Source organism: Citrobacter sp. C1 (genome assembly GCF_014596895.2).
GTDB lineage: Bacteria > Pseudomonadota > Gammaproteobacteria > Enterobacterales > Enterobacteriaceae > Citrobacter > Citrobacter gillenii.
In genome coordinates, this window is sequence record NZ_CP115035.1 from 2,813,876 (window position 1) to 2,871,546 (window position 57,671).

Annotated in this window: 58 protein-coding genes and 6 pseudogenes (1 of these 64 cut by a window edge); 18 read left to right on the top strand and 46 right to left on the bottom strand. The window is 50.7% G+C overall.

All coding sequences use genetic code 11. The annotated features are described in order from the left end of the window. Positions 1-141: 141 nt before the first annotated feature. Genes IB214_RS13605 through IB214_RS13625 form a run of 5 tightly spaced genes read right to left on the bottom strand, consistent with a single transcriptional unit; the run spans position 142 to position 4,866 of the window. Positions 142-732 (bottom strand): ATP-binding cassette domain-containing protein, encoded by a 591-nt coding sequence (locus IB214_RS13605; RefSeq protein ID WP_117342959.1) that lies wholly within the window; start codon positions 730-732, stop codon positions 142-144. Then, positions 716-1,510, bottom strand: coding sequence for an ATP-binding cassette domain-containing protein (locus IB214_RS13610; protein ID WP_117342958.1), 795 nt, complete (start codon positions 1,508-1,510; stop codon positions 716-718). Before IB214_RS13610 ends, IB214_RS13605 begins: the two co-directional genes overlap by 17 nt. Then, positions 1,504-2,316: an ABC transporter permease gene (locus tag IB214_RS13615; protein ID WP_117342957.1), complete on the bottom strand. Its 813-nt coding sequence runs from the start codon at positions 2,314-2,316 to the stop codon at positions 1,504-1,506. Before IB214_RS13615 ends, IB214_RS13610 begins: the two co-directional genes overlap by 7 nt. Further along, on the bottom strand, positions 2,306-3,280 hold the full coding sequence (locus IB214_RS13620; RefSeq protein WP_117343115.1) for an ABC transporter permease: 975 nt from the start codon (positions 3,278-3,280) through the stop codon (positions 2,306-2,308). The genes IB214_RS13615 and IB214_RS13620 overlap by 11 nt, the downstream gene beginning before the upstream one ends. Then, positions 3,280-4,866 (bottom strand): ABC transporter substrate-binding protein, encoded by a 1,587-nt coding sequence (locus IB214_RS13625; protein WP_117342956.1) that lies wholly within the window; start codon positions 4,864-4,866, stop codon positions 3,280-3,282. Before IB214_RS13625 ends, IB214_RS13620 begins: the two co-directional genes overlap by 1 nt. Positions 4,867-5,301: 435 nt before the next feature. Between IB214_RS13625 and IB214_RS13630 the strand changes: the two genes are divergently transcribed. Together IB214_RS13630 and IB214_RS13635 are read left to right on the top strand one after the other, a co-directional pair. Continuing rightward, entirely contained in the window at positions 5,302-7,389 is a 2,088-nt protein-coding gene (locus tag IB214_RS13630) for a TonB-dependent receptor (protein WP_117342955.1), read from the top strand. Between the two features lie 318 nt (positions 7,390-7,707). Further along, positions 7,708-8,553 (top strand): hypothetical protein, encoded by an 846-nt coding sequence (locus IB214_RS13635; protein ID WP_117342954.1) that lies wholly within the window; start codon positions 7,708-7,710, stop codon positions 8,551-8,553. 141 nt (positions 8,554-8,694) lie between these two features. Here IB214_RS13635 and IB214_RS13640 read toward each other — a convergent pair. Then, positions 8,695-8,826 (bottom strand): annotated as a pseudogene (locus IB214_RS13640) (hypothetical protein); the annotation flags it as partial. Positions 8,827-9,488: 662 nt separating this feature from the next. Between IB214_RS13640 and IB214_RS13645 the strand changes: the two are divergent. The 3 genes from IB214_RS13645 (at position 9,489) to IB214_RS13655 (ending at position 14,067) form a co-directional block, all read left to right on the top strand. Beyond that, positions 9,489-9,809 (top strand): adhesin biosynthesis transcription regulatory family protein, encoded by a 321-nt coding sequence (locus tag IB214_RS13645; RefSeq protein ID WP_244207863.1) that lies wholly within the window; start codon positions 9,489-9,491, stop codon positions 9,807-9,809. 198 nt (positions 9,810-10,007) lie between these two features. Continuing rightward, on the top strand, positions 10,008-11,228 hold the full coding sequence (locus IB214_RS13650) for an autotransporter strand-loop-strand O-heptosyltransferase (RefSeq protein ID WP_117342952.1): 1,221 nt from the start codon (positions 10,008-10,010) through the stop codon (positions 11,226-11,228). Further along, positions 11,221-14,067, top strand: coding sequence for an autotransporter outer membrane beta-barrel domain-containing protein (locus tag IB214_RS13655; protein ID WP_117342951.1), 2,847 nt, complete (start codon positions 11,221-11,223; stop codon positions 14,065-14,067). Before IB214_RS13650 ends, IB214_RS13655 begins: the two co-directional genes overlap by 8 nt. A gap of 77 nt (positions 14,068-14,144) precedes the next feature. On the opposite strand, the pseudogene IB214_RS13660 reads toward IB214_RS13655, so the two are convergent. After that, positions 14,145-14,240 (bottom strand): annotated as a pseudogene (locus IB214_RS13660) (terminase); the annotation flags it as partial. Between the two features lie 325 nt (positions 14,241-14,565). Between IB214_RS13660 and IB214_RS13665 the strand changes: the two are divergent. Further along, positions 14,566-14,970 (top strand): DUF1398 family protein, encoded by a 405-nt coding sequence (locus IB214_RS13665; protein WP_117342950.1) that lies wholly within the window; start codon positions 14,566-14,568, stop codon positions 14,968-14,970. A gap of 172 nt (positions 14,971-15,142) precedes the next feature. Here IB214_RS13665 and icd read toward each other — a convergent pair whose 3' ends face one another. Further along, entirely contained in the window at positions 15,143-16,393 is a 1,251-nt protein-coding gene (gene icd / locus IB214_RS13670) for an NADP-dependent isocitrate dehydrogenase (RefSeq protein ID WP_115258716.1), read from the bottom strand. Between the two features lie 202 nt (positions 16,394-16,595). On the opposite strand from icd, the gene rluE reads away from it, so the two are divergent. The 7 genes and pseudogenes from rluE to IB214_RS13705 form a co-directional block, all read left to right on the top strand. Continuing rightward, positions 16,596-17,219, top strand: a complete 624-nt coding sequence (rluE, locus tag IB214_RS13675) for a 23S rRNA pseudouridine(2457) synthase RluE (protein ID WP_117342949.1) — start codon at positions 16,596-16,598, stop codon at positions 17,217-17,219. 43 nt (positions 17,220-17,262) lie between these two features. Then, a complete protein-coding gene (locus IB214_RS13680) occupies positions 17,263-18,192 on the top strand; it encodes a hypothetical protein (protein ID WP_117342948.1) in 930 nt (309 codons plus the stop codon). Positions 18,193-18,202: 10 nt separating this feature from the next. Then, entirely contained in the window at positions 18,203-18,664 is a 462-nt protein-coding gene (locus IB214_RS13685; protein WP_117342947.1) for an NUDIX hydrolase, read from the top strand. A 53-nt stretch (positions 18,665-18,717) separates the two neighbouring features. Next, positions 18,718-19,824: a tRNA 2-thiouridine(34) synthase MnmA gene (gene mnmA / locus IB214_RS13690; protein ID WP_117342946.1), complete on the top strand. Its 1,107-nt coding sequence runs from the start codon at positions 18,718-18,720 to the stop codon at positions 19,822-19,824. A gap of 35 nt (positions 19,825-19,859) precedes the next feature. Further along, positions 19,860-20,501 (top strand): high frequency lysogenization protein HflD, encoded by a 642-nt coding sequence (gene hflD / locus IB214_RS13695; RefSeq protein ID WP_117343114.1) that lies wholly within the window; start codon positions 19,860-19,862, stop codon positions 20,499-20,501. Positions 20,502-20,504: 3 nt separating this feature from the next. Next, on the top strand, positions 20,505-21,875 hold the full coding sequence (purB, locus tag IB214_RS13700; RefSeq protein ID WP_096757401.1) for an adenylosuccinate lyase: 1,371 nt from the start codon (positions 20,505-20,507) through the stop codon (positions 21,873-21,875). 312 nt (positions 21,876-22,187) lie between these two features. Next, positions 22,188-22,451 (top strand): annotated as a pseudogene (locus tag IB214_RS13705) (SOS response-associated peptidase family protein); the annotation flags it as partial. A 417-nt stretch (positions 22,452-22,868) separates the two neighbouring features. Here IB214_RS13705 and IB214_RS13710 read toward each other — a convergent pair. The 3 genes from IB214_RS13710 to IB214_RS13720 all read right to left on the bottom strand — a co-directional run bounded on the left by IB214_RS13710 (position 22,869) and on the right by IB214_RS13720 (position 26,141). Continuing rightward, a complete protein-coding gene (locus IB214_RS13710; RefSeq protein ID WP_072105595.1) occupies positions 22,869-23,987 on the bottom strand; it encodes an NADH-dependent flavin oxidoreductase in 1,119 nt (372 codons plus the stop codon). 12 nt (positions 23,988-23,999) lie between these two features. Continuing rightward, on the bottom strand, positions 24,000-25,058 hold the full coding sequence (locus tag IB214_RS13715; RefSeq protein ID WP_225759046.1) for an alpha/beta hydrolase: 1,059 nt from the start codon (positions 25,056-25,058) through the stop codon (positions 24,000-24,002). Positions 25,059-25,250: 192 nt separating this feature from the next. After that, on the bottom strand, positions 25,251-26,141 hold the full coding sequence (locus IB214_RS13720) for a LysR family transcriptional regulator (protein WP_044375043.1): 891 nt from the start codon (positions 26,139-26,141) through the stop codon (positions 25,251-25,253). A gap of 499 nt (positions 26,142-26,640) precedes the next feature. Between IB214_RS13720 and IB214_RS13725 the strand changes: the two are divergent. Continuing rightward, a pseudogene (locus tag IB214_RS13725) lies at positions 26,641-26,736 on the top strand (SOS response-associated peptidase); the annotation flags it as partial. A gap of 114 nt (positions 26,737-26,850) precedes the next feature. Here IB214_RS13725 and IB214_RS13730 read toward each other — a convergent pair. Continuing rightward, complete coding sequence (locus IB214_RS13730; RefSeq protein WP_016152749.1) at positions 26,851-28,410, bottom strand: EAL domain-containing protein; 1,560 nt, start codon at positions 28,408-28,410, stop codon at positions 26,851-26,853. Between the two features lie 269 nt (positions 28,411-28,679). Between IB214_RS13730 and IB214_RS13735 the strand changes: the two are divergent. After that, a pseudogene (locus tag IB214_RS13735) lies at positions 28,680-28,784 on the top strand (DinI family protein); the annotation flags it as partial. 44 nt (positions 28,785-28,828) lie between these two features. On the opposite strand, the gene IB214_RS13740 reads toward IB214_RS13735, so the two are convergent. The 21 genes from IB214_RS13740 to IB214_RS13840 form a co-directional block, all read right to left on the bottom strand. Beyond that, positions 28,829-29,416, bottom strand: a complete 588-nt coding sequence (locus tag IB214_RS13740) for a DUF4376 domain-containing protein (protein WP_117341962.1) — start codon at positions 29,414-29,416, stop codon at positions 28,829-28,831. Between the two features lie 11 nt (positions 29,417-29,427). Further along, a complete protein-coding gene (locus IB214_RS13745; protein ID WP_117341961.1) occupies positions 29,428-31,005 on the bottom strand; it encodes a prophage tail fiber N-terminal domain-containing protein in 1,578 nt (525 codons plus the stop codon). 41 nt (positions 31,006-31,046) lie between these two features. Further along, positions 31,047-34,451, bottom strand: coding sequence for a host specificity protein J (locus tag IB214_RS13750; protein ID WP_117341960.1), 3,405 nt, complete (start codon positions 34,449-34,451; stop codon positions 31,047-31,049). A 71-nt stretch (positions 34,452-34,522) separates the two neighbouring features. Next, positions 34,523-35,200: a tail assembly protein gene (locus IB214_RS13755; protein ID WP_095715864.1), complete on the bottom strand. Its 678-nt coding sequence runs from the start codon at positions 35,198-35,200 to the stop codon at positions 34,523-34,525. Continuing rightward, positions 35,098-35,832, bottom strand: a complete 735-nt coding sequence (locus IB214_RS13760; protein ID WP_095715865.1) for an NlpC/P60 family protein — start codon at positions 35,830-35,832, stop codon at positions 35,098-35,100. Before IB214_RS13760 ends, IB214_RS13755 begins: the two co-directional genes overlap by 103 nt. 11 nt (positions 35,833-35,843) lie before the next feature. Then, positions 35,844-36,539, bottom strand: coding sequence for a phage minor tail protein L (locus IB214_RS13765; protein ID WP_095715866.1), 696 nt, complete (start codon positions 36,537-36,539; stop codon positions 35,844-35,846). An 8-nt stretch (positions 36,540-36,547) separates the two neighbouring features. Further along, on the bottom strand, positions 36,548-36,847 hold the full coding sequence (locus IB214_RS13770) for a phage tail protein (protein WP_071242655.1): 300 nt from the start codon (positions 36,845-36,847) through the stop codon (positions 36,548-36,550). Positions 36,848-36,880: 33 nt separating this feature from the next. Then, entirely contained in the window at positions 36,881-40,183 is a 3,303-nt protein-coding gene (locus IB214_RS13775; RefSeq protein ID WP_117341959.1) for a phage tail tape measure protein, read from the bottom strand. A gap of 250 nt (positions 40,184-40,433) precedes the next feature. Next, positions 40,434-40,796 (bottom strand): phage tail protein, encoded by a 363-nt coding sequence (locus IB214_RS13780; protein ID WP_095715870.1) that lies wholly within the window; start codon positions 40,794-40,796, stop codon positions 40,434-40,436. Between the two features lie 62 nt (positions 40,797-40,858). Further along, positions 40,859-41,341 carry a hypothetical protein gene (locus IB214_RS13785; RefSeq protein ID WP_003832379.1) on the bottom strand — a complete coding sequence of 161 codons (483 nt, stop codon included), beginning with the start codon at positions 41,339-41,341 and terminating at the stop codon, positions 40,859-40,861. A 33-nt stretch (positions 41,342-41,374) separates the two neighbouring features. Continuing rightward, on the bottom strand, positions 41,375-41,776 hold the full coding sequence (locus tag IB214_RS13790) for an HK97-gp10 family putative phage morphogenesis protein (RefSeq protein WP_032943069.1): 402 nt from the start codon (positions 41,774-41,776) through the stop codon (positions 41,375-41,377). Further along, the gene (locus IB214_RS13795) at positions 41,773-42,162 is read right to left on the bottom strand and encodes a hypothetical protein (RefSeq protein WP_095715871.1); all 390 of its coding nucleotides are present in this window, start codon (positions 42,160-42,162) and stop codon (positions 41,773-41,775) included. The genes IB214_RS13790 and IB214_RS13795 overlap by 4 nt, the downstream gene beginning before the upstream one ends. Further along, positions 42,131-42,481, bottom strand: coding sequence for a phage head closure protein (locus IB214_RS13800; RefSeq protein WP_003832373.1), 351 nt, complete (start codon positions 42,479-42,481; stop codon positions 42,131-42,133). The genes IB214_RS13795 and IB214_RS13800 overlap by 32 nt, the downstream gene beginning before the upstream one ends. Next, positions 42,478-42,795, bottom strand: coding sequence for a head-tail connector protein (locus tag IB214_RS13805; protein WP_095715877.1), 318 nt, complete (start codon positions 42,793-42,795; stop codon positions 42,478-42,480). Before IB214_RS13805 ends, IB214_RS13800 begins: the two co-directional genes overlap by 4 nt. Further along, positions 42,776-43,147 (bottom strand): hypothetical protein, encoded by a 372-nt coding sequence (locus IB214_RS13810; RefSeq protein ID WP_095715872.1) that lies wholly within the window; start codon positions 43,145-43,147, stop codon positions 42,776-42,778. The genes IB214_RS13805 and IB214_RS13810 overlap by 20 nt, the downstream gene beginning before the upstream one ends. 97 nt (positions 43,148-43,244) lie before the next feature. Further along, a complete protein-coding gene (locus tag IB214_RS13815) occupies positions 43,245-44,531 on the bottom strand; it encodes a phage major capsid protein (protein ID WP_095715873.1) in 1,287 nt (428 codons plus the stop codon). 74 nt (positions 44,532-44,605) lie between these two features. Next, positions 44,606-45,526 carry a S49 family peptidase gene (locus tag IB214_RS13820; protein ID WP_095715874.1) on the bottom strand — a complete coding sequence of 307 codons (921 nt, stop codon included), beginning with the start codon at positions 45,524-45,526 and terminating at the stop codon, positions 44,606-44,608. 36 nt (positions 45,527-45,562) lie between these two features. Next, positions 45,563-46,822, bottom strand: a complete 1,260-nt coding sequence (locus tag IB214_RS13825; protein WP_095715875.1) for a phage portal protein — start codon at positions 46,820-46,822, stop codon at positions 45,563-45,565. Then, a complete protein-coding gene (locus IB214_RS13830; RefSeq protein WP_003832363.1) occupies positions 46,822-47,001 on the bottom strand; it encodes a hypothetical protein in 180 nt (59 codons plus the stop codon). Before IB214_RS13830 ends, IB214_RS13825 begins: the two co-directional genes overlap by 1 nt. After that, positions 46,995-48,722 carry a terminase large subunit gene (locus IB214_RS13835; protein WP_016150031.1) on the bottom strand — a complete coding sequence of 576 codons (1,728 nt, stop codon included), beginning with the start codon at positions 48,720-48,722 and terminating at the stop codon, positions 46,995-46,997. Before IB214_RS13835 ends, IB214_RS13830 begins: the two co-directional genes overlap by 7 nt. Continuing rightward, complete coding sequence (locus IB214_RS13840; RefSeq protein WP_003832359.1) at positions 48,719-49,216, bottom strand: phage terminase small subunit P27 family; 498 nt, start codon at positions 49,214-49,216, stop codon at positions 48,719-48,721. Before IB214_RS13840 ends, IB214_RS13835 begins: the two co-directional genes overlap by 4 nt. Before the next feature lie 215 nt (positions 49,217-49,431). Here IB214_RS13840 and IB214_RS13845 point away from each other — a divergent pair, with 215 nt between their 5' ends. Continuing rightward, on the top strand, positions 49,432-49,947 hold the full coding sequence (locus tag IB214_RS13845; RefSeq protein ID WP_003841965.1) for a hypothetical protein: 516 nt from the start codon (positions 49,432-49,434) through the stop codon (positions 49,945-49,947). Positions 49,948-50,082: 135 nt separating this feature from the next. Here IB214_RS13845 and IB214_RS13850 read toward each other — a convergent pair whose 3' ends face one another. From IB214_RS13850 to IB214_RS13875, 6 genes are all read right to left on the bottom strand, one after another. After that, positions 50,083-50,445, bottom strand: a complete 363-nt coding sequence (locus IB214_RS13850; RefSeq protein ID WP_075207154.1) for an HNH endonuclease signature motif containing protein — start codon at positions 50,443-50,445, stop codon at positions 50,083-50,085. Between the two features lie 432 nt (positions 50,446-50,877). Then, positions 50,878-51,081, bottom strand: coding sequence for a hypothetical protein (locus tag IB214_RS13855; RefSeq protein ID WP_049268775.1), 204 nt, complete (start codon positions 51,079-51,081; stop codon positions 50,878-50,880). A 151-nt stretch (positions 51,082-51,232) separates the two neighbouring features. Next, positions 51,233-51,916 carry a DUF4145 domain-containing protein gene (locus IB214_RS13860; RefSeq protein WP_049268776.1) on the bottom strand — a complete coding sequence of 228 codons (684 nt, stop codon included), beginning with the start codon at positions 51,914-51,916 and terminating at the stop codon, positions 51,233-51,235. 66 nt (positions 51,917-51,982) lie between these two features. Then, entirely contained in the window at positions 51,983-52,450 is a 468-nt protein-coding gene (locus IB214_RS13865; protein ID WP_049268777.1) for a lysis protein, read from the bottom strand. After that, positions 52,447-52,995 (bottom strand): lysozyme, encoded by a 549-nt coding sequence (locus IB214_RS13870; protein WP_049268778.1) that lies wholly within the window; start codon positions 52,993-52,995, stop codon positions 52,447-52,449. The genes IB214_RS13865 and IB214_RS13870 overlap by 4 nt, the downstream gene beginning before the upstream one ends. Continuing rightward, entirely contained in the window at positions 52,967-53,245 is a 279-nt protein-coding gene (locus IB214_RS13875; protein ID WP_003832349.1) for a phage holin, read from the bottom strand. Before IB214_RS13875 ends, IB214_RS13870 begins: the two co-directional genes overlap by 29 nt. A gap of 258 nt (positions 53,246-53,503) precedes the next feature. On the opposite strand from IB214_RS13875, the gene IB214_RS13880 reads away from it, so the two are divergent. Continuing rightward, positions 53,504-53,797: a hypothetical protein gene (locus IB214_RS13880; protein WP_048233519.1), complete on the top strand. Its 294-nt coding sequence runs from the start codon at positions 53,504-53,506 to the stop codon at positions 53,795-53,797. Between the two features lie 136 nt (positions 53,798-53,933). Here the strand turns inward: IB214_RS13880 and IB214_RS13885 are convergent. Together IB214_RS13885 and IB214_RS13890 are read right to left on the bottom strand one after the other, a co-directional pair. Continuing rightward, positions 53,934-54,041, bottom strand: a pseudogene (locus tag IB214_RS13885) (putative holin); the annotation flags it as partial. A gap of 92 nt (positions 54,042-54,133) precedes the next feature. After that, a complete protein-coding gene (locus tag IB214_RS13890) occupies positions 54,134-54,322 on the bottom strand; it encodes a hypothetical protein (protein ID WP_049268779.1) in 189 nt (62 codons plus the stop codon). 143 nt (positions 54,323-54,465) lie between these two features. Here IB214_RS13890 and IB214_RS13895 point away from each other — a divergent pair, with 143 nt between their 5' ends. Next, complete coding sequence (locus IB214_RS13895) at positions 54,466-54,840, top strand: FlxA-like family protein (protein ID WP_016152722.1); 375 nt, start codon at positions 54,466-54,468, stop codon at positions 54,838-54,840. 317 nt (positions 54,841-55,157) lie between these two features. Here the strand turns inward: IB214_RS13895 and IB214_RS13900 are convergent, their stop codons facing one another. From IB214_RS13900 to IB214_RS13920, 5 genes are all read right to left on the bottom strand, one after another. Next, entirely contained in the window at positions 55,158-55,757 is a 600-nt protein-coding gene (locus tag IB214_RS13900) for a hypothetical protein (RefSeq protein ID WP_048235605.1), read from the bottom strand. 13 nt (positions 55,758-55,770) lie between these two features. Further along, entirely contained in the window at positions 55,771-56,811 is a 1,041-nt protein-coding gene (locus IB214_RS13905) for a DUF968 domain-containing protein (RefSeq protein ID WP_049268780.1), read from the bottom strand. After that, entirely contained in the window at positions 56,808-57,167 is a 360-nt protein-coding gene (locus IB214_RS13910; protein ID WP_117341958.1) for a RusA family crossover junction endodeoxyribonuclease, read from the bottom strand. The genes IB214_RS13905 and IB214_RS13910 overlap by 4 nt, the downstream gene beginning before the upstream one ends. Positions 57,168-57,169: 2 nt before the next feature. After that, positions 57,170-57,370 (bottom strand): hypothetical protein, encoded by a 201-nt coding sequence (locus IB214_RS13915; RefSeq protein WP_003832333.1) that lies wholly within the window; start codon positions 57,368-57,370, stop codon positions 57,170-57,172. Positions 57,371-57,498: 128 nt separating this feature from the next. Continuing rightward, on the bottom strand, positions 57,499-57,671 hold the 3' portion of the coding sequence (locus tag IB214_RS13920; protein ID WP_049268782.1) for a hypothetical protein. It continues 73 nt past the right edge of the window; the window shows 173 of its 246 coding nt (coding positions 74-246); its start codon lies beyond the right edge, outside the window; its stop codon occupies positions 57,499-57,501.

Here is a 57,671-nt window from a genome sequence, read left to right on the forward strand (position 1 = left end):
CAGTCTTTCCAAACGAATAGCCAAAATTTCACCCTCAATATGGTTGCGAGTGAATTGTTATAATATAACGTAACATTTTAATCAACGAGGTTATGCAAAATTCATCCGCAGCGATAAATCGGCCACACGGAGAAAGGACGACTACGTCCAGGGCAACCTTCGCGAACAAAGCTGATCAAGCAATGCCTGCTGATGGCTAATGATGAGCATTCCTAACGGACGACGCTGGCATTCTTCAAGAAGCAGCGCCCATATATCTCGTTGAATAGAAGGGTCAAGCTGGGCGGTAATTTCATCGGCAATGAGAAAACGCGTGCGCGGATCAAGCGCGCGCAGTAGCGCAATACGCGCCAGTTCACCACCAGAAAGCTGCCCGGGTCGGCGGGTTAACCACTCGGGATTGATATGTAAACGGGCGAGCGTTGAGGCATCCGGCTGCCAGGCATCCCGCACCGCATCACCGGTACTTCGCCAGGGGTTGAACGTCAATTCAGGATGTTGCGGCACCAGTTGTACCGGGCAATATTGCCCGACCGGTAACGGTTTATCATCGACTAAAATCTCACCGGAGGTTGGTTTTTGCCAGCCAGCCAGCACGCGTCCCAACGTGGTTTTCCCGGTCCCGCTAGGAGCGCAAATCCCCATGCGCTCCCCGACAGCCAGCGAGAACGTCAGGTTTTGCCACAGCACCTTACCGCCCTGGCGTATAACAACATCACGACAGCACAGCATTCAGCTCTCCAAATAGTTGGTTTCTCTCAGGTAACGCCCGCCATTGCCGCTGCAAATATTCGCTGATATCGCCACGCAGCAGCTGTTCCCGACTCACGTTATCCGATACCCGTCCCTGATGCAGGGCAACAATCCGGTCCGCATGGCGTGCAGCCAGCGTGAGATCGTGGGTTACCCACAGCACACCACAGCCCTGCTCGCAAAGACCTCGTAAATGCCCCAGCAGTTGATTCGCCAAAGGCGCATCCAGCCAGGCGGTAATTTCGTCAGCAAGGATATAGCGCGCCTGACTGAGTGACGCATGGCACGCCAGAACACGTTTTGCCATCCCACCGGACAGTTGGCGCGGGAAAGCACCTAATACGCTGTTGTCCAGTTGGCTCCTTTCAAGAAGTTGCGTTACCTTCCCCGCGTCCCAGGGATGACCGGAGAGTTGACTCGCTCTTTTCAAATGCTTTTCAATGGTCAGCAGTGGATTAAGCGCCTGAACCCCTTGCGGTACATAACTAAAGGTATTGCCGCGACATGCACGGATGTCATTACGATCCAGCGTTTTTCCATCGAGGGTTATCGCGCCCTGAACGCGCAGATTGTCTGGTAACAGATCGAGCAGACACTGCAACAGCAGACTCTTACCTTCCCCGCTGCCGCCGACTAATGCCACCATTTGACCGGGGGAAATATCAAAAGAAATATCCTGGAGTAGCGATGACCACTTTCTCGCGCCGTACCAACGATAGCGCGCCACGTCCAGCGAGACCTGCTGTAAACTCAACATGCGTCACCTCTCAACCACAAACGATGTACCGCCCGGGCAAACTGATCAAATAACATCACCAGGCTGAACAGCATTAACCCCGGAAACAGCACCAGCCACCAGTTGCCGTGGCTGATAAATCGCAGCGCATCCGCCAGCAACAGACCCAGCGACGGCTCATGCGGCGCCAGCCCAAAACCAAGAAAACTTAACGCCGCGCTATGTAACACCGCGTGCGGAAACATCAACAACGTCCCGGTCAACCATTGTGGCAATAGCGCAGGTAAGTAGTGACGACGCCAGCAGTAAAAATGCCCGTGTCCCAACCGCCGAGTCAGCATCAGGTAGTCACTGTGTGCGACACGTTCCGCCTCCGCGCGCAGGATCAAGGCCAGACGCGGCCAATGGGTCAGCGCAACCGCCAGCACCACCCCACTTTTACCACCGCCGAGAGTAAAGCAGATCAAAATCAGCAGCAGCAGATGCGGCATCGACAACATCGCGTCAGTGACTAAGCGCATCAGAACATCCATGCGCGGATGCAAACGCGAAACCGCCGCCATCAATAAAGCAATTACCCCGCTACACACCGCCGCGCCGATACCAATTTGCAGGCTGGTTAACGCCCCCTGAAAGCAGCGCACCCATAAATCACGCCCGAGATTATCGGTGCCAAACCAGTGCAGCGCATCCGGTGGCAGATGGCGGGCCAGCAGATTAACGCTCAGTGCGCTATCCAGCGTAGCGTTGCCATAAATGGCGATGAAGAGTAAACCGCCCGCAGACAGCAGAAGGCGAATCAACGTTGGGGTTGGGTTATAGAGCATCTGGACGCTCCACCGCGCGATTTAGCACATGGATTAACCAGGAAGAGAGCGAGTTGCCGATGAACACCAGAACGGTGCTGAACAAGACAATCCCCATCAGCAACGGCACATCGCCGCGTAATCCGGCATCAATGGTCGCCTGCCCCAGTCCGGGATACGCAAAGACTTTTTCTGCCAGCAATGCGCCGCCAAAAAGTTCGCCAAGCGAAGCAAATTGCAGGCACAACGCAGGCGTTATCGCATGACGCAGGACCTGGTGGCGCAGCAGCGACCATCCCTTGTCTCCCTGCGAGCGAGCAAAGCGAACGAAGTCGCTTTTCATCACGCTGGCGATACTTTCTCGGGTGTGCAGCGTAATTTGCCCTAACCCCAATAAACTGAGGGCGCATACCGGAAGAATCAGATGACGCAGACGCTCTGTGAAGCCAGCCATATCACCACTGTTGCCAGGCTCCCACGCGCAGCAGACCGGGAGCACCGGCCAGCGTACCGCAAACACGGCCAGAAGCAGCATTCCTATCCAGAAGGTTGGCAACGATGAAAGCAGATAGCTGAGGCGGCAGATCATTTTATCCGGCCAGCGGTTCAGGAAGCGCCCGGCAACGAACCCCATTGCCGTACCCAGTAACCCCGACATCAACCATGCGCCACAGAGCAGAGCAAACGAAGTTGCAAAACGCTCTTTGATCACGCTGGCGACCGGTGCATTAAACAACATCGAATACCCGAGATCACCCTGTAAGACGCGTGCAAACCAATGCCCGAAACGCTCCCACAGCGGCTGATCCAGCCCCCAGCGTGCGGCGATACGCGCATACTGTTCTGGCGGAACATGCAGGAGATCGTTACCAATATAGGCACGAATCGGATCGACCGGCGAGAAGCTGAGCAAGACGAAGGTGCCAGCAGCGACCAGCACCAACAATACGATCAGCCGCAGAAAATGACCCACAACAGACTTCATCAACGGCAGGTCCAGGTCCATTCATCAAGATTGTTGAGCACAGACCAGCTGCCGTGAATTTCCGGCGCCCCTTTGCCCAGGTCAATGCACGGATTAGCCAGATAAGTATGCTGGATATTCAGCAACCATGCCCACGCAGCGTCACCCTGAACGCCTGCACCCTGCTTGCCATCCCACTCCACCTGCTGCCAGAAAGGCACTGCTTTTTGCCAGTCCGGCGCATCAATGGCCTGTTTGAGATGCTGTTCAACCGCAGGATTGCTGTAATAACCGGGGTTGTAATACTCAACGCCCGCGGCCTGCCCGCTGTAGTGATGGAAAAGCTCCATCGGATCTAAACTCCCCCAACCAAACAGCGTGGGATTCGAATGCATGTGGCGCTCAACGGTTTCCCAGCTTCCGGATTGCAGCGACACCGCAATGCCAACAGGTTCGAGCATGGCACGCACCGCTTCGGCTAAATCACGACGCGTACTGTCGCCGCTCGCATACCATAAGGTCAGACGGGCTGCTTTGCCGTCTTTTACACGTACACCATCCGGGCCAACTTTCCAGCCAGCCTGTTCCAGAAGCGCGCGTGCTTTGTCACTGTCGCCATCTTTAAACGCAACCGACGGTCCCTGCCACGGCAGTCCCTGCACCGCGCTGTACGCCGGGATAGCGTGGCCTTCCATAACCTGTTCAGCCAGTTGCTTACGATCGATGGCGTAGTTAATAGCCCGTCTGATCGCGACGTCGGCCGTTATATCGTTACCGACCGGATAACCGTTAGCATCTTTTTTACCCGCAGGGACCATCGGGAACACGATCCCCCGGTTCTCTACGCTGTTGCGAACCCACAGCTTCAAATTATCTTGCTGAGGTGCAACGGCCATTGATGGCGCAATACGCACCAGCCCCAGTTGACCACTGCGTGCGGCCGCGTAAGCGTTATCTTCGTCCAGGAAGACAAACACCAGCCGGTTAAAATCATTTTTCTTACCCGCGTACCAAGGGTTCGCTTCGACGATCAACTGTTGGCCCGGTTGAAAACTCACCAGCCGATAAGGGCCTGCGCCAATTGGATTTCTGGCAAAGGTTTTTTCATCGTATTGTTTTGCCGGAACAATGCCTAACGAGCCCAGCACGTTCACAAACGTACTCTGCGGACTGCGTAGCGTCATTTCTACCGTGCGATTATCTTTCAGGCGGGCATGGGTGAAATTCCCCATGTCGATTTTCCCACCGCTTTTCGCGGCTTTGTTGAAGGTAAATACCACATCTTCCGCCGTGAGCGGGGAGCCATCAGAGAATTTAAGATCGGGTTTTAAGGTTAATGTCCAGGTTTTCCCATCAGCGCTGGTCTCCACCTTCTCCGTCAGCAGGCTTCCCCAGCTCATATCGGCATTTTGTTTTAACAAAGGTGCATGCAGGAGCAAATAGCTGCCGTGACTCCAGCCTAGCATTGGGTCGAATCCCTCCGTGGGTTCGGGTCCAATTGCCAGTTTCAATGTTTGCCCTTCCACCGCCGGTTGTGCTGCGAAAAGGGAGGTCGAAAATGCCAGAGTCAGTGCGCACGTCAACCGTGCCAGCTTGCCGTTAATCATTACCTTGTCCCGCTTTTGCGTTGTTTTTATACCGCACAACAGCACATACCCGTTGTGAGGTCTCCTGGGGAAGGGATTATGGCGGACCACTTTGGCTAAAAAAATGATACAGCGCAGAAAAGTATGACGATTTTAAAAAAACATCATACAACTGTCGAATTCTCACCTCTCGACGTGCAGTGATTCACTGCCGTGATTTTTATCTCCTTCTCTATTATTCAATATCATATTAAATGAATATTAATAATTACCGTAAAAACTACTCACGCGTTTTGTCATTACTCCCTATCTAAAATTAGTGACAATTTATGTATATTTATTCAAGAAATATACAGAGAGTGACAAGTTATGTAAATTTGTAATGATAATTATTTGTATTATCATTTTCATCAATTATCTTACTGCCTTTGAATTTTTAACAAAGGAAGTTTGACTATGCGTTTAAAACCTGTTGCCTCTGTCGTTCTGTCCTGCCTTGGATTCAGCGGTACTTATGCCTTCGCCGATGATGTCATGGTCGTGACCGCGTCGGGTTACGAAAAAAAGATCACCAACGCGGCTGCCAGCGTGTCGGTTATTTCTCAACAAGAATTACAAACCAATAAATATAATGACTTAGGTGAAGCCCTGCGCTCCGTTGAAGGGGTGGATGTTGAAAGCAGCACCGGTAAAACCGGCGGTCTGGAGGTCAGTATTCGCGGCATGCCTGCCAGCTATACGCTGATCCTGATAGACGGTATTCGTCAAAATGGCAGCAGTGACGTGACGCCCAACGGCTTCTCTGCCATGAACACCAGTTTTATGCCTCCGCTGGCAGCCATCGATCATATTGAAGTGATCCGCGGTCCCATGTCGACGCTGTACGGTTCAGATGCTATCGGCGGTGTCGTTAACATCATTACCAAGAGAAGTACGGACAAATGGAGCACGTCCATTAATACCGGCGTTAACCTGCAAGAAAGCAATAAATGGGGTAACAGCACGGTAGCCAACTTCTGGTCAAGCGGCCCGCTAATTGCTGGCGTGCTGGACATGCAGGTACGCGGCAGCACGACACAACGACAAGGCTCCAGCGTCACCTCTCTGAGCGATACCACATCGACGCGCGTGCCGTATCCAACGGAATCTGAAAACTACAACATCGGTACCCGTCTGGACTGGAAAACCGGCGCAAATAATACGCTGTGGCTGGATCTCGACTCCGCCAGACAGCGCTACGACAATGATGATGGGCAGTTGGGTAATCTCACCGGCGGATACGATAAAACCCTGCGCTATGAACGTAATAAGGTCACGCTGGGTCACGATACCGCATTAACATTTGGTACCTGGAAATCCTCCGTGGGCTGGAATGAAACCGAGAACAAAGGCCGCCAACTGGTCTCATCCGCGCTTACGCCAGAAAACGCGGGCCGGGCCGGTGACGCTCGTGAATTGAAAAATACCAACGTCATCCTGGACTCGGTCCTGCTTACGCCATTGGGTGATTCGCATCTGCTTACTCTCGGCGGAGAATACTGGGATGCCCGCATGAAAGACGGGGTGGTGCTGGCCAATACCGGTGAGACATTCCACCAGAAAACCTGGGCGACCTACGCGGAAGATGAGTGGCATATTCTCGACTCGCTGGCACTAACCGCAGGCACTCGCTATGAGCATAACGATGTCTTTGGCGGACACCTTAGCCCACGAGCTTACATGGTGTGGGACGTATCGGAAGAATGGACCCTGAAAGGTGGCGTCACAACCGGATACAAAGCCCCGTCACTCAGCCAGTTGCACAACGGCATCAGCGGTGTGACTGCTCAGGGAACCGTCAATACGGTCGGCAACCCCGACCTTAAACCCGAAGAGAGCACCAGCTATGAAACCGGGTTGTACTATGAGAACGACGCGGGGCTGAACGCCAACGTTACCGGCTTCTACACCGAATACAAAAATAAAATTGTCTCGTATTCCATCGATGACAATACCAACAGTTATACCAACAGCGGCAAGGCGAGAACGGACGGCGTTGAATTCGCCAGCACCTTCCCGCTTTGGTCTGACGTGCTGAGCTTATCGCTCAACTACACCTATACGCAGAGCAAACAAAAAGATGGCGAAAACAAAGGCGCACCGCTGAGCTATACCCCCAAACATATGGCTAACGCCCGTCTGAACTGGCAGGCAACCGAAGATATGAATGCCTGGTTAAGCGCACGCTATCGTGGTAAAGCCCCACGCTTTACCGAAAACTATGACAACCTTAGTGCAGTCCAAAAAGCCGTGTACGATGATAAAGGGGCCAATTTAAAAGCCTGGACCGTTCTCGATATGGGCATGTCCTATAAGCTGACCAAAGAACTGACGCTGAATACGGCGATAAATAACGTGTTGGATAAAGACTTTAGCGACGTCACTCTGTATCAGGTTGGCCGCAGCAGCACCTACGCGGGCAACTACTTCCAGACCGCACAATCCACAACCGGATACGTCAATCCGGGTCGCAACTACTGGGTATCGTTAAACTACCAGTTCTAATTGGTTTTTCACCTACAGGCCGGGCTATATCTTAGCCCGGCATATTTTCGATATTATAATGCCCGACCCAAAAGATGACAAAAAGCATATCCGCCATGGGCTAGAACCAATGTTGATATTAATAAAACGTTAGAACTCCACAGTATTGTAAATAAACGAGGTTTAGTACCATTTTTCTGATAAGTAGAGATCCGTCCCAGTTTTCAGCCCCACTGACCTCATGAATCCTTGATAGACATAGACACAAGGAAAATGTAGGATCGCCTGATATTAAATTTCATCATTATCTCTAGTTACCCAGCTAAAAAGGCGTAGAGTATGGCTTACAGCACAATGGAAGAAGCTATGGAGAGCTTTCGTAACCGCTACAATGAAAATGAATTCAATTGTACTGTAAACAAAATATCTAGCGGTTATGCCTATATAGTCAAACCTAAGTCTAAGATTGAAAAAAATCAGAGCAACCATTCTCAAATAGCCAATTCCAAGAAAGCAACTTCTTCAAGTTTAATTGAACCATTATCAAACAAAAAACCTGCCTCTAGGGTTAACTCGCTTGCTACAGAAGATTTAGAAAAAGTTAAAAATCTGCCGATTAAAAAATCTAAAAATATAGTTGAAGATGAACCTGTATCAGAGGAGGCGATTAAAGCAGTAATTGCATGCCGGGCTAAGCGCAAAAAAACCGTACCATATGTGCGAGAAGAATTCCCATCTGTATCTACATTAAATATCAATCAACCTGATTTAGATCGGCTACGTTGCATCTATTGTGGTGACTATCGTTCGGGCATAGTTCGTGATCATGTAGTATCTGTCGCATGGCGAGGTGGAGTACGACATTACGATCGCGGCCATACTGTACCTTCGTGCCCGCAATGTAACAGTCTACTCGGTGATAAGCCCATACATAACATTGCAGATCGTGCTGCATTTCTCATCGGTGCTATTGAACATCACGAGCGGCGATATCTGTTTACTGCCGACAGAACGCAAGACGAGTTAGCGGAAATGGACCATTTTCTGGCTATTTCGGTCAAAAATGCAATGTATGAAAAGGCCGTAGCTCTACAACGCATCGAATATGCTAAACAGGTTGCTGCTGGATATTATGATTATGCGACCATTAAGCATCTAATAAAACAAGGTAGAGAAGTTTCTTAAGATTGAGTAGAAAATATGCGTTCTACACCAAACCTAACAGAAAGACGTCTCAGTCATCCGATCTGCCCTCTTCTATCCAGGCGATTTTGATAACCGTTCGATCCCTAATAATAAAAAACGGGAACCCATCGGCTCCCGTTCTCATACAACCCAGAATCTGGAATACATATTTTCAATGATCGCGTCACCAAACTCTGAACATTTCAGCAGATTAGCGCCGTCCATACCTTTAACGATCAGGTCAGCCGCTTCAGTCCAACCCATGTGGGGCAGTCATTATTTCATTAAATTACTCATGATGAAGTAAAAAACTCATAGATTCATCTCCTGTTAACTCCAGGAGTGGCGCAGTTCCTATGAAGTTATTTAAACCTCCCCACTCTGTCGCTGAGGAGCAATCTTCATCGCTGAAGGTTAGTATATATTCATATCAGCAATTAAACACGTTTAGTCAAAGCAGTGACGTGGTTGGAATTATCGTACTTATCATCCTGCACGGTTTCTAAGTAACCCCCTGAAGATTTCTTTGTTAAATTGTGAAAATAGTTAATACAACGCTATATAGTTTAACGCAACATTGTTCCTTGAGAAAATTAAGCATCTGATGATATCTCAACAAATAATCACATTGTTTACCATTTTCATAGATAAGCCATATTTGAAATGCTGCTAATTTAAAAAAACAAAACAAATTCAACATTGTTAAAAAAAGAGAATCATTCTAATAAAATGCATTTTCGCAAAATAACACTCTTTATAATTAATATTACTTAGCATAAAAAAATATAATAATTGATTATTTCAGATTTTTGCACCACTCATTTTTGTTTTTTCTTGAATTTCACTTTGGTATACTTCTAATCGCTCCCGGATGGTATTGTTTTTAATGATGACAGTCCTTGTTATGAATTAGATAATGCTTAATGGAGACGAAGGTGGAATACATAAAAGAACATAGCCAGCAACCTCAGCAAGGCTCTTTCCTGGAAAAAACGAATCATATTCTTCCTTCAGGAAATATGTCTGATGATGAGTTCTGGTTTCTGATCGAACTGACACCCATCCGCAGCGATAAAATCATCAGGGCGTTGCGCGATTATTTTGTATTGAATCGCCCAAGATCTCACTGTTGCGATAAACATGGTGTTAGCAATGGCTACTTTGGGGTATGCATCAGCAGATTTGAGCATGTCATCCAGGTTGTTAATGCGCTACTTAATTATTATAAGATGTCAAAAAACGAAACGACCGAATGAATTCCCTGCGTAACCATTCAATATTTTCGAGTAATGCAGTGAGTTTTAAGAGCATCTCAAATTTGTAACCGGTAGACGATATTAAAATCATTACACATCCTGGGTGCATGAGGTTGCGGATACTGTTGTCAGTTTTCCGAAACTAATACTTAATGATTTCTGTACTTTTCAACGCTTATATATTTTTAAGGTGGGAATATGTCAACGCTGAAGAATACATTTTTTATCCCTCCTCCTGATATTCCAACGCAGGCCGGACCTGAAAATATCTTTTATGATTTTAATGATGGCGCTCGTGTTCTGCTTCCTGAAGGGAAATGGCACGTACGTTTGCTTGATGCCGACTCCGATAACATTCTTTTCTGCTGCGATGCAGATAACGGGTGGGTGACTAGTAGTAAGAAATATTTTGTGCGCTTCCGCATTCAGGTATTCCGTCAGGGGGAAGAGACTCCCCTGCTGGATGAAACCCTGAAATTAAAAGACCGGCCTGTGCTGATTTCATTCCCCACCGGGACGTTAGGCGACCTGCTCGGCTGGTTTCCTTATGTCGAACGCTTCCATACTCTGCACAAGTGCCAGTTGGAGTGCACGATGGCACAGGACATTATCGACCTGCTGGCACCTCAGTACCCGCAGATACAGTTTTCCACGCCGGATAATCCACGCACGGTAGCGCCTTACGCAACTTACCGCGTAGGTCTCTACTTTGGTGGCGATACAGATAATCAGCCCGTGGATTTTCGCAAAGTCGGTTTCCATCGTTCTGCAGGCTACATTCTGGGCGTTGACCCGCGTGAAGCCCCCGTCCGACTTGACTTGTCTGCACCCCGGGTTATCCAGGAGCCTTATGTGTGTATCGCCACACAGTCCACCTGTCAGGCGAAGTACTGGAACAACGGCACCGGTTGGAGTGAGGTTGTCGCACACCTGAAATCACTGGGTTACCGGGTGCTGTGCATTGACCGGGATGCCCATTACGGCCAGGGCTTTGTCTGGAATCACATTCCCTGGGGAGCCGAAGATTTTACCGGCAAGCTCCCCCTTCAGGAACGGGTGAACCTCCTTCGCCATGCCAGCTTCTTCATTGGCCTGCCAAGCGGCCTGTCATGGCTGGCATGGGCTGCCCGTATTCCGGTGGTGCTGATAAGTGGCTTCAGCCTCCCGAACAGCGAATTTTATACCCCGTGGCGGGTATTTAACCCCCATGGCTGCTATGGATGCTGGGACGATACATCGCTGAATTTTGACCACCACGATTTTCTGTGGTGCCCGAGACATAAAAACACCGACCGGCAATTTGAATGTACCCGACTGATAACCGGCGCCCAGGTCAATGGCGTCATCAATAAACTTCACCGTTCTTTAACTGAACAGGGTGTTGAGGCCACCCTGAAAAAAGGAGTAAGCAATGAATAAGGTTTATAACACTGTCTGGAATGAATCCACAGGAACGTGGGTCGTAACCTCAGAACTGACCCGTAAAGGGGGCCGACGCCCCCGTCAAATCAAGCGAACCGCGCTGGCAGGGCTGATTGCGGGCCTGCTTATGCCGTCACAGCCCGTGCTGGCGGCAGCCTATGACAATCAGACAATTGGAAGTGGTGAAACACGCAAGTCCATGCACCTGTCTGCAGGCGACACGGCAAAAAAAACGACCATTAACAGCGGTGGGAAGCAGTATGTCTCCAGTGGTGGCAGTGCCACGAGTACCACCATTAACAACGGCGGGGTTCAGCATGTTTCTAGCGGCGGTAGTGCCACTAGTTCCACCATCAACAGCGGTGGGCACCAGCATGTCTCCAGTGGTGGTAGTGCTACGAATGCAACTGTTAACAATCGTGGGAGACAGACGGTATTCAGCGGCGGCAGTGCCATGGGCACCATAATTAACAGCGGAGGAGACCAGTATGTAATCAGTGGTGGCAGTGCCACAAGCGCATCAGTTAACGACGGAGCGCGACAGTTTGTCTCCAGTGGCGGCATCGCCAAGGCGACTTCTGTTAATAGCGGTGGTCGCCAGTATGTCCGTGACGGCGGCATTGCCACGGACACCGTGCTTAACAATACTGGGCGTCAGATTGTCTCCCACGGTGGTAGTGCCACTAACACTACAATTAATTCCGGTGGGCAACTGACTGTCAGTACCGGCGGCAGTGCCACTAACGCTACAATTAATTCCGGCGGGCAACTGATTGTCAATATCGGCGGCAGTGCCACTAACGCTACAATTAATTCCGGTGGGAGGCAGTTTCTCTACGGCGGAAGTGCCACGGGCACCTCTATTAACAACGGTGGGGTTCAGCATGTTTCCATCGATAGTAGTAGCGGAAGTGGCGGAAGTGCCACTAGTACCATCATCAACAGCGGCGGGGTTCAGTTCGTCTCCAGCGGCGGTAGTGCCACTAGTACCACCATCAACAACGGCGGCGTCCAGCTCGTCTCCAGCGGCGGTAGTGCCACTAGTACCACCATCAACAGCGGCGGGACGCTGGATATTCGCAGCGGTGGTGTGCTCTACGGCACCACCACCCTGACTGATAAAGGGACGCTGGTCGGTGACGTAGTCACAAACGAAGGCAACCTGTATTACCTCAACAACAGTGCTGCAGCCTTCGCAGGTACCCTGACGGGGACCGGTACCCTGACACAGGAAGGCGGAAGCACCCGCTTCAGCGGTCTGTTGTCTCAGGACGGTGGGATTGTCCTTAAGAGTGGCGGTGCCATGACGATGGATGCCCTTCAGGCTAAAGCCAATGTGACGACACAATCAGGCACCACCCTGACTCTGGATAACGGGACTATCCTGACGGGGAACGTTGCAGGAGACAGCACCGGCGCAGGTGACATGGCGATTAAAGGTGCATCTGTCTGGCATCTCGATGGTGACTCCACTGTCGGCGCATTAACGCTGGATAACGGGACCGTTGATTTCCGTCCGTCAACAACCACACGTCTGACGCCAGCCTTCCAGGCGGTTTCGCTGTCGCTCGGGAGCCTGTCGGGTAGCGGGACATTCCGGATGAACACTGATATCGCGTCGCATACCGGAGATATGTTGAATGTCGCGGGCAACGCCAGTGGTAACTTTGTGCTGGATATCAAAAATACCGGCCGGGAGCCAGTATCCGCTGGTGCGCCGCTTCAGGTGGTGCAGACCGGTGGCGGTGACGCCGCGTTTACCCTGAAAGGCGGGAAAGTCGATGCTGGTACCTGGGAATACAGCCTGAGCAAGGAAAATACCAACTGGTATCTGAAGACTGACACCCCACCTCCGGTTACTCCACCGACCACCCCGGATGCAGGTAACCCGGATGCAGGTGTGCCGTCTCCTGCGCATCGCACAACAAAATCTGCCGACGCGGTACTGGGCATGGCGACAGCACCGGCATACGTCTTCAACAGCGAACTGCAGAATCTGCGTTTCCGTCACGGTGACGTGATGCAGAACACCCGTGCGCCAGGAGGAGTATGGGGCCGTTATACAGGTTCAGATAACCGCATCAGCGGCGGGGCCAGCTCGGGCTATTCTCTGACCCAGAACGGTTTCGAAACTGGTGGCGACAAGGTCTTTGAGCTGGGTGACAGCCATTTAGCTGTGGGTGCTTTCTTCTCTTACACCGACAACAGCATTAAGCATGCCCGTGGTGGAAAAAGTACTATCGACAGCACAGGCGGTGGTTTGTATGCAACCTGGTTTGATAATGACGGCTACTACGTGGACGGGGTTATCAAATTCAACCGCTTTAGTAATGAGCTGCGCACCTGGATGAGTGACGGCTCGGCGGTGAAGGGAGATTACAGCCAGAATGGTTTTGGCGGCAGTCTCGAAGCTGGTAAGACCTTCAGCCTGAATGAGAATACATGGGCGCAGCCATACGTGCGGACAACGGCGTTCCGGGCAGATGAGAAGGATATCAGCCTGAATAACGGCATGAAAGCCAGCATCGGGGCAACCAAGTCTTTGCAGGCCGAGACCGGTGTGAATCTGGGTATGAATCTTGACGTTGCCGGAAAAACAGTCAAACCGTACCTCAAGGCTGCGGTCAGCCACGAGTTTTCGGACAACAACAAGGTGCAGATCAACAACCGCTATGACTTTACCAACGATATCTCAGGCACGACAGGTAAATACGGTGTCGGGGTGAGTGTCCAGTTGACACCAAACGCAGGGGTGTGGGCTGAGGCAAACTACCAGAAAGGAGAGAATATCGAGTCTCCGGTAACCGGTAGCGTAGGTTTCCGCATCAACTTCTAACCAGGGATGGAAACGACAGCCACATCTGTGGCTGTCTCCCCTACTACTGAATATTCACGCAATGAGCGGTGCCGGTCATTTTTAATGCACGCCGCAATGGTCTGACGATGCACATCAGACAATGTGGCCAGTTGGCTAACATTTAGTTGTAAGTTTTTTAGTTCACAATCCATAGTTCACCCGAGGAAAAAACTTGCATCCTGCGAGCACCTTTTAAAAACGGCGTCAGTGATGAACAAAGCGCACATATTCGACACTATGAAATTTATCTCATTAAATATCAATAAATTATACTAACAGTGATGGCCGATGAAAATGCAAAAACCAGCCTTGCTACGCGCCGCACCCGCCCCGTAGCAAGGCCCCCTACTGGGAGAACCCTTAATCGTCCCATGACCTCGCTATCCGCACCACACCAAGAGATCTGACCAGATTGAAGCGACAAAACTGATCGTGCACACTACACGCTCTCATAACTAACAATAGGTTATAACCCTGATGGATCAGGTTACTGTTCTTGAAAAGATGTTTGAGCAAGTGAGAAAGGAACATAATTTTTCGTGGTTTTACTCTGAACTAAAACGCCAGAATATTGCTCATTATATTTACTACCTGGCTACTGATAACATCAGAGCTGTTACAGCGAATGATGAAGTAATATTAATAAGAGGGAAAAGAGATTTATTAAAAGTCAGTACAACCAAGGACCCTGAACAAGTAAAAAAAGCAGCCCAGACACATATTTCCGGGGAATCCACATTTCGGGAATATATTACAACACTTGTTAGTGCTGGCGTTTTCCGATGGGTTACTGATGTCAATGATAATAAACGGTATTACTACTCTGTCGACGATACACTTTTATACATGGAAGATGTCGAGAACAACAATCCATTAATATAATGATAATTAAACTAACAGTCCGGTTTCTTCCCCCCAGCACCGGATAAGCTGACATAAGTGCCAAACCTGGTTTTGAGGAAACGTTTTGGCGAGAGTTTTGGGGAAGGAATTTTACAGGTATAAAAAAACGGGAACCTCTCGGCTCCCGTTCTCATACAACCCAGAATGTGGATTACATGTTTTCGATGATCGCGTCACCAAACTCAGAACATTTCAGCAGCTTAGCGCCGTCCATCAGACGTTCGAAGTCATAGGTTACGGTTTTCGCGTTGATCGCACCGCTCATACCTTTAACGATCAGGTCAGCCGCTTCGACCCAACCCATGTGGCGCAGCATCATTTCAGCAGACAGGATGATGGAACCTGGGTTCACTTTATCCTGACCCGCATACTTCGGTGCAGTACCGTGGGTGGCTTCAAACAGTGCACATTCGTCACCGATGTTTGCACCCGGCGCGATACCGATACCGCCAACCTGCGCTGCCAGGGCATCAGAGATGTAGTCACCGTTCAGGTTCATACAGGCAATAACATCATACTCTGCCGGACGCAGCAGGATCTGCTGCAGGAACGCATCGGCGATAACGTCCTTAACAACGATCTCTTTCCCGGTTTTCGGGTTCTTGATTTTCACCCACGGGCCGCCGTCGATCAGTTCACCACCAAACTCTTCACGCGCTAACTGGTAACCCCAGTCTTTGAACGCGCCTTCGGTGAACTTCATGATGTTACCTTTATGTACCAGGGTAACAGAATCACGATCGTTGGCGATGGCGTATTCAATCGCCGCACGCACCAGACGTTTTGTCCCGTCTTCGGAACACGGTTTGATACCGATACCGCAATGTTCCGGGAAGCGAATTTTCTTCACGCCCATCTCTTCGCGCAGGAATTTAATCACTTTCTCTGCATCAGCAGAGTCAGCTTTCCACTCGATACCGGCGTAGATGTCTTCAGAGTTTTCACGGAAGATGACCATGTCGGTCAGTTCAGGATGTTTAACCGGGCTTGGGGTGCCCTGGTAGTAACGAACCGGACGCAGGCACACGTACAGGTCAAGTTCCTGACGCAGTGCAACGTTCAGTGAGCGAATACCGCCGCCAACTGGGGTAGTCAGTGGGCCTTTAATAGCAACACGGTAGTCACGAATCAGATCAAGGGTTTCAGCAGGCAGCCAGACGTCCTGGCCGTAGACCTGAGTGGATTTCTCGCCGGTGTAGATTTCCATCCAGGAGATTTTACGCTCGCCTTTATAGGCTTTCTCGACAGCAGCATCGACAACTTTGATCATCGGTGGGGTTACATCAACGCCGATACCGTCGCCTTCAATGAACGGGATAATCGGATTTTCAGGAACGTTGAGTTTGCCGTTTTGCAGGGTGATCTTCTTACCTTCCGCCGGAACAACTACTTTGCTTTCCATTCACCTCTCCTTCGAGCGCTTCTGGTTCTGCTCGTCTGTCATCACGCTGCATGTGCATTTGCGTCCTGCTACACGGATGCGTTAGAGCAACTTTTTGTTAATGATTTGTAATGAGCGTGTCAATACTACCCTATTGTTCGCCGCCATGAAAGACACTCGTTCTTAGGCTATAATGCGGCAATTGATATAATCTGAAAATACCATGCAAAAAACTTCTTTTAGAAATCACCGGGTTGAGCGATTCAGCTCACGACAAGTCACTAAACAGCGTAAAGAAAACCAGCCAAAACGCGTGGTTTTGTTCAATAAACCCTACGATGTTTTGCCACAATTTACTGACGAAGCGGGTCGCAGCACGTTAAAAGATTTTATTCCCGTACAGGGCATCTATGCTGCGGGGCGCCTGGACAGGGATAGCGAAGGCCTGTTGGTACTGACCAATGACGGTGCATTACAGGCCCGATTGACGCTGCCGGGTAAGCGCACCGGAAAAATTTATTACGTACAGGTCGAAGGAGAGCCGACGCCAGAGGCGCTGGATGCCCTGCGCAATGGCGTGACGCTCAATGATGGCCCAACGTTACCGGCAGGCGTTGAGGTTGTTGCCGAACCTGACTGGCTGTGGCCGCGAAATCCACCGATTCGCGAGCGCAAAAGCATTCCCACCCGTTGGTTGAAAATCACGTTGTATGAGGGGCGTAACCGTCAGGTGAGACGCATGACGGCGCATGTGGGTTTCCCCACGCTGCGGTTAATTCGCTATGCCATGGGTGATTACACGCTGGATAATCTCGCCAACGGCGAATGGCGTGAGCTGCAGCCGTAGCATCCATTTTTAACGCAACTATTAACAGGGAAGAACACGGCATATGGATAAACGGATCGTTGCAGCGCTCATGTTGTGCGGAGTTTCACCATTTTGTTATGCAAAACAGAACTGTGAAACGCTCGCCGGGATCGCGGCGGGAGAGGCAAATTATCTTTACGCCACTGCCAACGTCAGCGCTGACTCTCGTCTGCATTTCTACTCTGCACCAGCCAGCGGATGCCAGCTCCCGGCGTTTTTGGTCAATAGCGACACTGTAGAGGTGCTCAGAAGTTCGCAGCGTTATGAAAGCACAGGCATGCTGTCCAAAGACGAACCTTTTCGTTACATCCGCTACCGGGGCGCAAACGGCACTTTCGCTACCGGTTGGGTTACCGCTGACGGACTCACGCCGTTAGCTAACCCGCTTCCTGTTAGCCCTGCCTGCCAGACATGGGCCAATAAAGCGATGTCACAACGCGAAAAAATGCCCCCCGCCGCCAGCAACCATTATCAGGTCATCGGCAGCTCGCGCGCTGGATTCTATTCAATGCCAAATGCACAGTGTCGCAACAGTTCCGTATTCCTGGTTCCCGGCGACGTGGTTTCTGCTCAGGAAGAGTCCAAAGACGATTTTATTGAGGTGGTCTATTACACCGCTGATCGTCATAGCGTGCGCGGCTGGTTGAAAAAATCACAGCTGCAACCTTTAAACAGCGGTGACCGCTATCGCGACGACATCAATCCACTCTCTACAGAAACAGCCACGCGGGTCGCCACTCTCAGTTTGCGTTATGACTATCAATGTGTTTTTTATGAGAGCTGGAATGCGAAAAACGCGATTGAAATCATCGTACGCGAAGACCACCAAACCGAATTTTGCCGGGGTGCCGCCGATCCACAAACCTCCCCTCCGGTGGCCTATATTAGTATCGATAAAACCACGGGCGAGATCAGCTGGCCAGATGTGTCTGAAGGCTTTAAAGAAGAATAAGAGGTGAACCATGTTCAAACCGCACGTCACCGTCGCCTGCATTGTGCATGCCGAGGATAAGTTTTTAGTCGTTGAGGAAACCATCAACGGCAAAGCGTTATGGAACCAGCCTGCCGGGCATCTGGAAGCGGACGAAACCTTGGTACAAGCCGCTGCACGCGAACTGTGGGAAGAAACCGGCATCACCGCGCAGCCGCAGCATTTTATTCGCATGCATCAATGGATAGCCCCGGACAGAACCCCGTTCTTGCGTTTTCTGTTTTCTATTGAGCTTGCCAATATGTGCGCTACTGAGCCGCATGACAACGATATAGATTGCTGTCGTTGGGTCAGCGCTGAAGCGATTTTATCTGCACCGAACCTGCGTTCGCCGCTGGTTGCTGAGAGCATTCGCTGTTATCAGAGCGGGCAACGGTATCCGCTGGCAATGATCGGAGAATTTAACTGGCCGTTTACAGAGGGTGTCAAGTAAAGGGCTGCGTGATAGAATATGCCGCCTTTAAGTTCAATGTCGTGAGTATTCCTATGTCTGAAAGCCCAAAAAAAGTGATCGTCGGCATGTCCGGCGGTGTCGATTCCTCCGTTTCTGCCTGGCTGTTGCAACAACAGGGTTATCAGGTTGAAGGCCTGTTCATGAAGAACTGGGAAGAGGACGACGGTGAGGAATACTGTACCGCTGCTGCCGATCTTGCAGATGCGCAGGCAGTCTGCGACAAACTCGGCATTGAACTGCATACCGTTAACTTTGCCGCAGAATACTGGGACAACGTCTTTGAGTTGTTCCTTGAAGAGTACAAAGCGGGTCGTACGCCAAACCCGGATATTCTGTGCAACAAAGAAATTAAGTTTAAAGCCTTCCTCGAATTTGCCGCTGAAGATTTAGGTGCCGATTTCATCGCCACCGGTCACTACGTGCGCCGCGCGGACGTCGACGGCAAAAGCCGCCTGCTGCGTGGACTCGACGGCAATAAAGACCAAAGCTATTTCCTCTATACGCTCGGTCACGAGCAGATCGCCCAAAGCTTGTTCCCGGTCGGTGAACTGGAAAAACCGCAGGTGCGCAAAATCGCCGAAGATCTGGGCCTGATTACCGCGAAGAAAAAAGACTCCACCGGCATCTGCTTTATTGGTGAACGTAAATTCCGCGAGTTCCTTGGCCGTTACCTTCCGGCTCAGCCAGGAAAAATCATCACCGTGGATGGCGAAGAAATCGGCCAGCACCAGGGGCTGATGTATCACACTCTGGGCCAACGTAAAGGTCTGGGTATCGGCGGAACCAAAGAAGGGACCGAGGATCCATGGTATGTGGTCGATAAGGACGTTGAGAACAACATTCTGGTTGTCGCTCAGGGTCACGATCACCCGCGTCTGATGTCCGTTGGCCTGATCGCGCAACAGCTGCACTGGGTCGATCGCGAACCCTTCTCCGGCACAATGCGCTGTACGGTGAAAACCCGCTATCGTCAGACCGATATTCCGTGCACCGTTAAGTCGCTGGATGACGAACGTATTGAAGTGATTTTTGACGAGCCGGTTGCGGCGGTGACGCCAGGTCAGTCGGCCGTCTTTTACTGCGGCGAAGTGTGCCTCGGTGGCGGAATTATCGAGCAGCGCCTGCCTCTGCCGGTATAATTTATCTACATATCTAATACAAGGAAGCAGTGAACGTGGCAAAGAATTATTATGACATCACCCTCGCTCTGGCAGGCATTTGCCAGTCGGCTCGCCTGGTGCAACAACTGGCACACCAGGGGCACTGTGATGCCGATGCACTACACGTTTCACTCAACAGTGTTATTGATATGAATCCCAATTCTACGCTGGGCGTGTTTGGTGGCAGTGAAGCCAATCTGCGTCTGGGCCTTGAAACGCTGCTCGGTGTACTGAACGCCAGCAGTCGTCAGGGACTGAACGCGGAACTCACCCGCTATACCCTGAGCCTGATGGTGCTGGAGCGCAAGCTGTCAGCCGCCAAGGGCGCAATGGACACGCTGGGGGACCGTATTAATGGCCTGCAGCGCCAGCTAGACCATTTCGATTTGCAGTCAGAAACGTTAATGAGCGCAATGGCGGGCATTTATGTTGACGTCATCAGCCCGCTCGGCCCACGTATTCAGGTCACGGGATCCCCAGCTATCCTCCAGAGCCCGCAGGTTCAGGCAAAAGTCCGCGCGTCGCTTCTGGCTGGTATTCGTGCTGCCGTACTCTGGCACCAGGTCGGTGGCGGTCGTCTGCAACTCATGTTTTCTCGTAATCGCCTGACCACTCAGGCAAAACAAATTCTTGCTCATTTAACCCCGGAGTTGTGATCTATGGAATTATCCTCACTGACCGCCGTTTCCCCTGTCGATGGACGCTACGGCGATAAAGTCAGCGCGCTGCGCGGGATTTTCAGCGAATACGGTTTGCTGAAATTCCGTGTACAGGTTGAAGTACGCTGGCTGCAAAAACTGGCCGCGCACGCAGCGATCAAGGAAGTTCCTGCTTTTGCTGCCGACGCAATCGGTTTCCTTGATACGATCGTCGCTAACTTCAATGAAGAAGATGCCGCGCGCATCAAAACCATTGAACGCACGACCAACCACGATGTGAAGGCCGTTGAGTATTTCCTGAAAGAAAAAGTCGCTGATATCCCGGAACTGCACGCTGTTTCCGAGTTTATCCACTTCGCCTGTACCTCAGAAGATATCAACAACCTGTCTCATGCGCTGATGCTGAAAACCGCCCGCGATGAAGTGATCCTGCCATACTGGCGCAAGCTTATCGATGCGGTAAAAGACCTGTCCGTGCAGTATCGTGACATTCCCCTGCTCTCCCGTACGCACGGCCAGCCGGCAACACCCTCTACGTTGGGCAAAGAAATGGCTAACGTGGCATACCGTATGGAGCGCCAGTATCGCCAGCTAAACCAGGTAGAAATTCTCGGTAAAATCAACGGTGCCGTCGGTAACTATAACGCCCACATCGCCGCTTACCCTGAAGTTGACTGGCATCAGTTCAGTGAAGAATTCGTCACTTCGCTGGGTATTCAGTGGAACCCGTACACCACGCAGATTGAGCCGCACGACTACATTGCTGAGCTGTTCGATTGCGTCGCGCGTTTTAACACCATCCTGATCGATTTTGACCGCGACGTCTGGGGCTATGTGGCGCTGAACCACTTCAAACAGAAAACCATTGCCGGTGAAATTGGTTCTTCCACCATGCCGCACAAGGTTAATCCTATCGACTTCGAAAACTCTGAAGGAAACCTGGGCCTGTCTAATGCGGTACTGCAGCACCTGGCAAGCAAACTGCCGGTTTCCCGCTGGCAGCGTGACCTGACGGATTCTACCGTTCTGCGTAACCTGGGCGTGGGAATTGGCTACGCGTTGATCGCGTATCAGTCCACACTGAAGGGTGTGAGCAAACTGGAAGTAAACCGCGATCATCTGCTGGATGAACTGGACCATAACTGGGAAGTGCTGGCCGAGCCGATTCAGACCGTTATGCGTCGTTACGGCATTGAAAAACCGTACGAGAAGCTGAAAGAGCTGACCCGCGGCAAGCGCGTTGACGCCGAAGGCATGAAGCAGTTTATCGACGGACTGGCCCTGCCAGAAGACGAGAAAACGCGCCTGAAAGCGATGACGCCAGCCAACTATATTGGTCGCGCCATCACCATGGTTGATGAGTTGAAGTAATCAATCCTGCGCCAGATGGCGCTCACGCTTATCTGGCCTACATTTATCCCGCGTAGGCCAGATGTGGCGTTCATGCCACCTTCCGACATTCCCCTCGGTTTATTAAATGTTTATCCCCACAGCCACATAATCAGCGTTAGACTATAAAATTGATTTTGTAAATTTAGCAATTACAGTCAATTACCATAAAATCAATCAGTTAATGAAAAATCGCCTTGGACAATTTCGGGCAATGTGAGTCATTTCATCGCCCCAAATCATGCCCCGAACTGATTTTTGCCCCCAAATTTGCCCCCAAAAATTAACAATCGATGGTGGTCTAAGCTGCCGCTAATTTATGCACGTTCTGAAACTGCAACCATCAGCAGAATGTTTAAACCACTCTGGCAGCATGGCCGTGTAATTTGCTTAGCTGATGGCTGGTAAGAATGGAAAAAGGAAGACGACAAGAAACAGCCTTGCTTTATTCATCGGGCCGATGGTGCCGTACCGGCTGATAAATTTATACGACACGCGGTGACGCGTGCCGTTGGAAATGTGAAAAATCAGGGGCCCCAGTTAGCTCAACCAATGTGACGCAGCATTACATTGCCAAATTCATAGCTACCATTTGATATAATTGAAATTATCATGCTTTCTACTTTCAAAAACAGCCAGTGGCTACCTTTTACAACTCATTGATTATCTAAACTTTGATTTTAGTTTTGGGGAAGAGTTTTCGCCAAGAATCCAAGTTTTTCGCCGGCACATTCAACGCGCTACCACTATTGGCAAACCTCGATGATAAAGCTTTTACTGCCGCTGAAGTCCGCTATGAGCGAAAAGCGGATGTTATGCCTGAAATAATGTTCCTTTAGTGTGAAGAGGATTTAAAGGAATAAGATAAAATTTACATGGCCGTCACCCAGTTAATCCCGAAATCCGGCCATGTAAGAACTTTCCAGGTTATGAAGGCAAGTTGATTCTAATTGTCATATTACGGCCAGGCCGTATTTAACGGATGTTAAACCAGCCAGTCGTTTCCTCAATTACACGCCAGAGTTTCTGGGGTATAGCAAGTTGCTCTACGTCTGATGCAGCAATACTGAGAGCAATTTTTCCTTCAGCTTTGCCATCAACGAATTTAACCCAGTCTGGGTTCATCACCATACCCTGACCTACTGCCGTCAAAGATACCCCTGCTTTTACAGCATCCTCGGCCTGCTCTGGCGTTCGCAACTGCCCGGCAACAATCAGAGGTATACGTCCAGCAAGGTGATCGCGCACGATTTCGATGATTTTGGGGCCATTCGGTGCATCAACGGGTCTGGCTTCAAGTGCATTACCGAGTGATACATGAAGATAATCAATACCCTCATCGACCAGGCGGTCAACCAGCTGAAGCGACTCATCAATGCGCAACCCATCTTCGTAATGCTCATCCAGTGAAATGCGGTATCCCATCAGGAAGGGATCGGTTGCATGCTCAGCAATCGTTTTACGCACACTCTCAATGACGCTGAGCGGGAAACGCATACGGTTTTTAAGGGAGCCGCCCCATTGATCTTCTCTACGGTTGGAATGAGGTGAGAAAAAGTTCTGAAGTAAAAAACCATGAGCACCATGTAACTCAACACCATCAAATCCTGCTTCTATTGCACGACGAGTTGCTTCCCCGAAATCCTGAATAACAGTTTCGACTTCAGTGCATGTCAGTTCACGAGGGGTAACGGACGGTGCGAAAGGACCGGCGTCACCGGGAATAGCGCTTGCGGCTACAATATCCGAAACCAGTTCAGGGCTGGTTTTCACACCTGCATGGAATATTTGTAAGATTGCCGGTGCTCCACCGCTTTTAGCAGCAATAGCAAGGCGCTTTAAACCGGGAATAAATTTGTCGTCATACGCAGCAAACTCTCCCGTAAACCCAATGCCGTTTTCCTGAACATGTGTACAGCCAGTAATGACCAGCCCGATGTCCTGAACGCGTCGACGATAATATGCTTCTTCCTCATAAGATACCGTGCCGTCATCATTACCCGACCAGGTCGTCATCGGGGCCATCACAATACGGTTGCGCAGCGTCACACCTTTTCCAAGTGGAAATCTTTCAAGTAGTGGAGTTTGTTTCATGGAAAGTCATACCTATGCGAGATTTTTCTTGAAGAAAGGAGCCAGCTTACTCGCTGCAACCGTTGCACCCTGACCATCATAGAGGTCCATATGTGTTGCACCCGGAATGATATGCAGCGTTTTTTGGACAGAGGCCGCAGTGTTGTGTAATTCCTGGCTGTGCCAGAGCGATCCTGCTTTACTACCGGCTACAATCAGTAGTGGTTGTGTTAAATAGACATCAGCCCCTTCAAATCCGGTGAAAGACGCCAGCGTACTGATACTTGTCATCAGCATTTGATTGGTAGAAGTCGGATATTTTCCGCGTTCGGTCAGATAGTAGTCCGCAGCTTCCTGAAGATCTTTTGGAGCACTGGCATCACCCAATTTAGGCACATAGTTGACATAAACCGGTGCGCCGCCTGCTGCTTCGACTGTGCGCTGTTTTGCAACCGCATCCAGAGTTGGAATGAGTTCAGATTCTGATGTTGTTCCCTCCCAACCCTTACGGGTTGCGGCTCCGACATCCACAGCACTGACTGTTGCCAGCGCTTTGATTCGACGTTCCGTCATCGACGCTTTAACCGTGATACCACTGCCTGCACAAACGCCTAATGCGCCGATACGATTATTATCGACATAAGGAAGAGTGGTCAGGTAATCGACTGCGCTATAGAAATCGACGACTCGCTTCATGGGATCATCAATAAAGCGTGGTAATCCGCCACTTGCCCCCTGATGAGAGGCATCAAACGCCAGGGTGACAAATCCGTCTTTAGCCAGTTTGAGGGCATAAAGTCCCGCAGTCTGTTCCTTAACGCCACCACCAGGGTGGACAACGACAATAGCAGCGTATTGACGGTTTTCGCTGAAGTCCGGGGGTACATATACGTTTCCGGACATCATTATTTCATTGTTCCGGAACAGGACACTGCTGACTGTGACGCCATCTACGTGTGTCGTGGTGCCAGATGTACGAGGTGTTGGTGAGAGCAGGGCTGAAGCATGACCCGCCATCAATAATCCTGCTGAAGCCACTGAACTCGTCAGGATAAAATTTCGGCGGCTTAACCCGCCTGCTTTTTTACTCATTGCAAGACTCCTTCATTTACACGATGACGGCCCTGGCCGCTGAAAGAACACAGATAGTTTCAGCCGTCATCTTAATCTCTTTAGTATTGAGAAATTAGATGCTTAATTTCGCATGGGCTTAGAAGGAGGTTTTATTAATAGGGTTATAAGAAACTGAGTTCCATATGGACCAGGACAAACAGCGCTTAAAGGTTATGGGGCGCGGAGTGCTTCGAGCACAAGTGCAAATGCCGGAGAATGCTGTAGACGGCTGGGGTAGTAAAGATGATAGGGGGGACGCGGTGGGCACCAGTCTGTCAGCACCTGGACTAACATCCCGTTTTCAAGATAATTCTCCACGGTATCCAGCGGCAGATAAGCAAGTCCCAGTCCATCAAGGGCGGCCTGCCTCATCATATTTATTGTGCTGAAAGTCGCTCGTCCATCGATACGGACCTTAATTTCAGTCTCATCCTTGCGAAACTCCCAGGTATAAAATCCGCCATGAGTGGGCAGGCGTAATCTGATACAGTTATGGTCGTTTAAATCACGAGGCGTTCCCGGGTAGGTCTTCCCCATGAAATAAGAGGGCGCTCCGACCACCGCAAAACGGAAGTCCCTGGCAAGGGGCAGGGAAATCATATCCATATCAACCTGTTCGCCCAAACGAACTCCGGCATCAAAACGCTCAGCGACAATATCTTTGAGTCCGTACTCGCTGATAATTTCAATGTTGATATCGGGATACTCAAGCATCACCGGGGCAAGTTTAGGCCAGAGAATTGTATCGGCGGCGTGTTCAACGGCAGTAATGCGCACAGTACCGGCTGGTTTTTCTCGTAGTCCGCTCAGCGCAGCTATCTCACTTTCAATTTCGTCAAAATGGGGTCCTATACGGGAAAGTAGCCGCTCGCCAGCTTCAGTCACAGAAACGCTACGCGTGGTACGGGTAAGAAGACGAAGACCAAGGTCAGCTTCTAGAGTCCTCACCGTGTAGCTCAGCGCCGACTGTGAGACACCTAACTGAGCGGCCGCTTTAGTGAAGCTTTTTTCTCGGGCCACGGCGATAAAAGCTTGATAATCGTTCACATTTTTACGGCGCATTTATTGACCAGGTCCTTTTGGATTAATATTTCTTTCTTATAAAATAATTCCTGGGGTGGAGGTTTGTCTATTGGTAACGATCCGACGTTCCTCATCCATGACAAATATCCATTAGCACTCACTAATGCTCAACTTCCGCTTTTGGCACATAGCAGCCCTTAAGCGGTAACTCGCCATCATGGGGTGTCGGGGGGGCGGAGGTTCAAATCCTCTCGCGCCGACCAAAAATCCTTTAATAACCAGCCTGTTACGGCTGTTTTTTTATGTCTGTTTTCTGAAAGGGGAAGCTTCGGGGAATTACTGGGAAAAAGTCCGTCAAATGTTGTCTATTAATCGCTCTCGAACACAATGATTAAGGCCCCCTTCACTTTCGGAATTCATCAATTCACAAAGAAATCATTCCGATTTATTTTACAAGCTCCGTTTAAATCTTTAACGGTGCGCACCACTTTTTCTTACTGCCCAATACTTTTAGTCTGACATATGGCTGGAGGTTTCTATGTGTGGACGCTTTTCACAGTCAATGACACGAGAGGACTATCTTGCCCTGCTCGCTGAAGAAGGTGAACGCAACATTCCATACAATTTTGAGCCAACTAGCTGATTGAATGCGGCAAGATATCAAAATCCTTCTGCAGCTAAATTTATATAGCTCGCGGTTACGCGTGTTATATAGAATGTGAAAACAATGAAAATAAAGTAATAACTATTAAGGCAAATTGGCATCCTCGACTAATTTTGTCAATTTATCTATAGATAACGGCTTTGAGTAATACCATCCCTGTACACCGCACTCAGGGAACATTTCAGTTAAATAATTAACCTGAGTTGATGTTTCCACACCTTCGAATACGACCTTATGAGTTATATCTTTAAAAATCTCTACCAATCCTGATAATAAATTATTACTTATAGAGTATTCATCGATAGAGTCTGTAATTGATTTATCAATTTTAATTTCATCTATTTGTAAACTTGACAGCCAGTTTAAATTTGAATAGCCCGTCCCGAAATCATCAATGGCTATTGAAATACCTTTATCATTAAATAAAGAAATTACCTTTTGGAGTGAATTTAGATCCGCACTCTGTCTTTCTGTTAATTCCATCATTATCATTCCGGGCTTTATATTTAATTCATCGATCATCTGAAACACTTTTCTTTGAAAAGATTCAGACAAAAGGTCTTGTGAACTAACATTAATGCTTATAAAGACATTAAATTTTTCAGAAAGGGACCTAGCTTCTTTTACTACCATTCGAAATACAAGATTACTTACATCTTGAATTAAATTATGTCTCTCTGCAATAGGGATAAAAATATCAGGAGGAATGCTACCAATATCATGGTCATCCCATCTAATTAGTGCCTCTACACCAATAACCATACCGGTTTTTATTTTATAAATAGGTTGATATACAAGATATAATGATTCATTTCTTATGGCATTTTTTAATCTTGATACTAATGATTGTTTGCGTGCAACCTTTTGATTATAAACAACACCTAAAAGAACACCTGTTACAATAGATGTAAATGCAATCAACAATATCATTAACCAATTATCGAAACTCACCCACGGAAATTTAACTCCTCCCATGACACAGATGTCATGTTTTCCATTACAACTTTGCGTAGTAATAAGTCCTAACTGATAGGATTTATCATGTTTAGCCTCCTCAAGCAGATCGACCAGTTCACCAAACCTAAACAAATGAAGAGAATGATCTCTATTGCCGACAATTGCTGAAAATCCTTTCTCTTCATGGTCTGTAGCAAATCTGTTAAAAGCAAATGGTGAAATCGTTATAGCTAATTTTTGGTTGCTTAGTAAATCAGCTTTAACATTATTTTCCAACAACACGCCAAAAAACCACGTCAAGTTATCCTTTTCAACTTTTCTATCGTATATGTTGAGTAATAATGGTGCTGGCAACTTTCCCCACAACGCAGTACAAGTAATTGCCCCATTAGAAATAAATGATATATCCTTTATAAGTGCATAAGGCCATAGAGCGATTCTTACAGCATGAAGCTGTAGTTCACTACAGGGACTATAAGCATCAAACATCTCATAACCATCATTTATTTCATCAATCTGTTGAATGAGACTAACACTTCTATTCAATACTCGTTCTGTATATGAACCGATACGCTCCTTATATATATAATAAGTAGAAATCTCAGTTAACGACAAAAACAGCAAAAATGAAAATGTGATTGATATCACATAGGGCTTAAGTGTAGTCAATTTGTAGTTCTTTATCACACAAACCTCTTAATATATCCTAACCCTTTGTGACAACATACATTCCACTATCAATATACAATGTTGAACATACAATTAAAATAGATTATCGGCAACAATAGTTGTTTCTTTATACTTTCCATTAGAAACTGACATCATACTATAGTACAAAACTATATAAGTGAGATTTATGTCTCCATTTCAATCAAGTACATGTCTCCCTACATGTACAAACATCGTGAACATGATAGCATTCAAGGGGGCTGAGTATGATGAGGGAGCGTTCTTCCCCCGATGCTGGTGTTCGGGTAAAACCGCTCATGACACTGCCGGCGATCAACACTGACGCCAGCAAGTATGGGAAGGAACAGATAAGCAGCATTGTTCAGGAAATGTTAGTGTCCCAGCATTTCCAGGATTGCCGGGGTAGTGAACTGACTCATCCATCGCCCTCCGGCCAGCCAACCCTGTACTGCGCTATCTCATCCAGACTCTTCAGCATCACCACCTTTTCTTTCATTTGCCGCTGCCGTTCGTGGATTTTAAAACCCTGTATCACCACCGCCTGCACCATTGCCGCTTCCAGTTGCTTCAGGAACGCCGCATTCACCGGAATATCGTGATTATCCGCATCGGTCCAGAAGAACCCTTCCGGCAGCCCCCCTGAACCCGCAACTGCCACAACTGGAGCAAGCCGTTCTTGTGAGGCTTTTCCGCCATCCCAGCGATGACCATCCAGTTCAAAAATAATATTTGCGTTTTCCTGTGCATCCCGCCAGTTGCTGATTTCAGCCAGCTTCTGGTTGCGTGAATTATCCACCATTTTGTCAGTCACAACAAAAGGGGTGACAGGACCATACTTTCCGGATTCAAGTTCACTGTAAATTCGCCTGCCATGCTCCTCATTATCGTTCTGACATGCAGTGAACGGCAGAAACTCATCAAACTCTGCAAATTTAACCTTACAGTTAATCGCTGTATGTTCTTTATTCGCCCACTCAGGAGCCTGAATGTCCTTAATGTTCATACAATCTCCTGTTATGAAATTCGCTGAAAAAGACCAGCGTAATATTCAAAATTACCTGAAACTAAACCATCAGATGAGGAGGATACAACGCCACATGCACGCCATGTACCTGGCAAAGTATATGAACTGATACCAACCTTGATACAAAACGATGATTTACCCACGCTGCTACTGAGAATTCCGCAAGCTTGTAAACTACTCCCTGCATAACTGGCACCAGGATTTACAGGCCTGGGCGATGATATATACGCCAGCGCAAACGTACCTACAGCATGAAGAGCACCCGCTGGTGCGCCTGCTGGTCCCTGCGGTCCTTGCGGTCCCGTAGCGCCTGTTGCACCCTTAGCGCCTGCAGGTCCTTGCGGTCCAGTTAACCCGGTATCCCCTTTATCTCCCTTATCCCCTTTTGCGCCTGCCGGGCCAGTTGCTCCAGTAGCCCCTCTGGCACCAGTTAACCCGGCATCTCCTTTGTCACCCTTTTCACCTTTTGCACCTGTCGGTCCCTGCGGACCTGCAGGGCCAATTGGTCCTGTAGCCCCCGTTAGCCCGGTGTCTCCCTTGTCACCCTTTTCGCCTTTTGCACCTGCCAGGCCCTGCGGACCTGCAGGGCCAGTTGGTCCTGTTGCCCCCGTTAGCCCGGTGTCTCCCTTGTCACCTTTTTCACCTGCTGGCCCCTGCGGACCTGGCGGACCTGGCGGACCACTGAGGTCTTCACTTTCCTGTATCTCTTTAATAGTATCAGCGGCGGCTTTTGAGGCTGCACTTCTGGCCTGTTCAGCAAGAAGCTGTGCTTCATCCCTTGCCTGTCCACTTTCTTTCTCACTGGAAGCAGCAGCCTGTGCGCTGTTCCGGGCATTCAGGGCATTTTCCTGAGCTTCATCGCGCAGCGTCAGGGCCTCATTTCTGGCCTGTTCTGCGCGGGTGGCGCTCTCAGTGGCTGCATCTTTCTGGTTCTCAGCCGTTTCGGCTGCCTGCAGGGCTGATGCTTCACTTGCTGATGCCGATTCTGCACTGGCTGCTGCTTCAGCTTCTGATTTAGCAGCCTTGTTGCTGGACTCTCTGGCATACTGCTCACTCAGGGCCGCAGCTGCCGCGCTGTTATCACCCTGTTCTGCCGCCTGCGTGGCCGTGAGGGCGCTTTCACGCGCGGCATTTTCAGATGCGGCTGCATTATCATTGCTCTGTGCGGCTGACTGTGCGGCCTGTTCAGCGCGTTCCCGATCCTTCCCTGTTGCACCGCTCAAATCCACAACGCGGTTTACCATTTCCTCAAAGCGTTTCATCACCTCCGGACGAAGGTCCGCATCCTTCGGCGCATCGAGAAACGCATTCAGGGTATCCGGCGTATCGTTAGGGGCCACATAAATGTCACCGGCCACTGAGGGAGGAAAACCTTCCCGCAACAGTGACACACTGTAATAACCGGGCTCAGCCTCAATGCTGTAGTGACCGTCCGCTCCTGTAAGAGTGGATGAAGTCACCTCCACAACAACGGTCGGACTGGTTTTCTTAGCGCTCAGCTGAATAGTGCAGTCCTGTACGGGGTTTCCCGCGCCATCTCTGAGAATGCCTGATATGAGTACCGGCATACTACCTCCATAAAAAAACCGCCCGGAGGCGGTTTCTGTCATTAACTTATTGTTATTCCGGCTGATGATTTTTTCGTCACAATAACCAGCAGGTCACTGATTCGGGAAAATGGATAGCCGCTGCTGTTACCGTGTGTACTGACGCTGAAACTCAGCGTCATCCGTCCGCTCCCGACAGGCATATCCAGTGTTCGAGAAAAAACGGCCGGTACACCTCTGCTTGTCTGCTTGTAGATCTCCACCCCGTTTTTCCTGACAATCAGCGTACAGGCATCCCATACGTCGTTACTGGTCTGGCTGTCATACGCTGCCCCCTGAAAGGTAATCGCTGGAATGGAAACCTGTCGGTCAAATGACTGGTCATCTTCAATCACAACCGTCAGTGTCCCGTTGGCGTACCGTTTTTGACCTGTATTGGGTTCAAGAAAGTAAGGAAATTCCTTACCAGCAGCCTTAACGATATCCCCCAAAATACGCTCAGCCCGGAGCGTCCCCTTTATGGTGCAATTCTCCTCAATCGTCACATTATTGAGGGCACCAGAGCTCGCACTGATATGACCGCTGATATCGGCATTACGGGCGGTCAGTCTGCCGTCAGGCGTCAGCGTAAAGGTCGGCGGGTTCCCACCGCTAGTGATGCTCGGGGCCGTCAGATATTTGAGGAACACCTCGTTCATAAATATCTGGTCACCCTGCATCACGAAGGCGGGTGTTTCATTGCCATTTGCAGGGTTGATAAACGCGATACGATCAGCCGCTACCAGAAACTGGCTTATCTTCCCTTCTTCCGTGTCCTCCATACTCAGGCCCAGACCAGCCACATAGTGCTTCCCGTCTTTGGTCTGCTCTATCTTCACGCCCCACATGGCATTCCATTTGCCGTTCGCGTCCTGCCATTCTTTCGAAAACTCATCCAGCCGGCTGGCGTTGTCCTCCGTCAGCTCCACCTTCTCCAGCAGCTCTTTCCCCAGATGGCTTTCGGTGATTTCCCCTTTGAAGAAATCCAGGTAACCCGCTGCATCGTTGCTGGCCTGCCCTTTAGCCTCCACGAACGCCGATTTCCCGACCTGGTTCACGGCCCGGATATAGAAGTAATAATCCTTTCCGGGTTTTATATTCGCGTTTGCTGCAATCCAGTACAGCGCGGTGCCGAGATAACGCGCATCGGTTTCCACCTGGCGGATATCGGCAATCTGCGTATCCGTAAACCAGAATTCATACTGCACCGTAGGGTCGTATACCGCCTGGCGTGGGGTGGCTGTTATCTGAAAATAGCCGGGAGTCAGCTCAACATAAGAAGGTTCTGCCGGTGCGGCGATGCTGAAATCCGTGCTGGCCGGATCGCCCTGTTGGCCCTGGCTGTTCACCGCCCGCACCGTCAGGGTGTAACGTCCCGGCGTCAGGTTACGGAAAGTATGCTCCGTTTTTGTCAGGGTCAGGCTGCTGGCCAGCCGGTCGCTGTTATCTTCCGCTTTCACCGTCAGGCGCAGGGAGAAGTTAACCCCCTTAACCACACGCGGGGTATCCCATCGCGCCCGCGCCTGATACTGCCCCTCCTCTGCCAGAATCTCTGTGGTCAGGTGCTGCACGGCAGGCGGCGTATTCGTTATACCGGTGTCCGGTAACGGATCAAACGTCGCCCCGTTGTCCACGATGGATCCTTTCTCCGGAACATGCTGTACGGCGGTAATGGCATACGTGCCGTCATCGTTCTCCCGTATGGCCACACAACGAAACAGGCGCTGGCGCAGGTCCGGCAGTTTCAGCCCCCACACGCTGTACTCCGCCACGCCATCGGGTAACTGGCTGACGGTCACGCAGTCCGGGGCGGGGTGCGCGGTAACTGCGACGGTAACAGGCTGACCATCGCTGCCCACCAGGTTCATCACCACATTGCCGCCTGCCGGTATCTCCACCTCACGGTCCAGCGTGAGCGTGCGCGTAAGACTGTCGACCGACAGAACGCGCCCGCCTACGGTCACGCCGGCATAATCACTGTCACAGACCTCAATGATATCGCCGGGAACATGTCGCAGCCCTTCGGCTCCCACGGAGAAATCCACCGTCTGCGTTTCCAGCAATTCGGTGGTGACGGCCCATAGTCCGGCGCGGTGCGCCTGCCCACGGCTGGTACAGGCGAATGCATCCATCTTCAGAACGTTGCGACCGTAGCGCCGGATGGCAGCGTCGTTTTCCACCAGTTCGGTGGACGTTTCCCAGCCGTTATTCGGGTCGGTGTAACGGACCTCGGCGGCATTGTGGCGCTCTTTCAGTGCGCTGAAGCTGTAGATGAACGGCGCACCGTCAGCGGGCATCACCACATTACTCTGCGTATAGGTCCAGACTTTATCGGCGGGCCTGTCCTGCACAAACGTCAGGGTGCTGCCGTTCCAGACCGGCATACAGCGCATCAGGGAACAGAAGTCCCCCAGCACGTCCCACGCTTTACGCTGGTCCGTCAGATACGCATTGCAGGTGATACGCGGCTCCGTCCCGCCAAAACCGTCCGGAACAGGCTGATCGCAGTACTGTGCAATGGCATACAGCGCCCACTTGTCCACATCGGCAACACCAATGCGGCTTCCCATGCCATAGCGCGGGTGAGTCAGCATATCCAGCACACACCAGGCCGGATTATCTGTCCAGGCGGGTTTAAACGTTCCGTCCCATATTCCCGTACAGGTCCGTTTTAACGGATCGTAATTCGACGGCACCGGCACAATACGTCCGCGCAGGTGATAGTTTCGCGTGACCTGCTGGCTGCCAAACTGCTCCGCATCCACTTTTACCCCGATAACGGCGGTGTTCGGGTAGCACTGTTTCACATCGATGATTTCGGTATAGCCCGACCACACCGTTTTGTTCTGCAGCAGGTCTGTCGTGCTGTCATCAGTGAGGCGAAGCATGCGGACTTCAAACGGCCGGGGCGGTAAATCATCAATCACCACAGATGCCAGAAACTGCGTGGTCGTTTTCCCCGTAATGGTGATATCCCGCTCCACCTGCCACTGGCCATCCCGGCGAAACTGGATCAGCATCTGTACGCTGGTCGGGTTGCGGTCACCTTTGGTACTGGTGCTGACCAGCGACTGCACACCAAAGGTAAAGCGCAGACGGTCCAGCGTTTTGGTGGTAATGGTGCGGGTCACTGGCTCTGACTTCTTCACCTCCACACTCAGCAGGGTTTCCGCACCGGAGTCTTCGAACCCCTCCATCGCGGTCTGCTCATCCTCCCCCACGCGGTAAACCACGGTGACACCGTGAACCATCGCGTTACCGTCGCTGCCGAGGACCGGCGTTTTGTTAATTCTGACACTCTTCAGCCCGTCCACAGGACCTTCAATCGGTCCCTCGCAGATGGCATCAACTACCGTCAGCATCTGACTGGATTTCAGGTCGTCAGGAGCCTCATGCGGCGTTTTACTGCTGCCACCACCCTTACCCATAATCTGTTCCCTCTGAAACGACAGAACCGCCCGGAGGCGGTTCTGTGTAAATACAAATATGCTGCAGTAAGTCAGCGACCGATAATCACCACCTGCCCCCCGCCACCTTCATCCCGTGTGCTGATTTCCTGGGAGATCGTGCGGGAACCGACCAGCATTTCACCGTATAACACCGGCAGGGCATTACCCTGCGCCACCATGTTGTCCAGCGACGAAAAATAGGTATTCTGTTTACCGTTATCGGTCTGCCTGGACGAGGGGATTTTTGCCTGCGGCGTCAGCATCTGCGCCACACCACCCAGCATCATGGCCGCCCCCAGTGAAAACAGAACCGAGGATGCCGAAATAGCACCGGCAGATAACGCTGCTCCCCAGGCTGCCAGTGAAGCCCCTGCTGTAAAAAAGGACGCGGCTATTGCCACTGCTCCCAGCACCACCTGGAACAGACCACCAGATTTCGCCCCAGCCATGCGTGGGACAATATGAATAATGGCCCCGTCCGGCAACGGCTCGTGCAGACGGGCTGACAGGCTGGTTTCATTCACATCCTGACCGGCGATGCGTATCTGATACCAGCCATCATTCATTTTCTTCCGGAAGCCCGGAACCTGCATGGCCAGCGCGTAAATGGCCTCGGCCCCCGTTTTTATACTGAGGTTGAAGCTGCGGCCAAATCGTTGTAAATCCCCGTGAAGGCAGACTCGTGCCATGCCCGGTGTCGCCATATCGAGTGTGTGCGGCGTTGCCATTTGTCGGTATACCTCTCGCGTTTACTGAGCTGGTCAGGAATATGGTGCAACAGTTCGCCGTCGCCGCAGTAAATCGCAGCATGGTTGGCAACCGATGAACCAAAACAACAAATCAGAATGTCTCCGGGCTGGGCCTCTGTGGCATTCACCCGGTAAAAACCGGTCGCCTCCAGATTATCCAGATACAGATTATCCCCCTGCTTCCACCAGTCCTCCTTCCGCGCAAAATCTGGTATCTCAATACCGGCCAGATGGTACGCATCGCGGAACAGGGTGTAACAGTCCGTCACGCAATGCTCAAATACCCGACCGGTGAGGAACGGCATGCAACGAAATTTGTATATCCGGTCATCGCAGACCAGCCACCACGGCAGGTCACTCTGCACCTGCAGGCGGCGATCAACATCGCTGAGAAACGGCAGGCCATCAGGATGGCTGTGTACCAGGGCCACCACATCGCCCGCCGCCTGTGCCTGAAGGTAATCTGCCGGATCCATGCGAAAATACAGGGTCGGTTCAGCGGAAAGATTCTGGCAGGGAAAATACCGCTCCCCGGCAGGCGTATTCACCACCCAGCCGCATGATTCAGCGGGCGCACACGAAGCAGCATGCGCCAGGAGTGTTTTGTTCATATGTGTATCCATCAGGAAAGACGGTTAATCGAGAGGAAGCAGCCGATGCGCGGCAGGTTATCACGCAGCTCGCAGCCGGTACGGCATTTGCTGCAGGCATCTTTTGCCGGGTCTGTCGTGGGCTTGTCAAACTCATCCGCCACAGGCGGCCCGATGTAACCACACTCATCAGAACGGTAGGTCCAGTTGCAGACATCAGCCAGCATGATCCGCGCCGGAAACACGCTGCCGTCCGTTTCGGTCGGTGTGGCCAGCACGAAGGTCGCCGTGGTGGCTTTCAGCTCAGACAGTTGTTCAATCACCCAGCGGCTGACCACTTCCTGTTCCGGGTTGGCCTCCGGATTGCCGCCTGTAAAGTTCACCGCATCGAGAAAACGGGCGTACACAACATGCCTTACCACCGTGGCCCCGACGAGGCTCTGCATATCTGCCGCAAGTCCCGTAACCATGCCAAACAGGTTCGACACCGCCAGCGTCGGGCGGGCGGTAGTCCCTTTCCCTACCAGGTCGAACCCGGTTCCCTGTATCGGGTAAACGTCATACTTCCGGCCCTGCCAGGTGATCGGCTCGCCATTCTCGTTCAGTTCATTTGAAAAATAGTAACGCTGGCCACCAAAGGCCGTCAGGTCGATTTCCCACAAATCAATGCGGGCCGACTGTTCGGTTTTCGTGGTTTCGTTGAGGGTGTTCTGAGGAATATCTTGCATAAGGATCCTTAAGCAATGACCTGCTCAAATTTACAGCTGAAATCGGAATACGTGACGTTGTCCGTAACAGACCACTCCCGGCAGACAACTTTTATCGTGCGGTTGTATTTTGGCGGTCGCCACAGAAAGGCTTTATATCCTCCGTGCTCGGCCAGAAACGCTTCAAGTGCGGTGCGGGAATTGTCCGACGTTATACGGAAAACAGGCTGGAAGTTAATTAACTGATGGTTGAGTCCGGTCGGGCGACGTTGCTCATAGCCATCCCCAAATTTTATGGTTGTCACCGAAGGGGAAACAGAAGACTGCATCCCCTCCCTGGGTGCCCAATGAAAGGTTTTCACTTATCCTCCCGCCAGCATGCCGCCATCACGTCCCTGAGTTCTCAGGATACTCATGACACGCGTGTCGACCATTTTGACCAGCATCTGCGATGCCTGCGGCCCTATCTGCCCGTTTTGCCCGTCATTCTGGATGGTAATGTGATACTCAGGTGAATAAACAATCCCCCCATTCATACCACTACCAGAGGAACCCGGGTCCCCCAGCGCCCTGACACCCAGTGTACCGTCAGTCGTTTTTGCCAGAGGCATAATGGCTTCCGGGCCAGCTTCACCAAACACGCCTGCCCCCTTTGCAAAAGCAAACAGGGTCGGGCTGTCATAGATGCCGTTACTGTAGGCACTTAATGAAGGTGAGTCATAAACACCGCCTTTCGCATTAAAACTAAAACTGCTGCCAAAACTGCTGATGGCCGTGCCGGTACTCGCCGTGGCTGCACCGCCAAAAAGACTGCCGCCGATGCCCATAATGGATTTCAGGATGGTGTTGGTAATCAGCGCCTGCGCTGCCATATCGACAAGATTTTTAATCACCGACTGTGTCAGGGAGGAAAATAACCCAATCATCCCGTCCCGGAGTGTCTGCGTCCCGTTCAGCATGCCGGTCAGCATGTTGGAGGTTCGCTCCTGGGTGGTTTCCATCAGGCCGATGGCGAGGCTGTTCAGATTCCCCTGCGACTTATAAAGCTCCACCGCCGTCTGGTACTGCGCATCAGCGGAATCTTTATCCGTCTTTTGCTTCAGCAGTTCGTACTGCTCTTTGTTGATCGCATCATTCTGATAAAACGCCTGCAGCAGTGACTGGCGCTCGGTCAGTTGATTGCGCAGTCCTGCCAGCGGATCAACCGTCCCGGCGATATCAATCAGAGGGGCAGACATTGCCGCTGCCTGTGCCTGTAACAGTTCGCGGGCCGTACTTTGTGCCAGCGTGATTCTGGCCGTCTGGTATTCCTTTTCATCCAGAAGACGGGCATCCAGGAGTGACTTCAACTCCTGACTCGCTTCGCGCTCTTTCGTAAGAGTTGCTCTGGCCGGCGCATACTGTTCTGCCAGTTCGAGGCGCTGTTTCTGATAATTTTCAGCATTCAGCAGCAGCGTCTTCTGAATATCGGCCTCGCTGGCTCCGTCAGCGCGGGCGGCTTCAAGGAGTTTCCTGGCGCTTTCCTGCTCCTGCAGGTTGATTCGTCCGAGACTGGAAGCATGCGCCGCTTCGATTTCACGCCGCAGTTGCTCATACTGGTTAACCTTCGCCTTTTGCCCCTTACCCGTATCCCCGCCTTCCCCGGTCCAGGGGGTATCGGGTTTATCGCTGCCTGTTTCATTCCCAGGTTTATCCGGCTTAGGCGTGGTATCGGTTTTCCCTGATTTAGCCTGTTCTATAGCCTCTTTGACAATTTTTTGCCGTTCTTTGAGGAGTTTTAACCCCTGCTCAACGGCATCCAGATCCCCTTTGTAGCGGGTTTTATCGTTCTGTACGCCTTTAAGTTGTCCGAACGGATCAAAGCCACTCAATCCATCAATACGGCTTTCCGCATCCTGAATTTCTTTAATCAGTTTATTTCGCTGAATAACCTGATTCTCAAACTGTTCATCAATGTCCAGTTGCTTCACATTGAGCTGGTTAAGCGACAGTTTTTTTAGCTCTTCATTCGTTTCAACAACAGCATTTTTCAGGTCAATCGCTGACTGGCGGGCATTCTTCGCCTGATTATGGAAATATAGCAACGCCGAACCGGCAAGCATCGCCGCCCCCACCGGACCGCCCACCAGTGCCAGCGCCCCTCTGGCCATACCTACTGCTGCAGAGACTGCGCGGGCTGAAACGGAAAGCTGTTTATTGGCAGCATTCAGTTGGCTCTTTGCCTGGGTAGAGAGCAGTGTCTGCTCGGTTTCCTGGCGGATTAAGCGGTTAAACTCGCTCTGGTAACTCACGTTAAGGCCAAATTGTCTGGCGCTTTTCTCCATTTCCCGATAACGCCCGAATTCTGCGTTATTCTGCGCCAGCGTGGCAGCGGTACTTTCCAGCGTTTTTCGCGCCATATCGGCCTGCGCCATCGCGCTGGCCCTGACCGCCTGCTGCTGCTCAACCCAGGCACCGATGTTCCCCCTGATACCTGCCGTCAGTTTTGTCGCCAGAACAGGAATCAGCGTATACAGCGCAACGTTGGCAACCGTATTAAAATTATCCGTCAGGCCATTAATGGCATCGGTAACGGTCTGAACACCACTGCGCAGCGGACCGTTTCCGCTCTGTCCTACCTTAATAATCAGACCTTCAAAAGCCGAAGTCAGGCTGAGAAGATCGCCGTTCAGGTTATTTACCCTGATTTCGGCCTGCTCATGCGCGGTCTGCGTACCGGTAAGGGCGGCAGTCAGCGACTCCACCTTCTCGCGGTTCTGCACCAGGATGGATGCCGCGCTGAGGTTTTCCACCCCGAACAGCTTTACGGCCTGCCTGGTTGACAGGTTTTTTCCCGCCAGGTTCTCCAGCGCCTGGCTCAGCCCGACAACAGAAGGCTTCAGGGTCTTATCGGTTCCCTTCTCCAGATTCAGGATCACGTTGCGCAGTGCGGTCCCGGCTTCGCCGCCTTTCACTTCTCGCTCCGCCAGTATCTGTATGGCGGCATTGAGGGTTTCAAAACCCACGCCAGCCTGTGCCGCTGCCACCCCGCCATTTTTAATCGCGGCAGCAGTATCGGCTATCTCCGACGAGCCAAATTTCGCGCCAGCAGCCAGCACGTTGATATACCTGTCGGCTTCACTGGCTCCCGCCCCGAACTGGTTTAATGACAGGGCCAGCGTTCGGGTGGCATCCGGAAGCGTCGTCCCTGCCGCCTGGGCCAGCGTTAACGCGCTTTTGGTCGCCGCAGTCAGCCCCGCAGAGGTACTCAGCAGTTCAGGCTTTGCCGAAGCCATCAGTTTAATGGCCTCGGCGGCCTGTGATGCGCTGTATTCCGTTGTGCGGCCCATTTCCTGCGCCGCCTGATCGTACAGTTTCATCTGCGCACTGGTGGCACCGGTGATAGCCTGCAAATCCGACAACGACTGGCTGTACTGCCGCGTGGTGCTGATAATGGTGCCCAGCGATAACCCCGCCCCGGCAAAACCTGCCAGCCTGCCAGCCAGCCCTGATACCGAAGCAGAAACACGCTTACAGGCATCCTCCGTCTTTTTCGCATCAGCCCGGGCATTGCGGTTAAACTGGCGTGACTGACTCTCAGCGCTGCCGTAGGCGCTCATCAGCTGCGATTTAAAGTTCGCTGCATTCAGATGCAGCCCAACGGCAAGAGAGGCAACGTCACCCATTACATTAATACCTTCATGACTGCCGCACACTGCGCATCCAGACTCGGATTCACGGCGGCGGTGGTGGATTTAACAGGGGGCGGGTTATTGTCAGAACCTTCTGGCGAAGGCTTTTTGAAAATGCCCTGTTTGAGGAAGAAAGCACGCCAGTGGAAAAGCGTGTCAGCCGGAAGCGCCGCAATTTTTGACGGGTCAGGCTCGCCCCAGCGGTCGGCCAGCCAGAAAATCAGCTCCAGCCAGGGCGAGTCACTCAGTTTTTTTCGGCGGTTTCCAGCTTACCGATGGCGTGCTTTTTCACTTTGTCGATGGCATCCAGAAGCGCAACGTTATCGTGTGCCGCCAGCAGCTCCTTCGCCGTGGGTTTGTCTTTGGCTTTAATCGGCGAGCCGTCAGGCTGAACCAGGCTGTCGATAACAATCTGTACGCTCAGCTCAGACGCCATGCGGGCATTGCCAGAGGTCTGCGCCTCGATGAGTGCATCTTCATGATCAATAAGCTCAGCCGCCGTCAGCCGACGCAGGTAAACCTTTGTGCCTAAAATTTCAGTTTCAGTAGGCGTGGATTTCGTTTTGAGCAGTGCATTTTTCAGTGCGGAGAGGCTAAATTCAGACATGGTGTATCCTGTTTTTCAGACGAAAAAAAACCGCCCGGAGGCGGTGTGTAACGGGAAACGGATTACGCTCCGGCATCTGGCGCCGGGGCGGCAATCCCCCATTTAATGTTATTTTGCTTACCCTGCACCGTAATCTGGATAACTTCACTGGCAGGCGCCGTGATTTCGTTCATCTGCCAGCCTGAAAGCGCAAGGATCATTGAAGCCGTTCGTTTGTTCGGCAGCTCAATATAAAACTGAACTGTCTTACGCTGTTCTGCAGCATTGAGGAACGCGGTGAAATCTTCGTTTTCCGGGTCGTCAATGAATCCCAGCGATTTCTCCGGCCCTTCCGGCAGGTCTGACACCGACTGCTTACTCTTGTCCAGCAGGGTGGTGCAGTCGACAAATCCTCCCGTCTGACCTGTCGCGCCCAGTGCCTTACAGTTAATCAGGGGTTTCAACGCCGCTACAGCGGCACCTACCTCCCCAAACTTCACCACCGTCCCGGCAGGAAGCATTGCGTACTCAGGGGATGATTTTGGCGTGTTATTTTCATCAGCCATAATGATTCTCTCTTAAATAGTGGGCAGCGGTTGCTACCTGTTCTGAATGCCATTGCGGATTTCTACGGTCAGAATGCGCAGAACCTTCTGGACGTTGTAATCCAGTGCCGGACGGATGAACGGATCGGCAACCTGTTTAACCGTCCCGAACTCCTGGGCCAGCGCTTTCATGTAATGCTTTTTGCTGGGGCCAACCCGAAGGGTGACCACCGTATTTCCGCGACCTTTCCGGGTGGAAGAGCGAATTTTGATGGAATCACGCATATGCTCTGCAGAGGACGCATCGTCGAAGCCGGCATGTTGTTTCATGTCTTCTTCCACCACTTTCAGCGCCTCACGCCCTGCATCACGTAACACCTTCGTGCCGACCTTTTCACCGAGCGCAGTAAGCTGCCGCTCCAGCTCGTCCAACCCTTTTACGTCCATAGTGATCATGGTGAGGCGTCCCGGTAGTGAAAGGTAAAATCCCGCACGAGCCGGTACTGAATATTGCCGCTGGTCAGTACCGTTTTACTCTGCTGTATTCCACCACGGACCACATTCTGCACGGGAAAACCCTCCAGCTGGCCATGCACGATAGCGGTCCATTCCGCGCTTATTTTCTTATCCAGCTGTAACAGGCGGGTGTAGTCATTAAGCAGATGAATCGCTATCTGGAAGCGGCCCGCAATCAGACCTGTGCGCAACAGTCCGGCGTACAGCTCCGGATCGGAAATACACTGGTAAGTAATCCCCTCCTGCAGCTCATCAGTCAGGAGCAGAGGATAAACATCCAGCCCGGTCAGGCGTTCAAGTGCTGTCTTTAATGCCAGCTCGATCATGACGTGCGTCTGCCTCCCCTGTGATGATAATGCGGTCCGCAAGACGTTCGACGTTACGAACGGTATAAACCCGGTCAGACGTCGTTATTTTCCAGTCGATATCAATATTCAGGTTCGGATGAGTGGTAAAAAGACACGTTTCAACAACCTGCTGTTGATCCAGTGTGCGGACCTTTCTGCCCGATACCAGCTCGCGCTTCGCCCAGGCTTTCCCGGTCGCGACCAGCTGCTCCGGCAGATGTTCACCCAGCGGCCCCCGGCCGGATTGCATATACCCAATCGAAAGACGGCAGGTCATCTCTTCCGGCTTCAGGCTCATACGGTGTTCTCCTGCAACGGGAAAAGAAGATGCCGGACCGCAGCCGTCTCCAGCCACTGACCAGTGAAACCATTCAGATACGCATCCCCGACCAGGTACTGCATGGCCAGCTGGATATCTTCATCCGCCACAAAACCGCGTACCCCTTCCGGCAGCGCCTGCAGTTCGTCATCGCTTCCCACCAGTTTGCAGTAGTAGTCACGCTCAATACTCTTTTGCGCCGCCGCCACCATTTTAGTGAGCATGTCGTCATGCTCCGTGAAATCCGGCTCCAGACGGAGCTGGGTTTTCACATCATCCAATTTCAGTATCATGGTCATCGGCTCCCTTGCGGGGACTCAGCGCCTTTTCCGCATCTTCTGGCCATACCGCAATATGGCGTTCAACCAGTTTCTCTGCATACTCAACATCAAAACAGGCCGTATCACCGCGTGAATAACGATGATAGGGTCCCAGGAAAAAAACCGCTTTCCGCGCCACTTCTGCTCCCGTCAGGCCCGTGGCCCCGTTTGTTTCACTTCCGGTAAGATCAACACCTGCCTCACCTGAACCCGCTGCAGTATTCTGACCGTCATCCCCGTCCACTGTATTTTCCGGCGTCAGTTCATCCGGTTTTTTCACATCACCGGCTGCAGCCGCCGCTGCTTTTGCCGCTTTCGTTGTCATCGTTTTGCTCCTGAAAAGAAAAAACCCGCTGCTGCGGGCCTGGGGAATTACGTGCTATTACTCTGTGCGACCGTGGTCGCACAGAGTGCAGGACCGGTTAAAACAGCACTTTTGTCCCGAGAACAAGACCTTCCGGATGACGGAAGCCGATATCGTGCTCCGTCACCACGCGGATCAACGACTGGTTACGGGAGAACGCGGAAACCAGATTGCCATCCCCGTCCTGGTAGGAGGCTTCCTGCGAGAACGACACCTTCATGTTGCCGTCTTCACCGATAACCACGTCATTAAAGTCAGCGAAGTAAATTTCTGACTCTTTGCCGCCGTCACCGAGGTTTGCCGGGATAGCGCTGGTACGCTGAATCTGAAATCCCTTCAGGATCCCCTGGGCCATTTCCGGGTAGACCTTGTTACCGTTACCGTCGCGCAGACCGAACAGTTTCATGTAGGTACGGTTCGACATACCCCAGCCGCAGCTGATCATGTTGCTGTTGCCGTCCATCGCCATCAGGATGATGCTGTCGAGATAGGTATCAATCGTCTGCAGATTAACCTCTGCAGCAGCTTCCCACGGAAGCAGGCGGTTCCACTCAGTTGCCCGCGCTTTCATACCGACAGGCGTATCACCGGTACCGTCATCACGCATAAAGGCTTTATCTTCACGAACAGAAATCGCGGTCAGAATATCCTGCAGGACCAGCTGCTCCACGTTGTAGCCAGCACGACCAATCAGCTGGTTGGAGATTGGCACCATTGCAATCATGGTTTTCGCAGTGAGTTTCACATCATCAAAGCGGGCCTCTGATACTTTCGCATCCTTGCCTTCCCCGGTGTAGCTCGCCGTCGCACCACCGGCCAGACGCGGCAGCGCCATATTGCCGTTCGGCAGCGGAATGGAGCGCGCGCCCAGCTTACGAACGATGGTGCGATCGCGCAGCAGTTCGATCATCTCGCTGTGAAGGTTTTGCGGAATAAGAACGCCACCTGAAGCGGCGGCAGTGTTGATGGCCATCGAGACAGACTGGTCATTCAGATCTTCAGCTGCAAATTTTGCAGCGTCCTGGACGTTACCCTGTGCTGCCGCAATCGACATCACCAGACGGGTCATTCCTGCGCCGGTATATTGCTTTGGCTCTGCTTTAACGCTGATACCAGGAGCCTGCTGTGTGGCTTTAACCGGTTTGGCGACAAGCGCTGCAGCACGTTCAGCCGCTTCCAGACGCTCAATCTTGGCGCTGATATCCGTGAACTGCTGCTGCAGGCTGGCAAATTCGGTTAACTGCTCCGCTGTCAGCGTACCGCCACCAGTTTCTACTGCCGCCAGTACCTGAACCTTCTGATTAATACCCGCACGTTCACGACGCAATTCTTCAATATGATCCATGTTTTTTCTCTCTTTTTGGCATAAAAAAAAGCAGCCTGTTGGCTGCTTTCTGGTAATGACGCGTTAGCGCCGGGTTACATTCTGGTTTGCAGGTCCATCGCGGCTGCCTGCAACTTTATGGAAGTGGTTTGTTGAGGTTGTTTGTACTTTGCTGCAATGGCATTAATCGCAGACTGAGGATCCGAAACTTCATCAGCAAGACCAGCAGAAATGGCATCAGCGCCGAAGTAAAGTCCCGCCTGGGTATCGATTACTGCCTGCTGTTTAAGGCCACGATACTCAGCAACAGAGGAAATAAATGTCTCGTACATATCGTCGAGCATTTTGTTGAACATCGTCAGAGCCGATTCACTCAACGCGGCATGTGACGTGCCATTATTCTTGTTATCTCCCCGGTAGAGTGCAGTAAATTTTACGCCCATGATCTCTTCCAGCTTTGACGTATCCAGGTGCTCCATGATCACCCCGATAGAGCCAACGCCACTGGTCTGACTGGCGACAATCTTGCTGCAGGCCGACGCGATAAAATACGCGGCAGAGAAGGCATTAAAGTTCACAATAGCGGTGATCGGTTTCGTTTCTCGCGACTGATAAATATAATCAGCCAGCTCTTTGCACCCTGATGCGTGACCGCCACCGGAATTAATATCCAGAACGATTTCACTGATTGATGGGTCATTTAATGCCGAATGCAGCTGGCTGCGGATTCGCTCATAGCTTGTCAGTTCGGTACACATCGCTGTAATTTGCCCGCGCCGGGGGACCAGTATCCCGTGAACAGGTATCACAGCAATATCACTGGCTGGCTGAAGCTCTTCCGGGGATGGCGAATCATCCGGATTAAGTGCCATCGTAATGACCGGATCCGTCACCGTTCCCTGAATGCGGGGAAGCAATACCGCCTTCACGGCGTCCATCGTCTGTTGTGTAGCGTAATGAGGAACGCCAAAGACCATCTCTGCCAGATGCGGCAGATTAATTAATTTTGTTGTCATGAGATATACCAGGTCAGCCCGCAGCGCGGGGAATAATCAGGCTCTGGCCAGAATAGTTTCGATTTCTGCCAGTTGTTTAGCTGTTGGCGCGTTATTGCCAGGTAAGATTTGTTTACTGTCGACCATATTCAGAGGCGTCAGGTATTTATCCCCTCCGGCGATGGGAGGAAGGTTCTCCATGCGGCGAATGTCGTTAACCGATAACCAGCCCCACTGGCGGCCTAATGCATAAGATTCATAGCGTGACTTCTGATCCCCGCGCAGCAGGCCAGAAACATTGAATTCAATGTACAGATCACCGCGCTCGCTGGGTAAAAGCAGATCGCGCATTAATGCGCCTTCATGGCGCTTCAGCCAGGCCAACAGCGTGTACATCACAAACTGCAGCCCCTGGTGCTCAATGTTGTTATTCGTGGCTTTCGCCAGCATCTGCACCATATGAGGCGGGATTTTATAGAGCCGGCACACTTCCTCCACGCCCCACTGACGGGACTGCAACAGCTGCGCTTTCTCATTGTCCTGAGATAACTGCTTGTAGCTCATCCCTTCCTGAAGCAATGCAACAGAGAAGGCGTTTCTGACGCCGGAATATCTGTCCGTCCACTTTGCCAGCAGGCGGTCGATAGCATCCTGGCTTTTGATCGTCGGAGCGTCTTTTGGACGCTCAATAACGCCGCTCATCGTTGTACCACGGCGAAAGACCTGAGAAGCATGCTCTTCCACGGCGAGGTTTAGCCCAAGAACGTCTGCGTTCGTCTGGATTGGAGAGCTACCGATATAACCATCCAACGAGAAAACCTTCACATGATGCATCATGCGCATTGGCAACGTTTCGCCAATTTCGGGGAGTTCATAATAGGGCATCCCGTCAGGCCCTTTCAGGACGATGACTTTTTTGGGATTAACCGGGATTAATTCGCGGGGATATCCTTTCCCGTCCCTGTCGATGATCGAGTAGCAATTCCCCTCCAGCCCGAGCAGGCCCTGTTGCTGCTCAAAGTATTCAAACGAGGTGTCTTTTTTATTGGGCTGGGAATGAATCAGATCATAAACAGGGTGGTCAGTCGCCCGTTCACGACCTCCGTTAGCGCCTCGCCTGTAAAGTTCACACGGCAGCTGCGCCACCGATTCTGCCAGAAGCGTTACACATGCCCGGACCGCCGATAACGCCATTGCGGTTTCAGAAGTGATAACGATCCCCGCCTTGCTCTGGCTGGAACTCACACCACCCAGCATCGCCTGCCAGAAGCCACCACCAGACTGAGATTTACCCCGAAACATCTGGGGAATGAACATTATTCACCCCCTGATTTAATTACGCTGGCAGACATTGATTTCGCGATTAAAAATGACCACAGCAGGCAGATTGAACCGCCAGTAATAAGCCCGGCTGCAGGTGAAATAAGCCAGGCACCGGCAGACAGTAACGCGGCTCCGGCGAGGCCGATAAAAAAACTTAAAAACGTCATTAGCATGCTACATCTTCCTCGTCGTAAACGGATGAATTACTCGCCCGGCTATTCAACATTGCCCGTCCGATTGCCATAATCAGCGAAACCGCGCCATCGATTTTGTTTTCGTTCTGCTCTTTGATGGGTTTAACCACATCGTCATTACCGGGCAAATACTTCCCGACGACGTTGCTGATACACCAGCTCATAATCGGGTTCCCGTCGTGATGAAAGCGGCCTGACTCAATGGCGGCTTCCAGCTCCTTCGTCGGATCAGACATATTGGTGTAGTTCTGAACAATAGTGATCGGATTAAGGCTTTCATCAGCCAGATCATGTGAAAGCCCCGTCGCGCCGAACGGGTCAATCGGTGACTCACTGACTGGGTTGAGCTTGTTTGCCGCCTTGGCCTCTTCAAGGATGTAGCGGTAATCAACTTCAGCGCCATCAGTAACTGTAAGCAGTCCCATTTCAACCCATTTCTGAAATCGCTCCGCAGTACGACGATCTTCGTTCTTTTCAACGCTGAATACTGCGTCGTAGGGAACCCAGAAGCGGGGAGCAACGCTGTAGTAATGTGTCTTGCCGTCAATTTCCCTGGTGAACAACCGCGCCATACTGTTCATATCCAGCTTGCGCGCCAAGTCGAAAGACAGAACACATGGCTGTCCTTCGAATTGCTCCAGCGTAAGTGTCTTATCCTCACAGTTCTGCCAGGAAACCAGGTTGTAGAAAGCGGCACGGGCTGCAACCCAGATGTTGAGGTGTTTAGTTTTAAATACACCAGCCTGACGGGCGTTATTAATAGCTCTCTGTTGCTGGCTGAGGAGAAAGTCACGATAGACCGACACGCCCATATTCGGGTTAGCTTTTTCCAGCACTTTAGGATCGGTCCAGTCATCCCCCTCGTCGACGGTGTATATCACGCCGAACAATTCCTCATTCGGTACTGTGCCGTTCAGCATCTCAATCACTTCACGCCGTTTGTCGTAGCATGGACCCTCAATGTTGTAACCCGCCGTCGTGATCGCCCACATTAGTGGTTGTCGCCGCGCCCCCATACCCGTCAGCATAGTGGTGTAGAGCGAATCTGTGGGATGTTCGTGATACTCGTCAACAATCGCACAGTGCGGTGAAGCGCCGTCCCCAGGGTTACCAATCAGCGGCTCAAAACGCGCGCCATCTTCTGGCCGGTTCAGGTTGGACGCATTAACTTCAATCCCGAACGCTTCCACCAGCAGCGGGGTGCGCTTACACATCAGACGAGCTGGTCTGAATACTTCCCACGCCTGTTTTTCAGTTGTGGCCCCGGAATATACTTCAGCGCCAAACTCGTTATCACAGGTAAAACAGTACAGCGCCACACCTGCCGAAATAGCTGATTTCCCATTTTTACGCGGTATCTCCGTGTAAACCTCGCGAAATCGTCGAAGCTTCGACCCTTTCTGGACCCAGCCAAAGGCGCAGCACACAATAAACAGTTGCCATGCCTCCAGAGTGATCGGCATCCGCTTGAATGCCCACTCTCCTTTTGTATGTGGCAACAACTGGATAAATTTCGCGGCCTTTTCTGCCATGTCTTTATCGAAGCGGTAACGAAATTTCTTACTCTTTTCAGCCGCCATGTCATCGATATGACGCTGGCAGGCCTGAATGACAAACTGGCACGCCGGAATTTTCCCCCGCACAACGTTGCGGGCGTATTGATTCGCGGCGTTTACGTTGGGGTACGATTTCCGGCTCATGAGTTGATCATCTTCAGGAATGGGTTAGAGGTTTTCTTCTGTCCGGCAAGGCCGATTAGGCGTTGTCGACTGCTGGGATCAAGGCCAAGCATGGAGCCGGTAGAGCTCATCTCCGATTCCTGCTCTTTCTTTGCGGTTAGCTCAGGGTTTTTTATCTTCCCCCCCATAGCACCAGTGATAGTCAGCCCTTCTCTGGCGATATTTTTAACCGCCCTGCGCCAGAACTCATATGCAACACACCAGCGCTCAAGTACGGCAAGATCGGTAACACACAGTAATCCCTGTCCACATAATTCTTTCGTGGTCAGTTCCCACATGACGGCCGCCATTGGCAGACCATCATCCTCAGAAAACCAGTCAGGTGGTGCCACACCTTTAATCGGAGTGAATACAGGTTCCTCTTTATTCAGGGCTCGTTTGCCGGGGTTCCCTGCCAGCTCCTTGCGCGCCGTTGGCTTGGGGCGACGCCCGGAACGCCCCGCCGTTCCAGCCATAAGCGACACTCCTGGTTAAATTTCATTTTTCGCGGGTATAAAAATACGAGGAAGCGGGCAGTCCTAAAGCGCGAAAGGGGTCAGGGATTTTATCCCCCCCTCCCCCTTGAAGATGACAGCAAGAAAGCATGCAAAAGCAGATACTGGTCATCCATCAGGATGTTCAGCATAGTGTCTTCAGTTATTCTCAATAAATAAACGATGGAGTCTAAGAAATGGATAAAACTAGAAAATATGATAGAGCCTTACAACTTGAGATCCTCAACGCTCTTATAGATTGTGCTCCTAACTCTTTAAACAAGGCACAGGAGCGAGACCTCATTGAGAAGTTTGATAACTATGATCACTTTGTGGCGTGCATGCTATATCTTGAAATGCATAGTCTTGTTTCTACACCTTTCGTACGCAGCGAAACAATGGCTGGCGTTGATTTTATCTTCAACGCCCCATACTGCAACATTACAGAGAAAGGAATTGATTTTCTTCTTGATGATGGCGGCTTAAGTGCAATCCTTAAGGTTCAAACCGTTCGGTTACACAATGACACGATTGTTGCCCTTGAGGATATAATCCGTGTCGCAAATATATCTGAAGATCAGAAGAAGGGATTGATTTCAAAACTCCGAGAGCTTCCGGGAGACGCCATAAAACATTTGACCCTACAGTTACTGACTCAGGGGGTTCTGAATCTGCCGAACGCACTTCGACTAATTCAAACAACCCTCCAGTAGGGCTAAACTCGTCAGAGGGGCGAATTAACTCAAATTTGCCCCATCCCAGTGTTTTACTTAAAAACACCCAAAATTCCTTCCGGGTATCTGCATGAATGTAGAAACAGTTCTTATGCATTACAGCAGTGAATATTATCATCGAATATGTTCTCTTGCTGTCTTCGCTCTGTGGCATTCCCAGCACAACGACTCAAGATTGGAATCGTCATCAGTGCCGCCATGAGCTTTTGGGATGATGTGGTCAACGCTGGTCGCTTTCTTCGCTATCTTCTGCCGGCGATGGTTCTGACACAGGTATTGATCACGCTGTAGGACACGCTCCCGTATGATTTCCCAGAGCCGACCATATCCTCGATCCTGTCTGCTCTTACCTGCCTGATAGTTTCTCCAACCATCACCAACATGCTGTTGTCGGTGTTGGTCACAATACCCACTGGCATCGTTGGTGATTGCCGCACATCCTTTGTGCCGGCATGGACGCTTAGCTCGGGCTGGCATCGGTATTGTCCTGTCTGTTGAATAAAGTTTTTGTCGTACGCGGAAAGAAACTGGAAACGGCCACTAACGGAAAATTTTCATAAATAGCGAGAATCTGCGCGGTCGCCGCCCCGTAACAGGCCGGAACACCGGAAAGGTCCCCGTAAATGAGAATGAATATCGTTTTCTCTAGATAATGCTTAGAACAGGATCATCTACCGGTATCGGGCCAGTCCACAATTCAGTTGGCCGTGCAGATGTGTTAATCAGTCCTAGCTAATCGCACCAGTTCATTGGGGGGGACCGGATTTGGCATGTTCGGTGAGGAACTGGTCTTGCAGCGCTCCCCAGTCCGGTTTTGCCATGGTTCTATTCCTATGGTTCAAGCCATTAAAAAAGCCACCCGAAGGTGGCCTTTGTGATGGCAATGAAATTGTTACCTTAAGAAAGCAATTATTTATCTAGGGCTGCCTGTATTGCATCTGCCAATGCTTCAACTTTTTTCGTTACATGCTCTAAATCGTAGCCTGATTTCACACCAGCAATCGCAGTTGCGGATGCAACCGTTGCTTTGGAAATTTCAAGAGCTGCCTGGACAGCCAGTAAGCGTTTTCTATCTTTTTCAGCTGGTCCGTTTCCGAAATATCCCTCTAACATAGTAACTCCTTATCTATTATCAACATGGTATGTATGGCATAGATAATTTGATGTAATTTCATAGCAGTTTCAACATGATTATCACAGACTTTCAGCGTATGCCTGCTGCAATCAGTATGATGATGACAATAAAAAAATCGTCAAAAACCGATTATCTAGCTTGTTTCATTGCTTTTTTTTCTGCGGCCAAGGCAGTGATAGCTTCAACTCTTAGCTGCCTTTCATGCCTTTCTATGTACCATTCTTGAATAAGTAGCTCTAGTAGACCGATAAGCATTTCCGCTTCGTCTGGATCAACATCAACGATCACGTTAATGTCATTTTCCATATGAGCACCAATATTGCCAATATTGCGAATAGCATCAATGGCTTTCCACATACCAGATTCTATCTGGCCCTCAATGGCTTTTATCTCATCGACCAATCTTGCTGGTTTGACATTCCAAACATTCCTGATCATCCCCTGAAGACATCGACGCGAGAGTGTCGCTGATGCCTTTGGCGAGAGGTCTTTAATCAAAACGGCTTCTTTGTAATCTGCAAGTATTGGGGCAGGAACATAGTCAGGAAATTGTTTGTATTGTCCATTTGGTCTGTTTACCCAAGATTCGATTTCCTTAGTTGCGTGGTAGAAACCTCCCACAAGCTCTGCAGATGAAACCCTCGAGGCATATGTGAACTCTTTGCATTCAGGATTTGGGCAAACATTAACCCATGACTCAAACACCAGCGCTCCATACTTAGTGTCAGCACTAATAGCGAATTCGTTATCTTTCTTTTGAATTTTTTCGAAAACTGAAAGATGCCCGCAATATGGGCACTGCCAAGAAGACATAGAAACCTCCACATGTATGTGAAGGTTAATATATTTCAATTCATCGTATTAATAAACGAGCAATAGCTACTTAAGGCACTGATTAGCGATGAACTCCTGTAATGTCCTCAATGCTGCCTGGTCATTGATGATTCCTGAGCGGATACCGAGAACGTTTCGTCCAGCAACTGGAGAGAGTTCGATGGCGGCATCATTGCCCATGCTGGAGGAGCTGGTGGTTTCGGTTGAGGCTGGCACTGGACACTTGCCTTTGACGTACACCCGCCCACCATTATCAAGCTTGCGCTGCAGAGCAGTATTTTCAGCATTCGCATCTGCTAATTCCTTCGTGTATTTAGCATCCAGTGCAGCAACTTCTCGCTGCCTAGTTGTCATATCTGTAATGGTAGTGTTAGCCAAATTCAGAGCCTGAGTTTTCTCATCACGCTGCTTCTTGTATTCGGTGGCGTTATCGCGATAGTGATTAACAGCCCAGCCAAGTGATACGATGATGCAGATGACCGCACCTAAGATAATTGTGGATAGTCGACTCACAGGCCTATCCCCCAGCACGTCAGCGCGCTTTCCTGGTCTCGCCTTTCTACCTGCCCATAGCAGCCATTTTTCTGGCCTTTGGTCAGACGACAATCGCGGCCACCGTCTTTAATCCACCAGCGGATCGCTTCACAGGCTCCTTTACGGTCGCCAGCATTGATGCGCTTATAGAACGTAGACGGGAAGCATTTTCCGGGACCGATGTTATACGGACAAAAAGATGCGATCCCGGCTTTCTGTGGTTCGGTCAGTGGTACCTTGATATTTCGCCCAACCCACGCCAGCGCTTTATCGCGTTCAATGGCGTTTACCTGGGCACATTTCTCTGCTGACAGCTTCATGCCCTGAACTACCGGCTTACCATCAACCATCGTGGCGCCACGGCAAATGGTCCATATACCAGAGCCGTCCTTGTACGCTGTTGTGCTGTTACCCTCTTTCTCATCCAGAAACTGATCGAGAATCACGGGCGCGGAAGCCCCGGCAAGAATCAAACCAACGACCGCTGCGCTCAGTTTATTCTTCAGCTTTGGTGACATTACCATTAAGCCGGTCCTCCCTTTCCTTTTTCCTGTAATACCAGTTCACTGCACACGTAATAACAGTGCATGCGATACCGACAATAATTGCCCAGTCGCTCAGGCTTAACCCTGCAATTCTGTCGGCCAACATCCAGGACACCTCTTTTGCTGTTTTAGCTGTTTCGGCATATGCCTTCGCTGATACACCGCAGCCGGTCAGCGTGGTTCCTGTTCCATATGAAAGTCTGCTGTAAATGGTGCTCATTCTGGTCATAGCCTCACCTCCGATTCTTCGGATGGCGCTGTGTGTGATTAAAGGGTCAGGCTTCACGGGCTGGATTTATCAACAAAGCACGTAGCGGATGATTCCCGTGAGCCTGAAATGAAAAAGGCCGCCAGTTGGCAGCCTAAAAATGATGTTTGATAATTTTTCCATCGAGCAAGGTTAGACTAGCCAATTACAGTAGCTTGCTCTCCAATTCAATTCCTGATCTACTACTTGGTTCTAGCAACCAATGAAAAAGGATAGATCGTGAATAATGGGAAAAATGAACGATTCAGAGTGTACTTATCCAGTTTTGATGCGGATATTGCAGCACTAACAGAAGCCTGTAAAAGTATCAGCAACAGTCTTAACTCTGTTTTGGAGAGCACAAAAAGAGAGGGGTTTATAAACCCGATTCAAGTTTTCATAGATTCTTTAACACTGAATCAGCCCGAAACACATTCTAATATCTGGGTAGCCGTTAATTCATCATGGCAGATTGCAGAAGAAGCCAGGCTAAAACTTGAGAAATTTGGTTATAAGACTGGTGAAATTATTTAAATATCCTCCGGCATAGCCGGAGGTTTTTCTGATACGCCTATAAGGCTCTGTTTCCAGTTGCGTCCTAACAGGCGCATACGATCTTACATATACATCACACTTCGTTACTTATGACCCGTGAACGGGCTACCCGGATAAATGCGCCAAACACCACACCGTAATCGGTTCCGGTTAACAGTTCATAGACACTGGCCCCCGTCAGGACACCACCAGCCAGCCCAGTACCGGAAATCGGATCGGGCATTTAGCCCCCTCTAAATTGCTGTGAGTCCTCTCAGGAATGAGGGGAATAAAAAAAAGGCCGCCATGCGGCAGCCTCGAAGTAAGTACGGTTGTTTACAATGGTGGAGAGAGAGGACCTTCTAACACCTCTGCTTCACCGTTATGGCAAATGTCATCGCCTCTGGTCAGATGCCAAACACCTGTGATTATTTTCCCCGTTTCCAAGTCATCAACAGTGTCATTCGTGTAGTACGCTACCTGTACAACACCGACATGCTGAATCCAGTAATACCCTTCTTTCATAAGCTCCTCCGCGATACTCAGCAGATAGTATAGAGCAGTACAAATAATGCTGTGGTGCAGGAAGCCACAACTTAATCTTTGCTATAAAGTAATTTCGAAAGATGACGATAATGGGTAATAAATGTAAGGCCGGAGGAACCACCATGAGCATGACAGTTAGCACTTTGGGTCAGGACATACTGCAAAGCACAGTAAAACAAGCACCTTCAAGTACTGGCAACTCTGTTTCACAACAAATTCAAAACCTGAAAAAACAAATTGGTGAGTTGACAAAAGAACTCAGCGCCATGGGTTCAAAAATAAATGAAGTAACCTCCGAAGATGAGGCAAAACTGCTTAAACAGCAGATGGAGATGATTCAAAGGCAAATCGAGTCTATGTACGCAAAAATTGCTCAATTACAAAAACAAGAAGCAGAAAAAAACCAAATGGCGTCGGGTGCATTACCTACGGTAAGTGACAAATCAAGTTCGAACGTTGCAGGGAATAATACTAAAAATATTGATGTCTACGTTTAGCAGTGACCCCCTATCATTTTTCCTCTGAGTTAGAAACGAAAAAGGATTGTGAGAACTTGTTTTCGAGTTAACGATTTCAGATCGGCGATATGACAGGGGTACTGGTGCTATGCACCTCGCGAATACCCCTGTCGTATCGCCGGAAACCAAAAACCCCGCTGTGGCGGGGTTCTCGTTATGTTCAAATTGTTCGCTTTTTGTCGCTGCCATAGTGGCGCAGCTCTGCCAAGCATGAATAAATTATCTGATTTTCTGGCCCGTTTTCAACACCATTATCAAAAAATAGCATCAATAGCTAAAAAATGATTTCAGTGAGTCTATTCAGATAACAGTTTGCGTGCTTCCAAAAAGACCTTTGCTCTGAATATTTCCAGGCACCAGCGCACGCGCTTTCTCGCCTCCCCATCAGTTAACCATGGCGCAATCGCCTGCAACTCCCGGGTTATGTCTGAGATTTTTTTTCGGGTGGTGTAATACTGAAGACCGACCACATAAACCGGATCATTAATATCCAGCGCCTGCAGTACGCATTGCTCAACAAAATCGACATCATCATTATGCAGGGCTTCATCAATCACACTAGCGGATGACTGCGGCCAGAGAATGCTATGTGCCCTGTTCATTGCCTGCTGTCCACGGAATCCCTCTTCTCTCGCCTGATTTAACGCAACAGTGAATCGCTCTAACGCCTTATCTGACCAAATCCGTCCTTTAATAACATTCCAGCATGCATGACTTCGCAGCAAACGGGGTGCAGTTTTTCCTCCCACACCCTCGCCCCATATAGTGAGCAGGGATTTAATCCATCCGGACTGGATCCCTGTAAGGAGAATACATTTACCCAGCCAGCTTTTGCGTGGAGCAGAAGCCGCTTTACCCAGCGCTTCCAGATGATTGCGGCGTTGACGTGGTGTCATCCTGTTCTTCTCCTTACGCCAGAACGCCGAGCCCATAAGCCCGGTCCAGCACTCTGATAATCATTACCGGCTGAGGCACATGCTTTCGCTCAAACTTCACCGGGTCGTTATGTAGTTCTGTATGGCACTGACGACACAAGGGGATCGCGAAAATATCATGCGCCTTCGTTGCCATCCCTCCCTGCCCCCAGCCGATTAAATGGTGTGGGTCATCTGATGGTTTGCCGCAGCATTCGCAGGGCTGTGTTTTAATCCATGCAAGATATCTGGGGTTCGCCCAACGGATCCTCTTCGGACGTTTCATATAGGTTTGCGGGGACTCGGGATCTACCAGGACACCGACTACGGGTTTAATCGCTGGAACTTGCGCTGGTGGCATGTTCACGGTTACTGCGTTGGCTCTGGCTGTAATGATGCTGGTGGCGGTTACACCCGGTTCGATATCGCATTCACGCATGACTGAATGATGCTCTTTCGAAGGAATACGTAGCGACCGACTGGCTGCTGATTCGGGAATTGCGTCGGTAACTCCCATTCGAACCGCCCACCAGCAAAGCTCAGCCAGCGACAACTCTCTGGAAGAATCCATATTTAGCGCCACCATGATGCTGTTAATAATCCAGTTAATAACATTACGTCTCGCCAGCTCTGCAAGTTGTTCGCTGTAGTGGTCACGCAGATGGTTATCACAATGTCCACACAGGAGAACCGATCCGGGTTCATGACGCAGAGTGGTTAACTCGTGATAATGGTAATTGCTGTGTGGCCACTGGCAGCAGCTACCGCCATAACGCAGAAGCCAGTAATCAAGACCACTAAAACCACCAGCAGCCTTTATAACTTTTTCATCCTGGAAGAACGGCCACAGGGATTCGTCACTGGCCAGCGGCTGGCGAACGTCAGGAACAGGGCCTGCAGGCAACCTTTCCATGCTTGCAGGCTGACTTTCCACCAACACACGTTCACAACTGAATAATGACATCAGCTCGCTGCCCGGCTTGAGCAGCACAATTCCAAGCTCACGTGCAACCACGGGTTTAAGCAGCGCCCTCATTCTGCTATCTCCCCGATAATTATTTGTCCCTTCTCTCCCCATAATTTAGTGACACGTGAATCCCAGATGTGAGCGTCATCTTCGTAAATAGCATCCATCAGGGCTTTCATCATATTGTCGAAATCAGGTTTAGTCTGGTGTGGTTTACCGTTGAACTCAGCCCGTTTCTTTTTGCCCCAGCTCACCGGCATCGGAAGAATGAAGGTGACGTGTGAACCGCTTTCCGGCAGCTCAACACCCTGCAGACGAACTTCATCACAGAAAGCCCGGTAACGCAGAACCTCGGGACGCTTTTTCCATTTGTCAGCGCGCGTCATTCTGGGCTTGCCCATTGGGGTGATATCGTAGACTTTCACATTCACCTCCAGATCCGTTGTTGCCAGGTTCTCTCCTGACGCGGAGGCTTAGATGCTTCTGGCAAGAACGCGCTGATCGTCCAGTGAATGAAGTCATTATCCAGACTACGCTCTGTCTTAATCTGCTTTGCGCGATAGCGGGCTTCCAGTTCATCAGCCTGCTCAGTGGTGAGTTGAGTATGTTGAAACCAGCTTTTCTTCATAACGCACCTCTGGATGCGGCAAAAAGAAAATCGCTGGCGTTAGTTAACGTCAGTATGTGGGATTGCTTGAATTGATCTTGCGCCATGGGCTTTTCTCCTGTGGCGCAGCAGGTATAGGTTGTTCAGGCCTATGACGGGAGTGTAACAGATTTTTGGGTAACGCGATAACCAGCCCTTTCCAGCATCTGAGTAAACAACGTAGGTGTACCAATAATTTCATTATCCTGAAGAGGCAAAAATGACACCATGCTATCGCGTCGGTACATCAGGGCGCGCTCACACTCAGGAAATGATTGCAGCC

Coding starts and splice junctions, on each gene's coding strand:
- IB214_RS13605 (WP_117342959.1), bottom strand. CDS start 732: ATGCTGTGCTGTCGTGATGTTGTTATACGCCAGGGCGGTAAGGTGCTG.
- IB214_RS13610 (WP_117342958.1), bottom strand. CDS start 1,510: ATGTTGAGTTTACAGCAGGTCTCGCTGGACGTGGCGCGCTATCGTTGG.
- IB214_RS13615 (WP_117342957.1), bottom strand. CDS start 2,316: ATGCTCTATAACCCAACCCCAACGTTGATTCGCCTTCTGCTGTCTGCG.
- IB214_RS13620 (WP_117343115.1), bottom strand. CDS start 3,280: ATGAAGTCTGTTGTGGGTCATTTTCTGCGGCTGATCGTATTGTTGGTG.
- IB214_RS13625 (WP_117342956.1), bottom strand. CDS start 4,866: ATGATTAACGGCAAGCTGGCACGGTTGACGTGCGCACTGACTCTGGCA.
- IB214_RS13630 (WP_117342955.1), top strand. CDS start 5,302: ATGCGTTTAAAACCTGTTGCCTCTGTCGTTCTGTCCTGCCTTGGATTC.
- IB214_RS13635 (WP_117342954.1), top strand. CDS start 7,708: ATGGCTTACAGCACAATGGAAGAAGCTATGGAGAGCTTTCGTAACCGC.
- IB214_RS13650 (WP_117342952.1), top strand. CDS start 10,008: ATGTCAACGCTGAAGAATACATTTTTTATCCCTCCTCCTGATATTCCA.
- IB214_RS13655 (WP_117342951.1), top strand. CDS start 11,221: ATGAATAAGGTTTATAACACTGTCTGGAATGAATCCACAGGAACGTGG.
- IB214_RS13665 (WP_117342950.1), top strand. CDS start 14,566: ATGGATCAGGTTACTGTTCTTGAAAAGATGTTTGAGCAAGTGAGAAAG.
- icd (WP_115258716.1), bottom strand. CDS start 16,393: ATGGAAAGCAAAGTAGTTGTTCCGGCGGAAGGTAAGAAGATCACCCTG.
- rluE (WP_117342949.1), top strand. CDS start 16,596: ATGCAAAAAACTTCTTTTAGAAATCACCGGGTTGAGCGATTCAGCTCA.
- IB214_RS13680 (WP_117342948.1), top strand. CDS start 17,263: ATGGATAAACGGATCGTTGCAGCGCTCATGTTGTGCGGAGTTTCACCA.
- IB214_RS13685 (WP_117342947.1), top strand. CDS start 18,203: ATGTTCAAACCGCACGTCACCGTCGCCTGCATTGTGCATGCCGAGGAT.
- mnmA (WP_117342946.1), top strand. CDS start 18,718: ATGTCTGAAAGCCCAAAAAAAGTGATCGTCGGCATGTCCGGCGGTGTC.
- purB (WP_096757401.1), top strand. CDS start 20,505: ATGGAATTATCCTCACTGACCGCCGTTTCCCCTGTCGATGGACGCTAC.
- IB214_RS13710 (WP_072105595.1), bottom strand. CDS start 23,987: ATGAAACAAACTCCACTACTTGAAAGATTTCCACTTGGAAAAGGTGTG.
- IB214_RS13715 (WP_225759046.1), bottom strand. CDS start 25,058: ATGAGTAAAAAAGCAGGCGGGTTAAGCCGCCGAAATTTTATCCTGACG.
- IB214_RS13720 (WP_044375043.1), bottom strand. CDS start 26,141: ATGCGCCGTAAAAATGTGAACGATTATCAAGCTTTTATCGCCGTGGCC.
- IB214_RS13740 (WP_117341962.1), bottom strand. CDS start 29,416: ATGAACATTAAGGACATTCAGGCTCCTGAGTGGGCGAATAAAGAACAT.
- IB214_RS13745 (WP_117341961.1), bottom strand. CDS start 31,005: ATGCCGGTACTCATATCAGGCATTCTCAGAGATGGCGCGGGAAACCCC.
- IB214_RS13750 (WP_117341960.1), bottom strand. CDS start 34,451: ATGGGTAAGGGTGGTGGCAGCAGTAAAACGCCGCATGAGGCTCCTGAC.
- IB214_RS13755 (WP_095715864.1), bottom strand. CDS start 35,200: ATGGCAACGCCGCACACACTCGATATGGCGACACCGGGCATGGCACGA.
- IB214_RS13760 (WP_095715865.1), bottom strand. CDS start 35,832: ATGAACAAAACACTCCTGGCGCATGCTGCTTCGTGTGCGCCCGCTGAA.
- IB214_RS13765 (WP_095715866.1), bottom strand. CDS start 36,539: ATGCAAGATATTCCTCAGAACACCCTCAACGAAACCACGAAAACCGAA.
- IB214_RS13770 (WP_071242655.1), bottom strand. CDS start 36,847: ATGCAGTCTTCTGTTTCCCCTTCGGTGACAACCATAAAATTTGGGGAT.
- IB214_RS13775 (WP_117341959.1), bottom strand. CDS start 40,183: ATGGGTGACGTTGCCTCTCTTGCCGTTGGGCTGCATCTGAATGCAGCG.
- IB214_RS13780 (WP_095715870.1), bottom strand. CDS start 40,796: ATGTCTGAATTTAGCCTCTCCGCACTGAAAAATGCACTGCTCAAAACG.
- IB214_RS13785 (WP_003832379.1), bottom strand. CDS start 41,341: ATGGCTGATGAAAATAACACGCCAAAATCATCCCCTGAGTACGCAATG.
- IB214_RS13790 (WP_032943069.1), bottom strand. CDS start 41,776: ATGATCACTATGGACGTAAAAGGGTTGGACGAGCTGGAGCGGCAGCTT.
- IB214_RS13795 (WP_095715871.1), bottom strand. CDS start 42,162: ATGATCGAGCTGGCATTAAAGACAGCACTTGAACGCCTGACCGGGCTG.
- IB214_RS13800 (WP_003832373.1), bottom strand. CDS start 42,481: ATGAGCCTGAAGCCGGAAGAGATGACCTGCCGTCTTTCGATTGGGTAT.
- IB214_RS13805 (WP_095715877.1), bottom strand. CDS start 42,795: ATGATACTGAAATTGGATGATGTGAAAACCCAGCTCCGTCTGGAGCCG.
- IB214_RS13810 (WP_095715872.1), bottom strand. CDS start 43,147: ATGACAACGAAAGCGGCAAAAGCAGCGGCGGCTGCAGCCGGTGATGTG.
- IB214_RS13815 (WP_095715873.1), bottom strand. CDS start 44,531: ATGGATCATATTGAAGAATTGCGTCGTGAACGTGCGGGTATTAATCAG.
- IB214_RS13820 (WP_095715874.1), bottom strand. CDS start 45,526: ATGACAACAAAATTAATTAATCTGCCGCATCTGGCAGAGATGGTCTTT.
- IB214_RS13825 (WP_095715875.1), bottom strand. CDS start 46,822: ATGTTCATTCCCCAGATGTTTCGGGGTAAATCTCAGTCTGGTGGTGGC.
- IB214_RS13830 (WP_003832363.1), bottom strand. CDS start 47,001: ATGCTAATGACGTTTTTAAGTTTTTTTATCGGCCTCGCCGGAGCCGCG.
- IB214_RS13835 (WP_016150031.1), bottom strand. CDS start 48,722: ATGAGCCGGAAATCGTACCCCAACGTAAACGCCGCGAATCAATACGCC.
- IB214_RS13840 (WP_003832359.1), bottom strand. CDS start 49,216: ATGGCTGGAACGGCGGGGCGTTCCGGGCGTCGCCCCAAGCCAACGGCG.
- IB214_RS13845 (WP_003841965.1), top strand. CDS start 49,432: ATGGATAAAACTAGAAAATATGATAGAGCCTTACAACTTGAGATCCTC.
- IB214_RS13850 (WP_075207154.1), bottom strand. CDS start 50,445: ATGCCAGCCCGAGCTAAGCGTCCATGCCGGCACAAAGGATGTGCGGCA.
- IB214_RS13855 (WP_049268775.1), bottom strand. CDS start 51,081: ATGTTAGAGGGATATTTCGGAAACGGACCAGCTGAAAAAGATAGAAAA.
- IB214_RS13860 (WP_049268776.1), bottom strand. CDS start 51,916: ATGTCTTCTTGGCAGTGCCCATATTGCGGGCATCTTTCAGTTTTCGAA.
- IB214_RS13870 (WP_049268778.1), bottom strand. CDS start 52,995: ATGGTAATGTCACCAAAGCTGAAGAATAAACTGAGCGCAGCGGTCGTT.
- IB214_RS13875 (WP_003832349.1), bottom strand. CDS start 53,245: ATGACCAGAATGAGCACCATTTACAGCAGACTTTCATATGGAACAGGA.
- IB214_RS13890 (WP_049268779.1), bottom strand. CDS start 54,322: ATGAAAGAAGGGTATTACTGGATTCAGCATGTCGGTGTTGTACAGGTA.
- IB214_RS13895 (WP_016152722.1), top strand. CDS start 54,466: ATGAGCATGACAGTTAGCACTTTGGGTCAGGACATACTGCAAAGCACA.
- IB214_RS13900 (WP_048235605.1), bottom strand. CDS start 55,757: ATGACACCACGTCAACGCCGCAATCATCTGGAAGCGCTGGGTAAAGCG.
- IB214_RS13905 (WP_049268780.1), bottom strand. CDS start 56,811: ATGAGGGCGCTGCTTAAACCCGTGGTTGCACGTGAGCTTGGAATTGTG.
- IB214_RS13915 (WP_003832333.1), bottom strand. CDS start 57,370: ATGAAGAAAAGCTGGTTTCAACATACTCAACTCACCACTGAGCAGGCT.